Below are 56,597 nucleotides of genomic sequence, written 5' to 3'. Positions count from 1 at the left end.
CAGACGCTCGGCTGGGACTCCCCCGAGGAAGCAATGGCTAAAGAGTTAGAGAAGGCCGGATTAGCTAAACGTTGCACTTGACTCTTGAGACTGCCCTTCCTCGTCCCCAGTGCCGTCCTGTTTCTGTTGTTCCATTTGACCTCTTCTGATTTTCCAGAAAACACCCGACGAATTAACTATCTAAAGGAATCACAGTCAACAGTTTTAATTTAGGATAGATCCGTTTTGACAAAAATTGACAATAAACGTCAAAAAAACGGCAGACCTGTGACTCCTGGCTTTACCACGACAAAACACTAGCCGGTTCTGTCGGCATTCCAATGAAGGCGGCTTGATGGCGCCTTTTTCAATTACACGGCGAGAAGCAGACGTTTATTCGTTTGCATATCTCGTCTGCGCATATTGGCGCTTTGCGTCCATCAGACAATTCCTGTTTTTGATTTCTGTTGTTGCTTCGCACTGCATTGACAATTCTTAACTTACCCGAGCGGTGGTATGAGGTATTTTTCGGCAGGTTAAAAAAATACGCTATGCAGAATGAACAAGAACATGTTCAAGCTGGTTTTCAGCCGGTGCCGGAGTATGCTCGTCGCTGTCGCGGAAACCGCCATTGCCCACGGCAACGCAAGTCAAGGCAAGACCCATTCATCGGCCTCACGGCGCCCGATCACACTGTTCGCCATGCGTCACGCAGCTTTCGCCGCGCTGGTGCTGTGCGGACTCGCACCTGTTCTCGCGGATGCGCAGATCGTGCCCTCGGGCGCCCACGCGCCGAATGTCATCCAGACGCGCAATGGCCTGCCGCAGGTCGATATCAACAAGGCGTCGAATGCGGGTGTTTCGGTTAATACGTATTCGCAGTTCGATGTGCAGAAAAACGGCGCGATCCTGAACAACTCGCCCGTTATCACGAACACGCAACTCGCAGGACAGGTGAGTGGTAACCCGAATCTTTCGCCAGGCCAGTCCGCGCGGATCATTCTCAACCAGGTCAACAGCAATTCGCCCAGCCAGTTGCGCGGCTATCTCGAAGTGGCGGGCAACAGGGCCGAAGTCGTCGTGGCAAACGGTTCGGGGATCGTGGTCGATGGCGGCGGCTTCATCAATACCACGCGCGGCATTCTCACCACCGGTACGCCGCTGCTCGATGCGGGCGGCAACCTGAGCGGTTTCAACGTAACTGGCGGCATGATTACCGTCCAGGGCGCGGGCCTGGACGCGACCAATATTGATCAGGTGGACCTGATCTCCCGCGCGGTGGAGGCTAACGCGGCCATCCGTGCCAACGGCCTGAGTGTCATCACCGGCGCGAATCAGGTCAGTCACGACACGCTTGCGGCCACCCCTATTGCGGGCGACGGTCCCGCGCCGGGCGTGTCCATCGACGTGAGCCAGCTTGGCGGCATGTACGCCAACCGTATCCTGCTGGTGGGCACCGAGAACGGTGTCGGCGTGTCGAATGCGGGTGTCATCGCCGCCCAGGCGGGCGACCTGACGCTCACGACGCAGGGCAAGCTGGTTCTCACCGGCAAGACAACCGCGAGCGGCAATCTTGCGGTGTCAGCGGCGGGCGATGTGGACAACAGCGGGTCGACCTACGCGCAGCAGAACCTGACCATCAGTGCGGGGAACGTCACGTCAACCGGCACCCTCGGCGCGGGCATCAATGCGGATGGCAGCGTTGGCCAGAGCGGCGATCTGAACCTGAGCGCGGCAGATACCCTTTCCGCAACAGGTCAGAACATCGCGGGTGGCAATGTCACGCTTCAGGGCAACAACGTAACGCTGACGGGCAGCCAGAGCGCTGCTAACGGCGCGCTCAATGTTTCCGCCGCGCAGACGCTTGACACCAGTGCGGCAACGCTCAACGCGACGCAGCTATCCCTGGCGGCAGCGAACCTCACCAACCACGGCGGCACGCTAACGCAGACCGGCACCGGGCCGACAACCGTCAATGTATCCGGTACGTTCGACAACACGAACGGATCGCTGGCGACGAATAGTTCCAGCCTCACGCTCGCGCCCGCTGCGCTCATCAACGACGGCGGCAGGATTACGGATTCCGGGACCGGCACCCTGTCCATTGCCACCGGTTCGCTGTCGAACAACGCGGGCACCATCGCCACGAATGGCTCGCTGGATGTCCATGGGGGCGTGGTATCGAACCGGGGCGGAACGCTGGCGGGGCAATCGTCCGCGACGTTTCAGGTGGCCTCGCTCGATAACAGCGCAGGCGGCTATGTCGGCGCACGCGACGTATCGATAAGCGGCACGGGCACACTGAACAACGAGGGCGGCACGGTGCAGGCCGACGACGTGCTCGACGTGTCAGCGCAGAGCGTTGCGAACGATGGCGGCACGATTGCGAACGGCGGCACCGGAGCCACGACGGTAAGCGCCAGCGGCGCGCTCACGAACACCGGCAACGGACTGATCGGCGGCAACGGTGACGTGTCCGTCGCGGGAGGCAGCGTCAACAATGCGGGCGGTACGGTCACCGCATCCGGGGCGACAACCGTGCAGTCCGGCAGCGCGCTCGACAATTCAGCGGGTCTGATCCAGGGCAACGGCAGCGTATCGGCCTCTGCATCGGGCGCGCTCGTCAATACCGGCGGCCAGATCGAATCGGACGGCGCGGGTACGACATTGCAGGTGTCGGGCGCATCGGTGGACAACACGAATGGCCGTATCGCCAATGTCGGCACAGGCGCGACGACCATTCGCGCGGCAACCATCACGAACGCCAACACGGGCGGCTTGAGCGGCGCTGGTACGATCGGCGGCAACGGTGACGTGACTGTGAACGCGCAGACGCTGTCGAACACGGACGGCGCACAGATTGTGTCAGGTCACGACCTGACGCTGAACGCGACGCAGTCGGTGAGTAACACGGGCGGCACACTCTCGGGTGCGAATAACCTCACGCTCGACCAGGCGGGCGCGTGGCTGGTGAACCAGAATGGTTCGATCCACGCCAACGGTGCGCTCGGTCTGAACGTGGCGACGCTCGACAACACGTCGGGACGGATCGGCAATGACAACGGTAGTGGTGGCAGCGTTGCCATCACGGCTGGCACGCTGGCCAACCAGGGCGGCGCAATCGGCAGCGACCAGGACCTGAGCGTCGCGACGAACCAGCTGACCGGTGACGGCCGCATCGTGGCGGGCCGTGACGGCGCAGTAACCATCAATGGCGACTACACGCTCGACACCGCCAACCTGATCCAGGCGAATCACGATCTGAGCTTCACGACGGCAGGCAGCTTCACGAACCAGGGGACCCTCGGCGCGGTCAACGCGCTGACGGTTAATGCGGCGAACGTGGACAACCAGGCGGGCGCGGACCTCAATTCGGCCAGCACCACCGTCAACGCGGCGAACGCGATCACCAATGAAGGCCGCATCGAGGGCGACACCGTTACGACGAATAGCGCCACTCTGACCAACACCGCCACCCTCATCGGCAATACCGTCACGGCGAACGCCAGCCAGTCCATTGTGAACACCGGCCCCGCTGCCATCATGGCCGCCGCTTCGCAACTGAACCTGTACTCGCCCGGCGATATCTCGAACACCGGCGGCGCGAACCTGTTCAGCCTGGGCAATATCAACATCGCCGCCGACGCGACGCGCGACGGTAACGGTCTGCTCGCGAACCGCTCGAATTCGCTCACCAACGACCAGTCCACCATCGAGACGCAGGGCAATATCGAAGTCGCGACGCAGACGCTGACGAACTCGCGGCCCGCGCCCGCCGTTGAGACAGTGACAACCGATGTTGAGACTGAACACCAGACCAAGCGCGGCAAGTACATCATCTGTCCGACCGGTGGTCCGATTCCGGCCTGTTCCAATCCCACCTGGAGCGATGGCTACAAGAATCCGCTCGACGCAACGTTCAGCGCCTCGCAGATCGTGTCGCAGACCTCGGGGCCGAATGCGACCGACAACGTGCTGGTGGTCAACGTCAACGGCCAGCAACGGACGATCTGGTACAACACGCTGACGAAGAACGCTGACGGTTCGGTCACCGTCAACTACTGGGACGACTACGACCCGAACATCAACTACCTGCCGTCGACCGAATACCCGACGTTCAGCGGTGGACATAATGGTTATCAGGTCGTCGAGGTCGCGAGAGACACGACGACCACCACGCAGCAGGACCAGGTGACCGGTCCGCAGGCCCAGCAGGCGCAACTGCTGGCGGGCGGCAACCTGACGCTGGCGAACGTCGGTACGCTCAACAACAGCTATAGTGCGATCGCAGCGGGCGGCTCGATCCAGATCGGCGCCAGCCAGCAGGACGGCGAGATTGCCAACGGCAGCGGCAATTACGGCGGCACGCTGGTGAACAATACCGGACAGACGCTGTATCAGTATCAGCGTCAGGACATCGTTTCCACCTATGCGTGGAACGTGGACACCAGCCAGGACCGGCAGACGGTGACGGAACCGTCAATCGTCCTGACGCCTGTGGCGATCGGTGGCACGGGCGGCACGATCATCGCGAATAACGCGGTCCAGATCAGCGGCACGGATATCAACAATACGAACGTCGCAGCGGCGAACTCGGCCACCGGCGCGACGGGCGGCACGCTCGGCGCGAATCAGGCGCTGACGGGCCAGCAGGTCAAGGCCCCGCAGACGGTCGCGAGCAGCACCGGCGCGCTGAACGTCACGTTGCCAAAGAGTGGTCTTTACACGTATCAGACCGCGCCCGGCGCATCGTATCTGGTGGTGACCGACCCTCGCCTGACCAGCTACACCAGCTTCATTTCCAGCGACTACATGCTGCAGCAGCTCGGCCTGAACCCGCAGACTGTGGAGAAGCGCCTGGGCGACGGCATGTATGAGGAACAGCTTGTCCGCGAGCAGATCACCCAACTGACGGGCCGCGTCTACCTCCAGGGCTATGCGAACAACCTCGACGAGTATCAGGCGCTGATGACGAACGGCGTGAACGTTGCGCAACAGTTCGGGCTTGAGCCCGGTATCGCGCTGACGGCCGCGCAGATGGATGCACTGACCAGCGATATCGTGTGGCTGGTCAGTCAGACCGTCACGCTGCCGGATGGCAGCACGCAACAGGTCCTCGCGCCCGTTGTCTATCTCGCGCAGACCCATGCGAACGATCTGCAACCGACCGGCGCGCTGATTTCCGCCGATGACGTCGAGATTCATGCGACCGGCAGCGCCACGAACAGCGGCGTGATCAAAGGCGGTACGCAGACGGTCGTGAGCGCCACCGATATCCTGAACCGTGGCGGCACCATCGGCAGCAGTGGGACGAACGGCACCACGGTCGTGGCCGCGACGAACGATGTGGTCAATGCGTCCGGGATGATCAGCGGCAATCGCGTTGCGGTGCTGGCGGGCAACAACATCATCAATACGACGCTGGTCAACACGGGGGGCGTAAGCAACGCGACCAGCGACAGCAGGATGAGCACCACGCTGCTTGGCGCACAGGGCACGATTGCCTCGACCGGCGACATGGTGGTTGCAGCGGGCAATGACCTGACCATGCACGGCGCGAATATCGCCGCTGGCGGTGACGCGCAGATCACGGCAGGACATGACATCACGGTTGACGCGGTGCAGTCCACAACGTCGCAGTCCGGGATGCAGAACGCGCAGCACCATTGGGATGCCAGCAGCACGATCAATGAGACGGGTGCAATCGCGGCAGGCGGCAGTCTCGCGATGCAGAGCGGCAACGACACGACGCTCAGGGGCGCGACCGTTGCGGCGGGCGGCGACTTGGCGGTGATCGCGGGCGGCAACCTGACGGCTACCACGGTGACGGACACCGCCACTTTCAACAACGTTGCCACGGACGGTCCCTCCCGCAAGGAGGTTGACCATACGTACGACGAGCGGGCGGTCGGCACGACCTTTACCGCAGGCGGCAATGCGACGCTTGGCGCGGTCAGCGCCGACGCGGGCAAGGGCAATGTGACGCTGACCGGCTCGACACTCACGGCGGGTACAGGGGCAGCGACGATTGCCGCAAGCGGCGACGTCACGCTGAACGAAGCCCGCGAGGAACACGACAGCTACGTGGCGACCGAATCGAAGCGCGGAAGCGCGTTTCACGGCTCGACCACGGACACGACACAGAACACGCAGGCAAATATCGGCGTGGCAAGTATAGTGGCAGGCGATACCGTCAACATCGGCGCGGGCAAGGACCTGACCGTGAAAGGCTCGACGGTGGCAGGCACGAACGACGTGAATCTCGCAGCGGCTGGCAACGTCAACATTACGACTTCGGAGGATACGCAGACTACGTCCACGTACTACCAGAAACATGAGTCGGGATTCGGTACGAGCGGCGGCGTCGGTATCTCGGTCGGCAGCAAGACGCAGACCGATACGACCAATACGTCGCAGGTGACGAACACGGGCAGCACAGTTGGCTCGCTCGCGGGCAATCTGAGCATTGCCGCGGGCAATGATCTGCATGTGACAGGCAGTGATCTCATTGCTGCGAAGAACGTCACCGGTACGGGCGCGAACGTCGTCATCGACGCCGCCACCGACACCACGCACTATGACGAATCGCATGCGGTAAAACAGAGCGGGTTCACCCTTGCCGTGAAAGCGCCGGTCGTCGATGCCATATCGAATGCGGTTGACCAGACACATGCCGCCAGCAACAGCAAGGACGACCGTGCGGCGGCATTGCATGGCATGGCGGCAGCGAGCGCGGCGTGGGACGCGAATATGGCCGCAGGCGGGCTGGTCAACGATCTTGCGACGGGCGCCACGCCTCAGATGAAGGTCGAACTCAGTTTCGGCTCCAGTAGCTCGAAAAGCACGTACGCGGAGGACTCCACGACACACGTAGGGTCGAACGTGACGGCTGGCGGAACAGCGGCGTTTGTCGCAACGGGTAACGCCACGGCCGGCAGCGGCAACGTGACCATCGCCGGTTCGAACGTGAATGCCAGCGACGTGATTCTCGCGGCGCAGAATCAGGTGAATCTCGTCAATACGACCGACACCGATTCGACGCGCAGCACGAACCAGTCGAGCAGCGGCAGCGTCGGCATATCCTTTGGCAGCAGCGGTTTCGGCGTCGATGCCGCCATGTCGAAGGCGCGCGGCGACGGCAATACCGATGCGGCCACGCAGAACAACACGCATGTGACGGCGGCCAATACGGCGACAATCATTTCGGGCGGCGATACGAACATCATCGGGTCCAACGTGAGCGGCCAGCAGGTGAATGCCAGCGTCGGCGGCAACCTCAATATCGCAAGCGTACAGGACACGATGACGAGCGCCGCGCATCAGGAAAGTACCGGCGGCGGATTCAGCATCAGCCAGGGCGGCGGGAGTGCGAGCTTCAGTCACACCGACGCGAACGCGAGCGGCAGCTATGCGGGTGTCAATGAACAGGCTGGAATCTCGGCCGGTGACGGCGGATTCAACATCAGTGTCGTGGGTAACACCGACCTCAAGGGCGGCCTGATCGCCAGCGAGGCCGATGCGTCGAAAAACACGCTTTCGACAGGTACGCTGACGTTCTCTGACGTTCAGAATTCATCCAGCTATGACGCACATTCCAGCGGAATCGGCGGGGGCATCACGGCGGGCGATGGTGGCGCGAACTACAGCACGCACGGCAGCACGTCAGGCATCAACGGGGGCGGCGTCGCGCCGATGCTAAGCCAGAACGACAGCGGAAGCGACAGCGCGACGACGAAAAGCGCGATCGGCGCGGGAACGATCATCACGACCGATACGGCAAACCAGACGCAGGACATTGCAAGCCTGAACCGGGATACGTCGAACACGAACGGCACGGTGGCGAAATTGCCGGACGTGAACGACCTGCTTGACCGACAGTCCGACATGATGGCGGCGGCGAGCGCAGCGGGCGAAGCCGTTTCCCGGCGGATTGGCGACTATGCAAAAACGAAGTATGACGAGGCAGCCGCCGCAGGCGATCAGGCAGGCATGGACGCGTGGAAGGAAGGCGGCACAGATCGCGCGATGATGCAGGCAGCAGGCGCGGCCCTTGTGACCGGCCTGGCAGGTGGCAATGCCATCGGTGGCGCTGCCGGCGCTGCGATTGCGTCGATTGCGGCCGGACAGTTGAACAACCTGAGCGATGCGATTGCCGGTTCGAATCCGACTGGCAATGCGGCAATGAATGAAGCTCTCGGGAACATCGTAGCAAATGCGATTGCCACGGGCGCAGGCGCAGCGGTGGGCGGCAATGCAGGTGCAGTCTCGGGGTACAACGTGGATCGGTTTAATCGGCAGTTGCATCCGGATGAGAAGAAGGCGATTGCGGATAAGGCCAACGGCGACGCGGCGGAAGAGAAAAAGCTGACGCAGGCGGCGTGCTACGCAGTGAAATGTTGGGCCGAGTATCCCCAAGGAAGCGACCAGTACAACGCGAACTACGTGAGTCAGCTTGAGGCGTCGCAGCTTGGGCCGGAGATTGATTGGGTGAATCGTCAGCAGGAGGCGGGATTGTTTGTCTACACGCCGACACAGAAGATCGGAGATATGGTGAAGAGTGATCCGTTGGGCACGGCGAAGGATGCGGCCAAGGTTGTTCTTGGCGGGGTGACGGTCAAGACCGGTGTGGGAATATGTGCGACCACTGGCGCGGGCTGTGCCCTGGGCGGTGCCGGAATGATAGCCGTCGGCGTAAGTGACATGACTGAGGGCGGGGATGGTCTCTACAACCGTTACAACGGTATCAGTTCCCCCGGTACGAATCCGTTGCGATGGGGCTTTAACCAGCTCTCTCCCACGTGGGGGGATACGGTCTATGATGCTGCAAACCTTGCCTTCGCTATCGGCGCGCTAAGAACCCAAGTGCCGTTGAAAATGGGTACGGCAGACGGCCTGAATCGTTCAGGTTCAATGTTTGACGTCACAGTGCCGCGTATCAACAACAGTACGCTGATTCCATTCACTGGCCAGGCAGCACCTTACGGAACCACGCAAGGTATTCTGCTGTTTGGAGTTGGAACTAAAGGATTGAACGTCATTAACGATGTGCACAAGGCAGGAGGCAAGAATTGAATTGGCAAAAGATTCTCGCTGCAGAGCGCACTATCACGATAGTTGGCAGCATTGCAGTGGGCTCTAGCGGAGTTTACGCGTTTATAGTGGCCGGCTTATGCCGAATCATGTTCAACCTAGACGAGAATCTGACGTTGCTCTGGATCGGCATTCCATTGTTTGTGATGTTTCTGATCGTGCATATCTGCTTGCTACCCAAACAACTCCGCAAGGCGGGATTGATTAAGTAGTCGTCGCAACAACAATCTCATGGATTATCAGGAAAGTACGGGCGGCGGATTCAGCATCAGTCAGGGCGGCGGCAGTGCGAGCTTCAGTCACACCGACGCGAGCGCGAGCGGCAGCTATGCGGGTGTCAATGAACAGGCTGGAATCTCGGCCGGTGACGGCGGATTCAACATCAGTGTCGTGGGTAACACCGACCTCAAGGGCGGCCTGATCGCCCTGTTCGCGCGCCTGTGGATCAAGACCGTGCGGGGCGTAATGGATGACGGCCCGTTAGCCCATCTGATCGAAGATCACGGCAGCCTCCTTACCATTCTGATCATGGTCGCCACCATGATGACGGCCCACTTTGTGCAGCTTTGACAGGTTCCTGCAAAATGAATTTGAAAAACAGAAACAGGATGCTGGCGTTCTGCCGGTTCTCGATCGTATTCGTCCTGCTGCTCGTGTGCGCAGGAAACATCACGAACAGTGTATTGCTGAAGTTCGGATTTCGCGACGATCACAAGCTGGACGGCTATGCGCAAAGCCTCACGCTGGTCAGCATGATCGAGGGGACGGCTCCGCGGCCGTACGTCTACCGCTCCACGTTCGCCAAAGCGGCGAAGTACATGGCCGGGCAACTGAACCCCGCGCTCCAGCAGAAACTGTTCAAGTCCATCAGTCGCTATGATTCGCTGCACCATAGCTACTTCAGCGGCGTCCCGGACACGTACTGGACGCCGATGGTCGCCATCACGTACCACATCGTCTATTTCTTCGTGGTGCTGTCGATGGCGCTTGCACTATTACTGATCTACAAGCTGGCGCGGATGCGTGGCCTGTCGTTCGGGCAGGCACTCGGGTTTCTGGCTGGCTTCAGCTTCATCTACCCACTTACGTTCCAGGCGGGCGCGTACTACTACGACTTCATCGAAATACTGGGCGCGTTCAGCGCATGTTGTTTCATGCTAAAGCGCTGGATGATCCCCTGCACGCTGGCGATTGCGTTTTTCTCGTTCAACAAGGAAACGTTCTTTCTCGTGCCACTTGCGTTGTTCTTCCTGCACCAGCGGGACGTCCCGATGCGCAGCCGGTTCGGCTGGCTGGCGCTCCAGTTGGTATGCTGTTTCGTCAGCCGGCATTTCATCATGAACGGCTACGAAGCGAACAGCGGCGGTTTCATCGAGTTTCACGCGAAAGAAAACCTGCTGTTCTGGCTTAACCCGGCTTCATACGTTCGTTTCTATAACCTGGTTGCCAAGGGCATCCTGACGCCGAGCCTTCAGAATCCGCTGATCCTTGTCCCCACGATTGTGTTCTTTCGCCGTGCGTGGCAGAAGACCAGTGTGAGCGACAGACGATACTTCCTTGCCGCGTTCCTGCCGCTCCTCGTTCTGTTCGTGCTCTTCGGCTATACCGACGAGATCCGCAACCTTTCCCTTGCTTTCCCCGCGATCGTGCTCGTTGCATTGAATGGCGCGAGCCGTTTCGGGCAGATCTTCTCGAACGCAGAAAGCGATCAGGCGCACGTTGAGACGCGCGTGCGTTCCAACGTGGCGGGCTAGTCATGTCGTTGATCGCGTTGATTGCCAGCGGCATGTTGAGCGGACTGGCAAGTGTTCTGCTGCGGCTCGCCGCACTTCGGGCCGCGACACCGTCAGTAGGTGAATGGGTGCCGCTTCTGCTCCGCGTGGCCGCAATAGGCTCTTACGGAGTCGGATTTGTTCTCTATGCGCTTGCGCTTCGCAAGGCCAGTCTGGGCGTCGCCTATCCGTTGATGGTCGCCGTCTCGATCCTGGTCGTACTGGCGTTCACGGCGCTGCATGAGCAGGTGTTAAAGCCGACTCAGCTGGTCGGCGCGGTAGTGATTCTTGGTGGTGTGTGGTTAGTTACAAGGCCGGCATGACAAAGCAACAATCTCTACAGGTCAGCAGGGCGGCGCTGTCTGTCCTTCCGTTGGCGGCAGCGCTCTTTGCGCTAGGTAGTTCGACTTCACTCGCGCAGCAGGCCCCGACTCCGGCAGATACAGCCGCAGCGGCGCGCGCCAATGCCGAACAGAACCAGCAGCTCCAGCAGCAACGCGACGCGCAGCAGCGTGAGAAGACCGTCAACGCGCCTTCGGTACGCTCGACCGCGCCGAAGGCCAGCGTCTGGCCGGAACTGCCTGCTGAAACGCCATGCTTTCGCATCGAATGGTTTTTGCTCGACGTACCTGCCACGTTACCTGATGCCGTGCGCAAACAGGGTGCATCCGCGTTACCGCTCGACCGCTTCGCCTTCGCACGCGAATGGCTCGACCATTACCGGGAGCAATGCATCGGCAAGGCCGGACTCGACACGCTCACCAAGGGATTGCAGCAGGCTATTCTCGGTCGCGGCTACATCACCACGCGCGTACTGCTGCCTGAGCAGGACCTGTCAAGCGGCGTGCTGAAGTTCGCACTGGTGCCGGGTGTCGTGCGAACGATCCGCTTTGCCGATCCCGCCACGCGCGGCACATGGAAAAGCGCATTCCCGGCCCGCGAGGGTGACATGCTGAACCTGCGCGACCTCGAACAGGGACTTGAACAGATGAAGCGCGTCAGCAGTCAGGACGTGGACATGAAAATCGAACCCACTGACGTACCGGGCGAAAGCGATGTGGTCGTGACGGTAAAGCGCGCGAAGCCCTGGACGGTGGTCGCCTCGGTGGACAACTCAGGCACGCGGGCCACCGGCAAGCTGCAAGGCAACCTGAGCCTTGGCATCGACAACCCGCTCGGGCTAGACGACATTTTCAACGTTGGTGTGAGCCAGGACCTCGAATTCGGTGACAAAGGTCTCGGTTCGCACGGCTGGAACGGCTTCTATTCGGTTCCGTGGGGTTACTGGACCGGCACGCTATCGGCCTACACGAACACGTACTACCAGCAGATTGCGGGCGCCAACCAGACGTTCGTATCGAGCGGCAACGCGCAGACCGTCGATTTCAAACTTCAGCGGGTATTGATGCGCAGCCAGAACAACGTACTTGGTGCGCAGTTCCGCCTGACGAAGCGCTTCGGTGAAAGCTTCATTGAAGACACCGACATCCCGCAGCAGCGGCGCAACAACACGTTCATCGAGGCCGGCCTTACCGATCGCCACTACTTCGGCAGTTCGCAGTTCGACGGCAGCCTCGCGTACCGTCAGGGTATGGGCGGACTCGGGGCGACACCAGACTTCTACGAGAATGGCCCGACTTACCGCTTCCGCATGGCCGTCCTCGACGCGAACCTGTCAATGCCGTTCGGGATAGCAAGCCAGCCATTGCGTTACGTGACGAGCGTGCATGGGCAGTTCACGAACAACACGCTGAACTATATCGATGACCTGACCATCGGCAGCCGCTACACGGTGCGCGGCTTCGACGGCGAAACGATGCTCGCGGCCGAGCGCGGTTTCTTCTGGCGCAACGAGTTGCAGCTACCGGTTGGATCGACCGGACAGTCACTTTACGCAGGCATCGATTACGGGCACGTGTTCGGACCGAACGCCGCATATCTCGCCGGTACACAGCTGGCAGGTGCGGTGCTCGGTGTGCGCGGTAGTGCATCAGCAAAGGCTGGCGCGCTCGCCTATGACCTGTTCGCCGGGACGCCGATCTACAAGCCGTCAGATTTTCCCACTGCGCGCGTGACGCTCGGTTTCCAGTTGACCGCTCAATTCTGATATTCACCCTGCCGACGCTATCCCGGTTTTCGGCGTTTCAACAAAGAGGAAAACAAAATGAAGTTATCGAAAACGAATGGGCTTGGAGCCGTTGCTGTTGCCGTTGTGGTGGCGCTGGGCGGATGTGCAACCGAGTCGTCGCGCTCGCTGCCGGTGCCCCCCGTCGCCAGTGCGCAGAAGCCAGCAGTGGGCCAACCCATCGGCATTTCAGTCGGCAAGTTCGACAACCGGTCGAGCTATATGCGCGGCATCTTCTCGGACGGCGTTGACCGTCTCGGTGGTCAGTCCAAAACCATCCTGATGACGGCGCTCCAGCAGACTGGGCGCTTCAATGTGCTCGATCGCGACAACCTCGACGAAATCCGCCAGGAAGCAGGCTTCCTCAAAAAAGCACAATCGATCAAGGGGGCGCGCTTCGTCATCACCGGGGACGTAACGGAGTTCGGTCGCAAGGAGGTGGGCGACCGGCAGCTATTTGGCATCCTCGGCCGTGGCAAGAGTCAGGTGGCCTACGCAAAGGTCAGCCTGAACGTCGTCGACACGACGACATCGGAAGTCGTGGCGTCGAGCCAGGGGGCAGGTGAATTCAGCCTTTCGAACCGTGAAGTCATCGGCTTTGGCGGCACCGCCGGTTACGACTCGACGCTGAACGGCAAGGTGCTCGATCTGGCGATTCAGGAGGCCGTCAATCATCTGGTCGAGCAGGTCGATGCAGGCACGCTGAAGGCCGCACAGTAAGTGCGCCGGGCCATTGCGGCCATTCACTTTCAACCGTAGCTGCAATAAACATAATGACGCGATTCACGATGAAACATAGCCGCATGATGCGGGGAATCTGTCTGCCGGTAACGGCGGCTGCCATGCTCCTCACGGGATGCGCGGCGAACCGCCCCCAGCCTCTTTACCAGTGGACCGGCTACCAGCCGGCCGTGTACGACTATCTCAAGGGAGAAAAGGCTCCGCAGGAGCAGATCGATGCGCTGGAAAAGGCCCTCCAGGACATCAGCGGCAAGGGGCACACGCCGCCGCCGGGATTTCATGCGCAACTGGGCATGCTGTACGCGAGTGTCGGGAACGACACCCAGGCCATGCAGGAGTTCGAGTCCGAGAAGCAGCTGTTTCCGGAGTCCTCGACCTACATGGACTTCCTGATGAAGAAACCGAAACAGCCCTGAGCGAGCCGCCATGTCCAAGATCCTTTCCTTCAAACTCTGGTTTGCGCTATCGACTGTTGCACTGCTGTCCGCGTGCGCGCAACCTGTGAAGCACGCCGACTACACGGCATTCAAGAACAGCCGGCCGCGCTCGATCCTGGTGCTGCCGCCGACCAATGAAACGGCGGACGTTCAGGCGACCAACAGCATGCTCTCGCAGATGACGATGCCGCTCGCCGAATCCGGCTACTACGTGATACCGGTGGCGGTGATGGACAAAACGTTCAGGCAGAACGGCCTGACGATGGCGGCCGAGATCGAGGCTACCTCGCCCGCGAAGCTGCGCGAAATCTTCGGTGCCGACACGGCCCTGTATTCGAAGATCACACAGTACGGCACCGTGTACCACGTCGTCGACAGTGCAACAGTAGTAACGGCGTCCGCCAGGCTGGTCGATCTCAAGACCGGTGACGTGCTATGGCAGGGTAGTGCGAGCGCCAACAGCAATGAGGGCAACAACAATGCTGGCGGTGGCCTGATCGGCATGCTGGTCATGGCAGCGATCAAGCAGGTCGCGAATTCGCTGACGGACAGGGGGCACGATATTGCCGGAGTGACGAGCTATCGGCTTCTGCATGCCGGGCCGCCGAACGGGCTGCTTTACGGGCCACGGTCACCTCAATACGGCGCTGATTGAACAATCCTCGATCAGCAGGGACTGGCTGTGGCGGCAGATGGCTCGTACGGTACTGGGTTGTCGACGGCACCGCATTTGTATTCCTGACGCAAAAGCTGCCGGTCCCTATGCAGCGGCTCTTCAATCGAGGGTTTTATGGTGCGTGTGGCTTTCTTGCGCGATCTTTCTCTGGAAGGCCATCTTGCTCTGGCGGTCCTTCGATCCGGGCACGGGACGGCAGAGACGATGGTGAGTCTGCTGCAGATGCTCTATCTGACGTACTTCATGCTCGGAACCGCTTGCCCGGAAGCAGACGTCGCGCTTTTTCGCGAAGCGGAGACCGTGCTGGACAGCAGTATCTCCGCTGCCGCACAGGGGCATGGCTGGCAGGTGTCGACGGAACAAACCGTCACTGTCGGACTGGTCGCGTCGCGTTACGACGAGGTGCTTGGCAGTGTGCCGAAATATCGTTATATCGAATCGTGCGACCGGCTGTGCCGGTTTTTCCATTCGGCTGCGACATCGCCGTTGCCGGATAGTCAGTTGCTGCGTAGAAAATAGGACTTGGTCAGACAGACGATGTCAGATCGTCGATCTCAGTGCGGCCACGAACGGTCCTTCGCAGTCGGTTGACGAACGTCTCTTGAGGAGCGACAAGTCATTATTTAACGAAGCGACAGCGATCGATGATTCGTGAGGCAAGCGTGACCTTTCCCTTGTTTGGCGATCCCCATAGCAGAGTAAATTAACCTGCTTCGCCTTGCCCGGCGTTTCCGCTGTGGGTAATCACGGCCGACATTTGGATAGTCGTTCTTTCCAGCCACGCTATATGTGACAAACGACATTGTCACATATAGCGTGGCCGTCTGCTATATAACGAAGAAACATAAGGCAATGCAGTTAAGTGGCAGCCTTGATTTCTCGACTAAATGCGTTATGCCGCACGGCGAGGTGCGGCGTATATTCTCACCGCTCTAAAGGGAGAAGAATTCATGCTTAATGAAGAACTCAAACCGGCGTCCGAGTATCGTGTCCAACGTTCGATAGCCCTGCGGGTCGCGGAAGCGGGGAATGATGCGTTTATGAGTCAGCCAACGCAATTCGATAACGAAGACGAGGCGCACTATGCCGACAAGTCCGGCACGTACACCAAAGGTGTACTGCAGACTGGAATCGGTCTTGTAGATTTGGCTGCCTATGCCTCGTTCAAAAGAGCGCTCGCCAGCGGAACAGCCATGGATTTCGAGCACATTGTCCTGGGCGGAACGAGAACGCAAAATGGTCCGCAAGGTGGACTGGCTTTCTTTCAGGACTGCCCTGACTCCTCACAATTCTCAGTACCGCCGGCCCCGCCTCTGGCAAGCGAGGAATATGCAGCCGAACTCATTGAGCTCTATTGGGCGTCTTTGCTGCGTGATGTGTCCTTCGTGGACTATGCAACTGATCCGACCGCCGCGCAGGCGGTAGCGGAGCTTTCAGCCCTTGCCGCTTACGCCGGCCCTAGAGATGCTTCGAATAAGGTGACCTCGGCCCTGCTATTTCGGGGTTTATTTCAAGGAGAGCAGACAGGCCCGTATGTCTCCCAGTTTCTGCTGAAGTCCACGAATATGGGAGCGCTTCCTGTAACGCAGAAGTACATGACTAACGCGGCAGGGCAGGACTTCATGCTATCGGCAGCTGAGTTCCTTGACGTGCAGAACGGCAAGGCGCCAGTGAATGCATTAACCGCAAGCCCCGCGCCGCTTTATTTACACGATGGCCGTGGACTCGCCGCCTATACACACAGCGATGTACTCTACCAGGCTTATTTCATAGCCAACCTAGTACTAAATTCTTTCCTCAGCGCCAATCCGGCAGTACTCAACCCTGGAAATCCCTACGCGCCAACCCAACCCGGCGCAAAAACTCAAAACGGGTTCGGCACAATGGGGGGGCCAGACATCGCATCCAGCTTGGCGGCTGCCGCATCTGCAGCGCTCAATGCTGTTTGGTATCAGAAATGGTGGGTTCACCTGCGTCATCGACCCGAGTCGGGGGGGGGAATTGTTCACTTGATGAAGACAGGCTCGGGGGGCTCAATTCAGGCTCAATTAAGCCCTACTGTTCTCAACTCTAAGGCCGTGCAGGCATCTCATACGAAGTTCAACAGTTGGCTGTTGCCCCAGGCCTTTCCGGAGGGGTCGCCAACCCATCCTGCCTATCCGACCGGACATGGCGCAGTGGCCGGTGCCTGCATCACTGTTCTCAAGTTCTTTTACGACGGCGCCTTCAAGATTCCAACACCGCAAGTGCCTAACGCTGGCCGGACCGACCTCGTGAATTACGTTCCTCCCGCCGGTGAGCCACCTCTTGATATCAACGGGGAACTTCATAAGCTCGCCAGCAACATTAGCTTCGGCCACGGCATACACGCAGGCATTCACTGGCGTAGCGACACACTGACCTCGATCCAACTGGGCGAGGCAGTGGCCTTGTCTTTTTTGCGGAACAAAGTACGAAGCTACAACGAAAAATTCAGCGTTTCGCTTATGAAGCTGGATGGGACGCAAACCACGATCTCGAACACATGAAAGCACTGGCGGGCGCAGTGCCGCAGGACGCACTTGCTGTTGGCGGCTCATTACTCGCCTGATTCGTTCCGGTCACTGCGCGGAAGGCGTGCGAGAATTCATGAAAGAGAATGATCAGGTTGGGGGTTGTGATGTGATTCCCTTGGCTGTCGAGGCCGAAGTTCCCTTTGCCACAACACTGACTCACGTTATAGACGATGCGGATGACGGGCGAAGGACCGGTTGAATCAACGTAAGTGGCGCCGTTACCCGTGATGTCCCCGCTGCCGTGCGGGTCGTTTCCGCCATTCAGCGCGGTAACAACGATATGCTGCGCGGTGGCCACCGGCGCGCCAAAGTTGTTGTTGACGAGCTGGTTTAGCCGAAACTGGGCGGTGAGCAGAAGGGTCGCTTGGAATTGCATAGGCGACATTCGCCCGAATCCGTCTAGGGGCAGAAACGGGTCGGCTGCCGCCCCTTGCCTCGAACATGGCCGCTGGCGGCCGGATCGGACTGTGACTGTCAGGTCGCGTCTGGACTTATACATATAACGCCCATTCCATCCACGTTCCGCCCGAGCACGCCAGTATTGCTCCCGATATGCAAGCTGGGCCGCTCGGATGGTCGCGATCGTTTTCGTGACATCGGCGATGCCACGCAGAGTTGTACGTAGTGGTGCCATATGCATACCCTCAAGCGGGAGGGAGACAGTATGGTATCGCGAGTGTCGGTTTGTTCGGTCGCGTCCGAGGTAAGGAGAACGTGACGCAATCAGCCATAGACGCCATGCTCAGCGCATGCGGCGGCGGCGCGCTGGGCATCATTCCCGAGGTCATCGACGCCTGGAGGCATCGAAGCGATCGGGCCAACACGCTTGAACCTGGCGAAACCCCTTGCGAACATCGGTCCACCTGGTATCGCGCCGCTCGATGGCGTGAACCTTATGGTGCCCGTGGTGACGCTCTGGTTACTCGCGCTATATTCGCTCGACAAGGCGCTCACGGTCTATATCGCACTCTCGCAGCACGCATCGCTTGCGGATGCGACGAATCTCATCTGGACGTCAAGTGACATGGAGATTTTTAGCGGGACGGTGACCTTCTGGTTCATCGACCGGGCACTCGCGACGCGTCGCACTTCCTGATTTCCCCGCCTGTTTCATCAACACAGCCCCGCTTCGACGGGGCTGTTTCGTTTTTGGAGACACGCAATGATCCTCACCCGCGAACAGCTCGCGGCGGCGGTGCCGCGCGCGAACGTACTGGTATGGCAGGACCCGATAACAGCTCATTCGCCCGCCCCGCTCAATGCGATTCGATCGAGCCGTCGCTGTGCGGATACGTGACGATGCCCCACGCGAGCGGCAGCTCACCGATCTGCTTGAGCGGCTGATAGCTTTTCGCGTCGAGCACGTAGACCGCGTCGGAGCGACCGCACGCGACCATCAGCTTCGAGCCGTCCGGCGTGAAGCTGAAATGCCAGCAGCGCTGGCCGACCGGCACATCGGCGACATGTTCGAAGGTGTGGCCGTCGAACACCTGGACCACCTTGTCGCGCGCGGCGGCCACGAAAAGCCGCTGACCGTTCGGGCCGAACGCGACGCCATAGGGACCAAGCTTGGTGTCGACGGTCTTGACTACCTCGAACGTGTGCGCGTCGATCACGACGAACTTGCTGAGCGACTCCAGCGTGACAACATAATGCTTGCGGTCAGGCGACAGCCGGATGCCGCGCGGCCGGCCACCCGCCGCGAGCTTCACGGTTCGGATCGGCGCGCCGGTTCGAGCGTGATAGATCGACACCGTATCGTCGCCTTCGTTGGTGACCAGCATCATCTGGCCGTCGCGCGAGAATTCGATGCCTTCGGTTTCGTGGCCGCTCGTGACCGAACGGATCACGTGCCAGTTTTTCATATCGATGATCGCGATTTCGGCGGGCGGCTTGTTCGCGTCGTCGTCGTCCGCGCCGGGCTTGTGGCCCGCGTTCGCTTCGGGCTTATTGTCCCCCTTCGCGTCGGGTTTGGCTCCCGGCGGCCCGCCGTCCTCGCCGGGCTCGTAGGTCACGTACGCGTAGCCGTTGCGCACCCGCACATATTCAGGGTTTTTGCCGATCTTCACGCGCTGGACGACCTTGCCCGTGGCGGTGTCGATCACCGCGAGATCGTTCGTGTTCTTGTTGGCGACCAGCAGACGCGTGCCGTCGGCGTTCAGGCTCAGGCCGCGCGGGCCACCGGCGCCGACCGGAAAGGTCTGCGTGAGCGTCATCTTGTCGATATCGATCACGCCGACGCCGGCCTTCTCGCTCGTCACGTAGGCGAGCGGCGCGGCCGCGGCATGCGCGGCGCTCGCGGCCAGCACGAGCGCGCAGGCCAGCGCGAGGGAACGGCGTGGTGGTCGGGGGAAAATCCGTGTCTCCAGCATCGTTGTACTCCGGGTTGATATGGCGGCGCCGCGATGATTCGCGTCATCGTTTCAAGGTAGCCCACCGGGCGATTGTTTGACAACGCGGATCGGCGGGAGATTTTCCCGAATTGCTTCGCGCCGGCCGTCGCGGGTTTGAAAAGCGGGGTCGGCGGGGGACAATGAGCGCGGAGGTGGCGATGATGCTGCAAGTTGCCATGGTGAACCCAGCAAGTCCTACGAATGCCGCGGCCGGTTACCGTCGCGCGGCCATCGTGCTGGGCGCCGTGATCGTCGCGCATCTGGTGCTGCTCGCCATCGCGTTGAGCGCGCGTAACCGGATCGTCGAGCGTCCGGTCGAGCCGCGCACGATCACCGCGTCGCTGCTGAGCCCCGAGCCTCCCGCTCCGGTTGTTTCACCTCCCGCGCCGCCCCCACCCGCCGCTGTCGTTCCGACGGCGCCAACGCCGCCGGTCACGCACCCCGCCGTACGCGTCAAACCGGCGCCGCAGCCTCGCGCGCAGGTGCCGCGCAGTGTGGAAAAGCCTGTGCCGACACCGTCTCCGACACGCGAAAGCACCGCGCAGCCCGTCACGCAGCCCGCCGCGCCATCGGCGGCACCGCAGGCCGCCGTGCCAACAGCCGCCGCGCCGTCGGCGGCATCGGCTTCCGCCGTCCGTCCGGCGGTGCCCGCGTCGACCGAGCCGCGCAACGTGTCGCACGTCGACTGCTCGATTCCGAAGCCCGACTATCCCGACATCGCGAAGCGGCGCGGCGAGCATGGCACGGCGATCGTGCGTTTCGTCGTCGGGCTGAGCGGGCATATCGAAACGGCGCAGCTGCAAACCAGCAGCGGCTCCGCGCGGCTCGACGACGCGGCGCTCGCCGCCGTCCATGCGGGCGCCTGCCAGCCGTACACCGAAAACGGCACGCCGGTGCGCGCCGCGTACTCGCAGTCGTTCGTGTTCGGACTGACCGAGTGACGCAACAGGGTAAGCGCACCGCCAAACAGACCAGGGACACCAAACGAAGGAACTCGCCATGCAACACTACGGACTCGCAAACGTCTGGGATTCAGGTGATATCGTCACGCGCGGCATTCTGAGCGTGCTCGTGATCATGTCGGTGCTGTCGTGGACGGTGATCATCGTGAAGCTGTGGCAACTGATCCGCCTCAGGCGCGCAACCCGGAGCGACGCGCGCTTCTGGAGCGCGGACCGCTTCGACGACGGGCTGCGCAGCCTCGGCCATCCGGAATCGGACGCGCACGACAACCCGCTGCTCGCGCTCGCGCTGGCGGGCCATGAAGCCGCGACGCACCATCGGCAGACGCAGCAGCATCTGCACGACCGCATCGACGTGTCCGACTGGATCACCCGGCGTCTGCAGGACACGATGGACGAGACGATCGCGCGCCTGCAAAGCGGCCTCGCGATTCTCGCGTCGATCGGCAGCACCGCGCCTTTCGTCGGGCTGTTCGGCACCGTGTGGGGCATCTACCATGCGCTGATCGTGATCGGCGAGACCGGTCAGACCTCGATCGACCATGTCGCCGGCCCGGTCGGCGAGTCGCTGATCATGACGGCGTTCGGGCTCTTCGTCGCGATTCCCGCCGTGCTCGGCTACAACGGTCTGACGCGCGCGAACCGCTCGATCGTCGCGCGCCTGAAGCGCTTCGCGCACGGCTTGCACGCGTACTTCGTGACCGGCTCGCAGTTGCCGTCGAGCGCCGGGCCGCAGATGCGCGTGGTGCCGCGCGGCACCAACGCGACGAACGCAACCCGCGACGGAGACCTCGAATGGCAATGAGCCCTTTCTCCGACGACGACGATCAAGGTTTGATGAACGAGATCAACATGACGCCGCTCGTCGACGTGATGCTGGTGCTGCTGATCATTTTTCTCGTCACCATTCCGGCGCTGCAACACGCGGTCAGGATCGATCTGCCGCACGCGAGCAGTCAGCCGGAAGCGCTCAAGCCCGCGCACGTGGACGTCGCGGTGCAAGCGGACGGTAAGGTGCTGTGGGACGGTCAGCCCGTGACCGACGACGCCTTGCGCGCGCGCATCGCGCAAGCCGCGCTCGCGACGCCGCAGCCGGCGCTGCATTTGCGCGCCGATCGCAAGGTGCCGTACGAGCGGGTGGCGATCGTGATGTCGGCGGCGCAGCGTGGCGGGCTCACGAAGCTGGGCTTCGTGACCGATCCGCAGTTGGGCAAATGACGCGGCGCGGCGTGCGTGTTCGGTGCGTGCCGGCACACAAAGTCCCGCTTATCGGCGGCGAAAGAATCTCTGAATTTGAATCGGCGGACGGCTCGGCTATCGTGGTGCGTGTCTGAACGGCACCCCACCCTCGCGAGGACCACACGATGCAAGCCCTCATCTTCGACGTCGACGGCACGCTCGCCGACACCGAGACTGCTCATCTGCACGCATTCAACGCCGCGTTCGCGGAAGCGGGCCTCGACTGGTTCTGGGACGAAGCGCTCTATTCCAGCTTGCTGAAAGTGGCGGGCGGCAAGGAGCGTCTGCTGCATTACTGGCGCACGCTCGAGTGCGAGGAAGCCGCGCGCCCGCGAGCGCGAGAGGCCGTCGACGCGCTGCACGCGCTGAAAACGCGCCACTACACCGAGCGCATGCGCGAACGCGGCGTGCCGCTACGACCCGGCATCGCGCGTCTGATCGACGAGGCGAACGAGGCCGGTCTACGCGTGGCGATCGCGACGACCACGACTCCCGCCAACCTTGACGCGCTGCTGCAAGCGCATTTCGGCGCCTGTTGGCGCCATCGCTTCGCGGCAATCGGCGACGCCTGCACCACGCCGGCGAAAAAGCCCGCCCCCGACGTCTATCGCCACGTGCTCGAACAGCTCGGCTTGCAGCCCGCGGCCTGTCTCGCCTTCGAGGACTCGCGCAACGGCATGCTGGCAGCGCGCGCCGCGTGCGTGCCCGTCGTCGTCACGCCGAGCGCTTTTACCGCGCACGAGGACTTCGATGGCGCGCTGGCCGTGCTGCCTCATCTCGGCGATCCGCACGCGCCGATCGTTCCGATGGTGCGCGGCGAATGGCATCGCTGGGTGGATCTGGCGACACTGCGCCGCTGGCATCAAGACGCCACGCGTCGTCCCGATTCGGCCGCGCACGGCGCACTGAACGCGGACCAGGCGAACGCGAGCGCGTCATGGCAATGAACCGCGACTACCACGCTGTCCTGATCGATCTCGACGGTACGATGGTCGATACCGCGCCGGACATCGTCGCGGCCGCCGGCCTGATGCTGACGGATTTCGGCGCCACGCCGCTGCCTTACGACAGGGTGGCCGGCTTCATCGGCAACGGCCTGCGCAAGCTCGTGCAACGCTCGCTGGATGCGGCGGGCCTCGGCGAGCGCGTCGAACTGGACCATGCGCAGGCCGTGTTCGAGCGGCATTACGCGGTGACCAACGCAAAGCTGAGTCGGGTTTTTCCTGGCGTGATGGCCGGGCTGCGCGCGTTGCAGCAGCACGGGTACCGCTGCGCGTGCGTGACCAACAAGCCGCAGGCACTGGCGGCGGCGCTGCTCGACAAAACGGGGCTTGCCGCTTATCTGGACGTGCTGGTCGGCGGCGACACCGTGGCGAGCATGAAGCCGTCGCCCGAGCCGCTTTGGCACGCGTGCCGGCTGCTCGACGTCGAGCACGAACGTTGCGTGCTGGTCGGCGATTCATCGGTCGATGTCGCGGCGGCGCGCGCGGCCGAGATGCCGGTGTTCATCGTCAGCTACGGCTATGGCAGCGCGAGCGGCGCCGACCTGCCGCGCTGCGACGCGCTGATCGATTCGTTCGAGGCATTGCCGGCGCTTCTGGCGCAAGCGCGGCCGGCATTGCGTGCGTGATTCGAGCCGCTAACCCGCCGACAACAACCCCGCGACGCGCTCCGACTTCGTCTGCACCGCGATATCTTTCGCCGTCATCCCGCGATTGTCCTTCAACGACCGGTTCGCGCCGCGCGCGAGCAACAGCTGGGCGGTTTCCGCGCGATCGTATCCCGCCGCCCACATCAGCGCGGTCAGATCGTTTTTGTAGGTCCGGTTCACGTCGACGCCCGCATCGAGCAACTGACCGACGACCTTCGTTTGTCCCTGGCCCGCTGCGTATTCCATCGCGGTCTTGCCGACGCGATCGGTCGCGAGCGGATCGGCGCCATGCACAAGCAGCAGCGCGACGATCTCGTCGAAGCCGCCATAGGCGGCGGCCATCAACGGCGTGTCGCCCGGCGCGTTCGCGTGCTGCACGTTCGCGCCGCGCTCGATCAGCGTGCGCGCCATCGCCGTATCACCCTTCTTGCAGGCGGTGACGAGCGCGGTGTCGCCGATCCGGTTCATCGCATCGACCGACGCGCCGCGCTGCAGCGCAGCGACGACCGACTGCTGATCGTCGTCCTTCGCGGCTACCAGCAATTGGCGGTTGATTTCGCCCTGGTCCTGCGCGAACACCGGCACGCAGGCACCGAATGCGGCAGCGAACAGAACGGCGCTCGCAAGCGGCCGAATGAACATATCTGTCATGGTGTCTTCCCCGTGCTACTGCAGATTGTTGATATAAGCGGCCAGATGATGGATGTCCTCGTCGGTCAGATTGCGCGTCACGCTGGCCATGTTGCCCGCATCGTTGGTGCGCGTGTGCGAGCGAAAGTCCTGCAACTGCTTGACGATGTACTGATACTGCTGACCGGCGACGCGCGGAATCTCGTTCTGCCCGGAGAAGCCGCCCTGATGGCACATCGTGCACAGCACCTCGGCGGCCTTCCTGCTGCCCGCTTCGATGCTCGCGCCATCGGCGTTGAACCGCACTGGCACGAGCTTCTGCGCGGCGAAGTAGTCGGCGATGTCCTGCATGTCCTCGCTCGATAAATCCGACGCCATCGGCGACATGGGCGGATGGCTGCGCCGTCCCTGCTTGAAGTCCTTCAGTTCCAGATACAGATAGCGCGCATTTTGCCCGGCCAGAATCGGAAAGTTCGGATTGGTCGAATTGCCCATCGGCCCATGACAGGCCGCGCACACCTGCGCTTTCGCCTTGCCCGCCTCGGCATCGGCGCGCGCGCCCGTCGGCAGCCGTGCGGCAATCAACCCGCCGCACAACAGCGCCACCCATGCAGCGCGCGCCACCGCCGCCGCTCCCCGCAGCGCCGGCCGCCTCATGGCACCGCGAACACGACAACGCTATTGCCGCGCTTGAAGTCGATCTGCGTATTGCCGCCCGCCGCGACCGCGATGTACTGCTTGCCGTTGATCGTGTACGACACGGCCGGCGCGTTGACGCCCGCGCCGCACTGGAACTCCCACAGCTTCTTGCCGCTGGCGGCATCGAACGCGCGGAACAGGCCGTTGCCCTCGCCGTTGAACACGAGACCTCCCGCCGTTGCAAGTACGCCGCCAATCAGCGGCTGGTCGGTCTTGTAGTCCCACGCGATCTTGCCGGTGTCGACGTTGACGGCCGACAGCTTGCCCCATTGCGCCTCGGACGGAATCAGCTTGAAGGCGCCGCCGAGCCACAGCTTGCTGCCGCCCGGATAGGCGGCGTCCTCGACCTGGTACGTCATCGGCTGATTCAGGTTGGCCGCGTAGACGAGGCGCGTTTGCGGATCGAACGCGATCGGCGACCACTCGACGCCGCCGTTCGCGCCCGGCAGCATGCGCGCGCCGGCTGCTGTCGGCAGGGTCCACATGTTTTCCTGCGGAATCATCGCCTGCGAGAAGCGGATCAGACGGCCGGTCGCACGATCATGCACGTACACGTGACCGGTCTTGCCCGCATGCACGATGCCGGGGATCATCTTGCCGTCGTTGTCGCGCACGTCGATCAGCACCGGCGGGCTCACCGCGTCGAGATCCCAGACGTCGTGCGGCACGTACTGGTAGTGCCATTTGTACTTGCCGGTGTCGAGATCGATCGCGACGAGCGAATCCGTATAGAGATTGTCTCCCGGCCGGATCGCGCCATACAGGTCCGGCGACGGGTTGCCGACCACGAAGTACACCGTGTGCGTTTTCCGGTCGACCGCCGGCGTCATCCACACACCGCCGCCGAGCGTCTTGTAGAAGTCGCCGCCCTTGTCGGCTAGTTGCTTCTTCTCCGCGGCGATGTCGCGCTTCTCGTCGCGGCCGGTCGCGTCTTTGGTGGCCCATACGCCTTCCTGGCCGCTATCCGGAATCGTGTAGAAGGTCCACAGCAACTGGCCGGAATTCGCGTCGTACGCCTTCACGAAGCCGCGAATGCCGTACTCGCCGCCATTCGTGCCGATCAGCACCTTGCCGTCGACGACCGTCGGCGCCATCGTTTCCGAGTAGCCCTCGTCGGGATTGGCGATCTGGCTTTGCCACAGCACGTTGCCGGTTTTGGCGTCGAGCGCGACGAGCTTGGAGTCGAGCGTGCCCATATAGAGCCGGTCACCCGAAATCGCGACGCCACGATTGTTCGGCCCGCAACAGAACGTCGTGACCGGACCCATCTTGTGCTTGTAATGCCAGAACTCTTTGCCCGTCGTCGCATCGATCGCGTATACGTGATTGAACGACGTGGTCAGGAACATCACGCCGTCCTTCACGATCGGCGCCGTTTCCATCGACTCGTTGACGGCCGTCTGGAAGATGAACGCCGGCCTGAGCTTCGCGACGTTCGTCCGGTTGATCTGCGCGCCGGGGTAATAGCGCGTCTGCGCGTACGAGCCGTTCGGATGGAGCCAGACCGCCGTCATGCTGCCGGCGCGATCGAGCTGATCCTGGGTCACGGGCTGAAGCCTCGATGGCACCGGCGCGGCGGTGGTGGTCGAGCTGTTCTGTACTTCGTCGGCGGCATGAGCCGCGGGCAAGCCGAACGCGAGGGCGAGCAGTGGCAGGCCGACAATTCCCTGAATACGGTTGAATGGCATGAGCGTCTCCTAGCTTTTATTGTTCCTATGAATTGCAGCGCAGGAGTGCGACATGGATCCACGCGGACGACAGCGTGAAAGAGCACGATGGCGCAACCCTCGCAGACAACAAAAGCGTACGACTTCGAATCGTTGTTAGCTTTGTCAGGACGGGTCGGCTTCGCAGAGAGGGGAGAAGTGATGCACGGGTCCGCGGAAAACCGGCTCGTTTAAGGGTAGGCGATGTGTTGTGGATTTTCTAGATTAAATCGTTAAGGAGTGGCGAGCGATCATCGTGCACCGTTGTGGTCGCTGACCGCCGCCCTGGTCGTGGCGTTTTCACCTGGGTCGCTTCGCGTTGCGGCCGCTCGTTGAGCTGATCAGAACCGGCCGCCGCGCGAATCGGCCCCCTGCTGATAGTTCCGATTGGTCTGTTCCGGATTCCGGTTCACCAGCGGGCGCGCGTAAAGTGGGTGATGCAGGCTCCGTACTTCGTGTTCGAGCCGGAAGCAACGCTCTCCGGATGACAGATCGAGCAGGTCGGCAAACCGGTATTGATGCGGCTCTTCTCCATATACCAGACCTTTTTCGGCGAGCCGTGTGAACGGCCCCGAAAAAGCAGCGGCGTAAATGGCGATGTGGTGTCCGTCGTATTCAGGAATAGGCTCGGTCGTTTCCGCGTACAGCAGTTGCTGATGCGTGCCGATATCGATCACCGCGCGGTGCAATCCATGCTTCTCTTCGATGTCGACGGTCGCATCGAACATATCGCGGTAGAAGCGCGCGATAGGCAACGCGCTGCCGACCGGCACGTCCATCTTCACGAACGCGAGGCCCAGATCGATTTCCGACCACGGAGCCGACGCGGATCGATCGAGAGGATCGAGGCACTCGTAGCGGTTGCCCCACGGACACGTCACTTCGACACTGCCTGCGCGCTCCGTCCAGCCGAACGCGGTGCCGGCGAGCAGCGGTTCGACCGAGCGCAGCCGCCTCACCAGCGCTTCGAGCTCGCCGACCACGAGACCGACACTGCCGCGCAGACGTTGCGCCGCCCCGTGCGGCAAGTGAATCTGCGACCGGCCGACGTTGATCCACATATTCTCGACCCCGGTCATCACGAACGGATCGCGCGTGAGCCCAAGGCCGGTGACGTAGAAGGCGGTCGCGAGAATCTGGTTGGGGATTTTCAGGTTGACGTGTTCGAGCAGGACCAGATTGCCGGTATCGTCGTTAGCGTAAGAGTGTTCCATGTGTTTGCCTTGTGCATGAGCCGCGAAACGCTGGACAAATTATGCATCAACAGGGCAAATGGTTCGTGCTCGTGCAACTCGGGCGGCGTGGCGGCGCCGCCATGTTCAGGGGCGTATGAAGCGGCACGCATGTGCTTATTGCCGCAGAATCTTCCACGGCCCATTGCCGGTTTTGCAGACGATCGGCGTCCACGTTTGGGTCTGTCCTTTCGCGACCGCAGTCAGCGTCGCGGTCCGGCAGGTTCGATCGCCGTCCTTCGTCGTGTCCTGCGGCGTCACCGTGCCCTTGATCGAAACGGAATTGCCGGTGCCCGCATTGCTCCACTCGTACGATTCGCCATCCTTTTTTGTATCGAGCGCCTTTTGCGCCGCGTCGTTGAGCGCTTTACGGTCGGCCTCGCGCATGTAAGTAACGGGCGTGTCTTTCAGAAAGTTCAGGTTCGCTGCGTAACACAACATTGGGCTGGCGAGCAGCGCCGCTGCCGCAAGCCACTGCCTGATCGTGTGGGCGTACGCGGCGTCGAGTGCGGGCGCGCCTGCGCCAGGACGAAATTGACGTGACATGGGTTTCTCCTCGAGTTCATCCGCGATTCGCGTCGTCCGCGAAATCGCCGTTTTGCTGGAATGCGTCGACGACGTCGGCCACCGAGCCGCGTCGGCCGATGTGGCCGACACGAACTTCGAGCCCCTCGGCGCGCAGCATGTCGCGCACGTCCGCGTGCGCGCCGACGACCTTCATCGCGGCGCCCGCGGCCTCCAGCGCGCCGTGCATCGCTTCGAGCATGCGCGCGCCCGCCAGATCGACGACCGCCGATGCGGACAGGTCGCAGATCACGAGCCGGACCGGTTCGGGTGCGGTGTGGATCATGCGCCAGATCGTCTCGCGCACGTGCTCGACGTTGAAGTACAGCAACGACGCCTCGACACGCACCGCCAGCACATGCGCAATCGTCTCGTTCTCGGCATGACGTTCGAGATCCGAGAAATAGCGCGTGCCGGGAATACGCCCGAGCATCGCGACATGCGGATGAGCGGCGCGGTGGATGATCAGCAGCATCGACACGAGCACCGCGACGATAACGCCCTTCAGGATGCCCAACAACAGCACCGCCGCGAACGCCACCATCGAAATCGCGAATTCGAAGCGGCTCACGCGCCACACATGACGCAGTTCGCCGACGTCGACGAGGCCCTTCACGGCCACGAGCACGATCGCCGCCAGCACGACGTTGGGCAGATTCGCGAGCAGTCCGGTGAGGAACATCAGACAGAAGCCGATCGCGAGCGACGCGAATACCAGCGCAAGCGCGCTTTTCGCGCCGGCCTTGTCGTTCACCGACGATTGCGAAAGCCCTCCCGCAACCGGGAAGGCCTGGAACAATCCCGCAGCCAGATTGGCTGCGCCAAGACCCAGCAATTCCTGGCGGGCGTCGATCTCGTAACCATGTGCCTGCGCGAGCGCGCGCGCGGCCGAAACGCTCTCGACGTATGCCAGCAACAGGCACGCGAACGCCAGCGGAACGATGCCGTCGACATCGCGCAGCCGCAGCCCGGGCAGACGGAATTCAGGCAAGCCTTGAGGCAGCGCGCCCACGAGCGTGAAGCCGCGGCTGGCCAGCGGCGTGACGGACAACACGACGATCGAGGCCGCGACGACGGCGAGCGCCACCGGACGCCCCGGCAAAAACTTTTCGCCGAGCAGCAGCAACGCGATGCAAACGAGGCCGAAACCGAGCACGCCGAGGTTGGTCAGCGGAAGCTGCCCCCACAGCACGGCGATCCGTTCGAAGAAGAATTCGCCGCCGCCTTTCACCCCGAACAGCTTCGGCAGCTGGGTCATCGCGATCGTCAGCGCGGCGCCCGCCTTGAAGCCGAGCAGGATCGTCTCGCTGATGAAGCTGACGAGCGAACTCAGGCGCAGCAGCCAGCCGATCACGCACATGCACGCGATCAGCACGGACGTGAGCGCCGCGATCGAAGCCCAGCGCGACGGGTCGCCCCCGGCCATCGGCACGAGCGTCACGCCGACGAGCATCGAGATCGCCGAGGTCGGGCCGATCGCGAGCTGGCGCGACGAGCCGAATAGCGCATAACAGAGGCCGCCGACCAGATAGCCGTAGATGCCGTATTGCGGCGGCAAGCCGGCGAGCGACGCATAGGCGAGCGATACCGGAATGCCATAAGCCGCGAGCGTCACGCCGGCGACCGCGTCCTTCGCGAGCCATCGAGGCTGGTAGCTTCGCAGCCACTGCGCGGGAGGAAACGCGGAGCGCCACCCGCGCGCGGGTGGCGTGGAAGAGGCGCGGCCGGTGACGCTGGGTGGATGGTTCAACGTAGCGCCTCGAGTACGGAAGCGGACCTGACGGAAGCACGGGCGCGCTGTACGGCCATCGCCTCGGCCAAGCCGGAGCGGCTCAGAGCGAATCCTTGACGCGCTGCCACGTGTGATCCGGATTGAACTCGGTCACAGGCGGCGCGTGCGCGCCACGGTCCTTCTGGTAGATGACGCCGTTGTTGCTGACCACGAAGGTCATCACGCCGCTCGTGCCGTACTGCGCCGGATAAGCGACCATCGCGAAACCGGCGATCATGTGGCCGTTGATCACGTAGCTGAACGCGCCGCCCGGCGCGTTCTTGCCCTGCCGCGTCAGGATGTGGAAATGGTAGCCCCGGTAAGGATCGCCCGCCGCGTGACCCTTCAGATATTCGGAACTCGCGGCGACGAGCGGGCCGAACGGACTCTCTTCTTCGTCGCTGTTTTCGTCGGAGTGCCAGTAGAGACCGTCCTGCTTGCCGGGTGTGCTGGCCAGCTTCTGCGCGTATTCGAGCAGGCCGTCGTGGTTGCGGTCGCGCGACGCGTATTGACGCTGCGCGCCGATATAAGCGTGCAGCACCTTGATCGCTTCGAGTTCGTTGGCGCCGATCCGTCGATTGATCAGTTCTTCTTCGCCCTGCTCGGTGGCGAAGCGCCAGGTGCCGTCCTCTTTGACGATCGGTATCGGCATTGGCCACGCCTCGTCGCCGACCAGCAGAATCCGCCGGTTCGGTCCCCTGTCGTCGAGCACGTGATAGGCCTCGAGCTCCTTGCTCGCCCTGGCCCAGTTCGCCTCGTTCTCCGCCTGATCCGGCGATACCACGAGGCTCTTGTGCGCTTCGCCGAAGATCGCGACGAGCGACGCTTCGTCGTCGGTCTTCAGTGCGCTGGACAGCGCGGCGACCGCGTCTTCCGGGGTGGCGAAAGTGCGCTGCCCCGCGGCGAGCGCGGCCAACGGAATCGACAGCGCGAGCACCATCGCGCACAGCCGACGCGATGTGGCCACACGTCGCCGCGAATCGTCGCGTGCGCGCTTTCCGGTGATGCTTTGTCCGCTCATGGCTGCTCCTTATCGCCGTCCGCCGCCGCGGCCGCCACCGCCACCGCCGGCCCGCGGCGAGAATCCACCACCGCCACCGCCACGGCCGCCACCGCCGCCACCGCCGGAGAACCCACCGCCACCGGAATTTCCGCCGCCACGCGTCGATTGACGGCTCGCCGCGCCGCGCGCGCTGTTGGCTTGCGCGTCGCGCGCCGAGCCGTAGCCGCTGAACGCATCGCCGCCGCCCCCAGGCGACGCGCGCTGACTCACCTCGCGTGTGCCCGCCGACGCCGTCGGACGCTGGGACGGCTGCGGCCGCCCTTGCGCGCCAGCACCGCCGCCCGCGAAGTTTGCGCCGGCGCCGCCACCCGCGCCGCCACCTGCATAGTTTGCGCCGCCGCCCGCGCCGCCGCGGTTGCCGCCCGCCAGCCCACCGCCCGCGCCCGCGCCTGCACCCGCGCCGCCGCCGCGCGACGGCGGATCGCCGACCCGTTGCGTGCGCGCCGAGCGATCCGAGATACCGCTGACCTGGCCCGGCTTCTTGTCCGAGGTCCACGCGGAGGTGCCCCCTCCCTGCCCGCGACCACCGCCGCGGTTGATGTCGCCCGTGTTGATATTGCCGCGCTCGACGTTCCTATCTCCGCGCTCGACGTTCCTATCTCCGCGCTCGACGGTTCTATCGCCGCGCTCGACGTTTCTTTCGCGGTTGATGTTGATGTTGTTGTTGCCGCCGCCTCCGTAATGCGTTTCATAGTGCCCGCCGTTCCAGGCGGCGGTAATCGCCGCGCCCCAGATCAGCCCCGTCGCGAGCGCGGCGCCGGGCGCGTACGGATAGTAGTAGGCCGGATATGGCGTGGGCGCGTAGGCGTAGGTCACGGGCGCACTGGCCACCACGATGGTCTGCGGGTTGTACTGCGGCACGTAGATCACCTGCGGATCGGCCGGCTGGATCTTGATCACTTCCTTCTCGACGACCACGACCTGCTTGTCGTCGGATTTCAGATGCCCCGCCGACTGCGTTTGCCGCCGGAAGCGCTGAATCGCTTCGAGCACCGAGCCCTGATCGGCAACGACGGCCTCGCCGAGATTGATCGTCCAGTCGAGATCGGTGCTCATGTTCTTGACGATGTCGGGGTAATTCAGCAGCGCTTTCACCGGATCGTGCCACGCGTCGTTGAGCTTCAGCGACTTGTTGTTTTTGTACTGATCGAGAAAGCGATCGGCCTGCACGACTTCCACGGGATAGGTTGAGGCAGGAAGAATGATCGCGATCAGGTCGTCCGGATATAGCGCGATCGGTCCGACGAGCTTGTCGAGCGTCGCCGCGGAAACGGGTGCGTTCGGGGCCGCGTTCGCCGGGGCGTTCGCAGCCGGCGCCTGCGCCAGCGACACCGCAGTGGAGAACGCGCCGCAGCACGCCAGAAGCGCGGCGCCCAGTACATGGCTGCTGCGTCGCGCGCGCTTCGCCTCGTCGTCGAGCGCCGGCATGCGCCTGCGCCTGTCGAGCGCCGTTGCAAACGGGATGATGCGTGTACGAGCACGCGAATCGCGGTCCATCGATGCTTCCCCTTGCGCTTCGTCAGCGGCCCCGGGCTGCATGGCCAGGCGGCAGTCCACGGCCATGATCTTTGACAGACAGTTGTCCGAAGCAATGAAAAAGACCTGCACCTGTTGCATGAATACAGTTTGGAAACCATGGACGAAATTGCAAATACGACCTTGGTCCGATTGCGCGCGACAGGCCCGCGACACCATGATGAAAGCGAACCTGCCATTGCTGCGCATCCACCGCGCGGCAACCGGTCCCACCAGAATTCCCATTCACAGGTGCCGGTGGCGCCCTCACGCCTGAGCAAACAGGCAGCCGGCGACTCGCACCCGCGTGTGCCCACGCAAGGAGCTGTCGTGAACAAGTCTACGAAATATGCCGTGATCGCCGCGTTGAGCGCGTCGCTATCGCTGGAAGGCCTGGCGCAATCGAGGCCGATTGCCTATCCGGCCAGAGGGCAAAGCCCGCAGCAACAGCAGCAGGACGAAGGCGCCTGCTATTCGTGGGCGAAGAGCAATACCGGCGTCGACCCGACCATGGTCGCCAATGCCCCGCCCCCGCCTTCCGGCCCCGCGGTGGGCGGTGGCGAGCGCGTGCAGGGCGCCGCGCGCGGCGCGGCGGGCGGCGCGGTCATCGGCGCGATTGCGGGCGACGCCGGCAAGGGCGCGGCGATCGGCGCGGCGACCGGCACGATGGTCGGCGGGTCGCGCGCGCGGCAGAACCGGCGCGCGGCCGCGACACAATCGCAGGCGCAAACGCAGGGCTCGATGGACACGTTCAATCGCGCTTTCGCCGCCTGCATGTCGGGGCGGGGTTACACGGTCAATTGATCTCGCAAGGAGAGCAGCATGATTAACCGCAACCTGATCATCGCGGCGGCGCTCGTGTGTCTCGCGAATACGGGGTTCGCCCAGACAGAGGCACCCGTCACGGTCAAGAGCGAGCCCGGCAAAGTCACCGTGTCGGGCACGGTCAAAACGACCGCGACGGTCGTCGGCATCGAGCCGGCAACGCGCACCGTCTTGCTCAAGGACCCGAAGGGCAAGGTCGTGCAGGTCGTGGTCGGCGAGGAAGCGCGCAACTTCGATCAGATCAAGGTCGGCGACGTGGTCAAGGCCGAGTATTCGCAGGCTCTGACCATCATGCTGAAAAAAGGCAACGCGCCGCTGACCGCCAACGAAACGCAGACGCTCGAGCGCACACCGGCGGGCGCGAAACCCGGCGGCTCGGCCTCGCGCGAAGTCACGATCATGGCTAACGTCATCGCGGTCAATCACCAGAGCGGCGTGGTCACGCTGAAAGGCCCGCAAGGCAATACGGTGGATCTGGTCGTGCAGGATCCCGAACAGCTCAAGCGGATCAAAAAAGGCGACCAGATGCAAGCGGTCTATACCGAGGCCGTGGCCATCTCCGTGGAGCCGGTCGCCGGCAAATAGCGAGCATGGCTCGCGTCAGATCAGGCGGTGCGCTTGCGCGAGGCCGCTGAGCGGAGGCGTAAAGTCCGCGCGTCGAAAACGCACCGTCGAGAAAACCCTTATCGCATTGGGACTCGCCGGCAGACGCGCAAGGCGAAACTCGATTTCGTGCGCGGGCCGCGTATCTCCCTCTTCCAGGACGACGTTCATCCGGTCGAGCCGGTACATGCTCTTGCGCACGTAGAAATGCGCATCCGGCTCCCCCAGTACACCGCACATCACGTCGAGATGCCGCTCCAGCGCCTCTGTCTTCAGGCCCAACTGGGCCAGAGCCTGATCGTTCTCTTCGATCTGCGCCTGCAGCTTCGCCACTTCCGCGTAATTCGACGTCGCGTCGCTACCAAGCAGCGAGCGCACGCCCGCCCCCTGCCGTTCGAGAATCGTCAGGCGCGTTTTCAGCAGCGCCCTTTCGCGTTGCAATTCGTCCTGCCGCGAGGTGTCGGCCTCGATCTTGCCGAGCGCTTCGAGCACGAGCTGATCGACGATCCGCAACACGATTTGGCGCCGCAACGCGGCTTCGGATTCTTCGCACACGCGCACCTGGTGATCGCTGAAGTTGATGGTCGTCTGCGCGAGATCGGTTTGCGTCGTCTCGCCGTGTTGCCCGACGCCGAAAATACGCCGCTCGTCCATGGCCATGCCGAGCACCGCGAATACCTGATCGGCAGCGGGATGCTCGCTGAAGAACGTGTTCAGCTCGTGTGAGCGGTTGAAGACCGGGCAGACGTCGTCGGGTGTGGCGAAAAAGGCGTGGATATACGGGTCTGTCGCCCACGCCGCCGCGTTCGCTTCGCGCGTCGGCGGCACTTCATCGGCGAGCCGGAGCAGATAGGCGGTCGTGTGTTGCACGGCGGGCCGCAGGCGCGACGCATAATTGCGCGCGAGCCGCAACGACGGACAGAGCCCGACGATCCGCTCGACGATTTCCTTCGTCTGCTGATCGTCGCTCTCTTCGGAAGCGTTGCGCCTGGTCAGCCACCGCGACAGCAGACCCATGCCCGGCTCCCGTCGCCCGTCACGATTCGTCGCGCTCCGGCAGCAGCTGCGCGACGATCGTGTGGTTCTTCCAGAACAGGTTATGGACGCGGTTTTGCAGTATGCGCAGCCCGTCCGTGGGCACGTCGTCGAAGACGACCACCGCGCCTGGCCGCGAGCCCGTGCCGGGCACCCGCTTGATCGAGCTGAAGCGCGGGAACCCGTAGCGAATCAGGAACTCGCCGATCTCTTCGTCGGAGACGCTTTCCTCGACGTTTCCAAGAAACAGTTCAGCCATGATGCTTACTCCTCCAGACCCTATGCGACGATGTTCAATCCGCCGTCGATATACAAGGTAGAACCGGACACCCGCCGGGCATACGGCGTGGCCAGAAACGCACAGGTATAGCCGACATCCATGATGTCGACGAGTTCGCCGAGCGGCGCGCGCTGCACCGCTTCGTTGAGCAGCAGCTCGAAATCCTTCAGGCCCGAAGCGGCGCGGGTCTGCAGCGGCCCGGGAGAAATCGCGTGCACTCGGATGCCCCTCGGTCCCAGCTCGAACGCCAGATAGCGCGCGCAGGCTTCGAGCGCCGCCTTGACGGGGCCCATCAGGTTGTAGTTCGGCACGACCTTGTTTGCGCCGTAGTAGCTCATCGTCAGCATGGTGCCGCCGTCTTTCATTAGCGGCGCGGCGAGGCGCGCCATCCGCACGAACGAATGGCAGGAGATGTCCATCGCGCTCAGGAAGCCCTCACGCGACGATTGCAGCAAGCCGCCCTGCAGATCTGCTTTCGGTGCCCATGCAACGGCGTGAACGAGAATATCGAGGCTTCCCCATGTCTTCTCGATCCGCTCGAACACGGCCTCCATTTCGTCCTCGCCCGTTACGTCGAGCGGCATGAAGATCTCGGCATCGAGTGCTTTGGCGATCGGTTCCACATAAGGAAGCGCCTTGTCGTTCGCATAGGTGAGCGCAACGCTCGCGCCGAGGTCGTGAAACGCCTTTGCGCATCCGTACGCAATCGAATGCTCGTTGGCGACGCCGGTCACGAGGGCCTTCGCTCCTCGCAGAATCAAACTCGGTTGCTCGACAGACATGGTGAAACTCCTCTATGGGGGGGCGACAGCGCGCGTATGGCGGGCGATCATCAGTTCCTCGTTGGTGGGCACGACCCAGACCGGCAGCCTGCTCGAGGCGCGGGTGATCAGCGGGCCGCCCGCCCGATTGGCCGCTTCGTCGAGTTCGGCGCCGAGCCACGCGGCATCGCGCACGATGCGCTCGCGGATCGCGACGGCGTGCTCGCCGATGCCGGCTGTCAGCACCAGTGCGTCGAGACCTTGCATCGCCGCGGCGAGACTGCCGAGTTCGCGCCCGATGCGGTAGGTGTAGACGTCGATCGCAAAGCGGGCACGCGGGTCGTTGCTGTCGAGCAGCACGCGCATGTCGCCCGAGATGCCCGACATGCCGAGCAGCCCCGAGCCCTTGTAAATGAGGTCCGCGATCGACTGCGTATCCATCTTCAGCTCGTCGAGCAGATAGAGCATCACGCCGGGGTCGAGGCTGCCGCAACGCGTGCCCATCGGCAGGCCTTCCACCGCCGTGAAGCCCATCGTGCTCGCCACGCTCTTGCCCGCGACCATCGCGCACATGCTCGCGCCGTTGCCCAGATGCGCGACGACGGTGCGCCCCGCCGCCGCGGCCGGTGCGATCTCCGGCAGCACGCTCGCGATGTATTCGTACGAGAGCCCGTGAAAACCGTAGCGCCGCACGCCGTGGTCGGTAATCGAGGGGGGCAGCGCATAGGCCTGCGCGGTCTCGGTCTGCGTGCGATGAAACGTGGTGTCGAAGCACGCGACCTGTGGAAGGTCGGGACGCAGCTGAGCGAGGATGCGGATCGGGGTCAGGTTATGCGGCTGATGCAGCGGCGCGAGCGGGCTCAGGCTGTCCAGCTGATCGATCACCTCGGAGGTCGCGAGGACGGGGCCTGCAAAGCGCTGCCCGCCGTGCACGACGCGATGCCCGACCGCCTTCAGTTGATTGCCGCCGCCGTGGTCACGCAAAAAACCGCCCAGATATTCGATCGCGCCCTGATGACCGAGCCGATGGCCATCGCCCCATTCGTGCGAGCTGGCATTACCGTCGCGGTCCGTCACGCGAAAACGCGGGCTCGTGTAGAGCGCTTCGATCTGACCGCGCAAAATGAGCTCGAGTTGTGCTTGTTGCGCGTCGAAGGCGCTGAACTTGAGGCTCGACGAACCTGCGTTCAATACGAGGATCACATCCGCCATGACGTCACCCGACCACCTTGCCGGCCTCGCGCCGTGCCTTGGCCACCAACGCGGCGACCGCGCACGACGCGAGACGCGTCGACAGAGAATCCGCGCGGCTCGTCAGAATGATCGGCACGCGCGCCCCGAGCACGATGCCCGCCGCGTCCGCGCCGGCGAGAAACGACAGGCTTTTCGCGAGCATGTTGCCCGCTTCGAGGTCCGGCACCATCAATACATTGGCGCGACCGGCCACCCGCGACTCGATCTGCTTGATGCGCATGGCTTCGATGCTGATCGCGTTGTCGAGTGCGAGCGGACCGTCGACGAGCCCGCCGGTGATCTGCCCGCGGTCCACCATCTTGCACAGCGCCGCCGCTTCCACCGTCGATGGAATTTTCGGATTGACGCTCTCGGTCGCGGACAGGATCGCCACGCGGACTTCGTCAAGTTTCAGCGCGTGCCCGAGATCGATCGCGTTCTGCAGGATGTCGACCTTCTCTTCGAGCGTCGGCGCGATGTTGATCGCGGCGTCGGTGATGATCAGCGCGTTCTCGTACCCGGGCACGTCCATCACGAAGCAATGGCTGATGCGCCGCTCGGTGCGCAGGCCGGTGTCACGGCGAATCACCTCGGCCATCAGCTCGTCCGTATGCAGGCTGCCTTTCATCAGGGCCTCCGCCTTGCCTTCGCGCACCAGTTGCACGGCTGCCGCCGCGGCGGCATGGCTATGCGGCGCATCGACGATCGTGAGGTTCGAAATGTCGATGCCGTGTTCGGCGGCAATCGCTTCGATGCGCGCGCGCGGCCCGACCAGCAGCGGCGTGATCAGTCCCATCCCGGCTGCTTCGACCGCGCCATTGAGCGAACTCTGGTCGCACGGATGCGCGACCGCTGTCGGCATCGCCGGCAGCGTCCGGCAGAAATCGATCAGACGCTGATACTTCGCGTGCTTTTCCATCTGCGTATTCCTCGTGTGTACGGTGCGTTGGATTGGTGACGCGTGGCACGCCATGCTGACGGGCGCCGTGCATACGGGCGCCGTGCGCACGGTTCCGTCACGCTTGCGTCCTGCCGCGCATCGCGCCAGTTGCTCACGTGCGAGTGGGGTCGGGCAAACGTGCGTTGCGCTTGCGGCTCACGCGCGAACCCAGCACCGCGCGGAGGCGTTCGAACGCCTCCTTTTGCGCGGCGTCGGGCGCGGTGTTCAACACGCGCTCGTCGCTCGCCAGCTTGTCGAGCAGTTCTAGAAAGCGCTCGCGGTCCTCGCTGTGGGAAAGCAGCTTCGGCAGCGTGGCTATCGCCTCGTCCGGTTCGAAGCTGACGATGATTTCCTGCTCGCCCCGGATCCGCCGCCAGTGATCGGGGCTGATGTCGGGCAGGTACTCCGCGTAACTTTCGGCGATCTCCTTGCGCATCTCCAGGCGCGCGAGCGGCAACGACCCGCCCTTGCGCGACAACAGATAGGCCGCGCGCGCGAGCGCCTCCGTGTAGCCGCCGTCGCCGATCGCCTGCAACGCCGTGCGCACGAACGGCAGCTCGCGCGGATCGATCGCGCCGGCTTGCGCGGCCACGCCATCGGCGGCCGGCTTGCTCAGATACGTCGCATACAGATTCGCGTACACGCTGAAGAAGCTGGCCTCGGTCCCCGCGTCGCGCATCGCGCGGTAATAGTCCAGCGACGCGCTGATCATTTGCGAGCCGTTGTGTTCGAGCTTGCTCCACGGGTTATCGGCGGCGGCCCGCTGGCGATTCTCACGTACCGACTGAGCGGCCGCCGGCAGCCAGCCAAGCCACGGGTTCATCGCGGACACGGCCCAGCGCTGCCAGCGCAGCGGATGAAACTGGCGCAGCAGGCGGGCGCTCGTTTCGTTCGACATCGACTGCACGAACGGCTGCGCGAGCAGTTCATACATGCGCTGATTCAGATTGGACACCGCGGCGACTGCTTCGAACGGCTTTTCGTCGATGCGGCCGAAGCGGTTGAGATGCGCGGAAATCTCCTCGAGCCGCCGCTCATGAAATTCGACTTCGTATTCGATCTCCCCGGCCGCGTTCCTGGCCTCGTTGATGGTCATGCCGTAGAGTCCCGGCGGGAAGGTTTCGATGGTCTCGAGCACGGACATGATCTGCTTGTGCTCCTTCTTCGCGACTTTCCCGGACACGAAAATGCCCAGATGCCCGATGTTCTGGTGCGTCAGACCGACGATCACCTGGCCGCGCGACTTGATCTCCTCGGTGCTGCCGTACAGGTCCGCCACCCAGTTGAACGCCTGTTGAGGCGGCGTGATGTTGTCCCCCATCGACGCGAACAGGATGATCGGCGAGCGGATTTCACGCAGATCGAAAGCCTGGCCGCTGCCGTTCGTCACTCCGCCCGACCACAGCTTGTTGCCGACGAACAGGTTGCGCGTGATCCATTCGATCTCCTCGCGATTCATCAGGTAGTAGCTGCCCCACCAGCGCTCGAATTCCAGAAAGCGTGGCGGCTCGGTATCGACGTTCGAGAACAGGTGGTAGTACTTGTCCCAGAACGTGTTGGCGGGATTCAGGTTCTCGAAGTTCTCCACCAGATACGCGCCGTCGAACTTGCCGTTGCCAAGATCCGCCGCGTACGACGCGAGCCACGCGCCGCCCAGCATACCGCCCGCGTAACGCATCGGGTTGTCGCCCTCGCCTTCGCTCCAGGCCGCGCTCCAGTACGACATCGGCGCACCGTTGATGACGATCGGGCCGGTCTCCTCGGGGTCGGAGCTGGCGAGCATCATCGCCGCCCAGCCGCCCTGGCAATTGCCGATGATCGCGGGCTTCGGACTGTCGGGATGCAGCGCGCGCACCTTGCGCACGAATAGCTGCTCGGCGTTGCACACGTCGAGCAGGGTCTGACCGGGCTCGGGGTCGCGAAAGAACACCACGAAGTAGACGGGGTAGCCCGCGCGCAGCGCGACGCCCGCCTGCGAATCGTCCTTGAAGCCGCCGATGCCGGGGCCGTGCCCGGCGCGCGGATCGATGATCAGATACGGACGCTTGCGCACGTCCACGCCCACGCCTTCGAGCGGACGAAGTTGCAGCAGCGCATAGTTGACCGGCCGTTCGAACGTGCGGCCGTCCAGCACCGTGTCGTACTCGAAATGCAGCACCGGCGTGGGACCGCTGACGCTGCGTTCGACGAACTCGTTGCCGCGCCGGTACAGCGTGTCCCAGAACAGCAGCGAGCGCTGCGCGGCATCTACCGTGTATTGCCACGCACTGAGCGGATCGAATGGCGCGGGCATCGCGCTTGCGGTCGGGGCGCCATCGTGATCGAGCCCCAGCGTTTCGGTGACCCGTTCATTCAGATGCCGCTGGGCGATTTGCGTGCGCTTCTGCAGCACGTGGGTGATTTTTGAGGCAATGTCCTGGCTTTGTGACAACAGCGTTTCAGCGTCCATCGGAAGACTCCTGAAAGGTGCGCGTCACGATCGGTGCCGAGGCACGCGCCGTGCATTGATTGAATCGTGGAGTTGGCCCAGAGCTCTAGCAATCGGACCAAGGTCTTATTATGCGCGCGACCCGGTGCAGCGCACGGGTTCGGGCGCGGCGCGTGTCGACGTGACGCAGCGCGACGTCTCATTGAACGGGGTTCGCCTGCACCGCTGCGGCGATATCGCGGCTCACCGAGGCGAGCGCGCGATCGTAGGCGGCGATGATCGGCTCGAATCCGGGACCGGATACGCTCTCGCGCGCGACCGAGCGGCCGGTGACGGCGCGGACCTTGCCGGGCGGCCGCACGGCCCACAGCACGTCGACGGTGACGTCGCGCCCCGGCACGGACTCGAAGCGCATCACGTCGATCCGCACGCGCCAGACGACGGACGGATCGCGTACCGCATCGAATACCGAAATCTGCTGCGAGTTCAGCAGCGCGCCGAGATCGGCCGCGATCACGCGGCCGATCTCGCCACCGAGCGGCTGCGCCCAGCGGTCGAATTCGTTGACCGCGACCTCGTTGTTAGCGATCCGCGTGACGATCTGCGGCCGGTCCACGATCTCGGGTATCGTGACCGGACCGATCACCGCCGTAATCGGCCGGCTCGCGCCGGTGCTGCTCAACGAATCGTCCGGGCTCAGCGTGTAGAAGTTCGTCGCCGGCGACTTGCAGGCGCCGAGCAGAGCGCCGGCGAGCACGAGCATCAGGCCGGCCGCGAAGCGGCTTATAAAGCGGCCCATCGCATCTGTCATGGCTTCTTGTCCTCGGACTTGCCGCGCACGAGCGATTCCGGATGCTGCGCCAGATAGTCGGCCAGCGTGCGCAGCGAGGCAGCGGTGCGAGTCAATTCACGCATTGCGTCCTCCGTCGATTGCTGCAGCGACGAGTCCGGCTGCAGCGCGGCATTCGCGGAATCGAGCGTCGATTGCGCGGACAGCAGCGTGTCGCGCGCTTTCGGCACGACCTGCGTGTTGAGCTGCCCGAGCATCGCGTTGGTGGTGCGCAGCGTCGAGCGCGCGTCCTTGCCGATATCCTCGAACGGTATGTTGTTGATCTTGGCGAGCAGCCGCGTGACCGATTCCTGCAGCGATTGCAGCGTGCGCGGAATCGCGGGCATTTCGGGCGGCGTCTTGTTCCAGTCGATCGACGCCTTCGGCGCGTCGGGGAAATAGTCGAGCGCGAGATACTGCTGGCCGGTCAGCAGATTGCCGGTTCTCAACTGGAAGCGGAAGCCGTGCTCGACCAGATAGTTCGCGAGACCGCGCGGGTCGTTGGTGAGGTGTCCGCCGGCGCCGTCGTTCTGATAGCGCGACGTGAACCGCTCCGGATAGAGATTGATCTCGACCGGACTGCTGAAGCGGCGGGTGTCCGGATCGAAGCGCGTGTAGATCGCCGTCACTTCGCCGATTTCGACGCCGCGGAAATCGACCGGCGCGCCCACTGTCAGACCGCGCACCGAATCGGTGAAGTTCACCACGTATTTGACGACGATGCGATCGTGCATCTTCATCGCGTCGGCGCGCGTGGTGTACAGCTCGAACCGGGTGCTGGTATCGGCGCTCGTCTCTACCTGTGAATCGGGCGGCGATTCGAACGCGATCCCGCCGATGATGATCGACACGATCGACTGCGTTTCGACGCGCAAGCCGCTGCTGTCGAACGCCATATCGACACCGCTGGCGTGCCAGAAGCGCGTGTCGGTTCTGACGAAGCGGTCGTAGGGCGCGTTGACGAACACCTTCACCGTGACGCCGCGGCCGTCCGGGTCCAACTGGTACGACGCGACCTGGCCCACCTGAATTCTGCGGAAAAACACGGGCGTACCCACGTCGAGCGAGCCGAGTGCCGTGCCATGCAACGTGTACTCGTGCCCCGGCACGTCGCTGGCGATCACGGGGGGCTCCTCGAGGCCGACGAAACTGCGGCGCGCTTTTGGCGAATTGCCGACGTCGACGTCGATATACGAGCCCGACAGCAGCGTGCCGAGCCCCGACACCGTGCCACCCGAAATGCGCGGACGCACGACCCAGAAGCGCGTGTTGTCGACCAGCAGGTCCGCCACGTCGCGCGTCACCTCGGCCTTGGCCACCACGCGCTTGTGGTCCGGCGTCAGCGAGACCGCTTCGACCACACCGATATCGACGTCCTTGAACTTGAGCTTGGTCTTACCTGCTTCGAGACCGTCGCCGATCTTGAAGCTGATGCTGATCTGCTCGCCGCGCTCCATCACTGCCTTCACCGCCAGCCAACCGCCGATCAGGATCGCCACGATCGGCACCAGCCAGACCAGTTGCATCCGCCAGCGCGAGCGCGGCACCGGCTCCGCGGCGGGCAGTTCGGGCTCTTCAGTCGGAGTGGACACGTTCCGTCTCCAAAGCGTCCCACATCAGGCGTGGATCGAACGCCATCGCGGCGAGCAAGGTCAGCACGACGACCGCGCCGAACGCGATCGCCGCCGGCCCGGCCTTGATCGTCGCCAGCGCCTGGAATTGCACCAGCGCGACCAGCATCGTGATCACGTAGATGTCGAGCATCGACCAGCGACCGATCAGCTCGATCAGGCGATAGATCCGCGTGCGCTGCGCGGGCAGCCATTGCCAACGAAGCTGGGTCGACAGCGCGAGATACCCGATGCCGAGAATCTTCAGCATCGGCACGACGATGCTCGCGATGAATACGAGCAGCGCAAGCGGCCAGGAGCCCGATACCCACAGATACACCACGCCGCTCATGATCGTGTCCGTCTGCGAGCCGAACAGCGAACTCGTGTCCATCACGGGCAGCACGTTGGCCGGAATGTAGAGCACCATCGCGGCCACCAGAAACGCCCACGTGCGCGACAGGCTTGCGGGCTTGCGCTGGTGCAACGGCGCCTTGCAGCGCGGACAGACATGCTTGACCGCGCCGCTGGGCTGCTTGAGCAGCAGGCCGCATTCTTCGCACAGCACGAGCCCGTAGGCAGACGCCGTGATGGCGTCGCGGCGCACGCGGATCGGCGGTAGGTGCCATGGCTGCGCGCCACGCGTTGCCGTGATGCGCGCCCACACCTCGCGCGGATCGAACGTCGCCGCCGCGGCCGCGATCAGCAGCATCAGCGCGATGAACGACCACAGCGCGGTGCCCGGCACCACCTTGGCGATATGCGCGAGCTTGACCAGCGCGACCAGCAAGCCGAGGATCAGCACCTCGGTCATGCCCCACGGCCGCGCAAGCTGAAACAGACGAAAGCACTCGGCCGGCCGCCACGGCACGCGCCCGAAGCGCAGCGGCAGCAGCAGCCACAGCATCGCCGCGGTTTGCAGCACCGGCGTGACGATCGTCGTCAGGCCGACCAGCAAGGCGAGCGGCCATGAGCCGTGGCTGTACAGCATGCGCACCGAACCCGCGAGCGTCGTCTGCACGACATGGCCGTTCAGCGACAGACCGACGATCGGAAACACGTTCGAGATCACGAGTAGCACGGCGGACGCGCACGAGAATGCGAGCGCATACTCCGGCCCGTTCGAGCGTCCGCGCCTGAGCTCCGCGCGGCAACGCTGGCAGCGCAACGCATTGCCGGCGGCGGGCGGCGCGCCGAGCTGAAGCAGGTCGCACTCTTCGCATGCAATCAGCTCGTTGCCCGTCATCTCGCCTCCACTGCACCCGACGTTCCAGCCGGCGCGGGCGCGTTCTGCGAGACCGGCGCCATCGCCGGCGAGTTTTGCGGCGCGGGCGGCGGCGCCGTCAGTTTTTCCGCCTCGCCCACCCAGCCACCGCCCGTCGCCTTGTAGAGCGTGACGTACGAGGTCAGCACCGCGCCTTGAGTTTCCGCATAGCTCAGTTGCGCGTTGAACAGGCTGCGCTCCGCATCGAGCACTTCGATGTAGCTCGTATAGCCGCCTTCGTAGCGCTGCCGCGCGAGGTGCGCATAGGTGTGCAGCGCCTCGACCTGGAGGTTTTGCGCGTCGAGTGCCTGATGCGTCTTCTGCACGGAGATCAGCGCGTCCTCGACCTCCTGGAACGCTACCTGGATCGCCTTTTCGTACGAGTACAGCGATTCCTGCTGGCGCGCTTCGGCCTGGTGCACCTGGCCGGTGATGTTGCCCGCCGTGAAGATCGGCTGCGTGACGCTGCCGGCAAACGACCACACGCGCGCCGGGCCGGTGAACAGATTCGAGAACTGCGCGCTGACCGAACCGAACAGCCCGGTCAGCGAAATCGACGGGAAGTACAGCGCGCGCGCCGCCCCGATCAGCGCGTTTTGCGCGACCAGCGTCTGCTCGGCCTCCAGCAGGTCGGGACGTCGTTCGAGCAGATCGGACGGCAGCCCCTCGGGAATCGGCGGCGTGCCCATCTGCGACAGCTCACGGCCGCGCAGTATCGCGCCGGGATTCCTGCCGATCAACACCGACAACGCGTCTTCCTGCTGGGCGATCTGCGCTTCGAGCTGCGGAATCTTGACTTGCGCGGCTTGATACTCCGACTGGCTTTGCGCGAGTTCCATCTGCGAGACCTCGCCGTAGCGGAAGCGCGCCTCGAACACACGCACCGATTCCGCGCGGCTTTGCACGGTCTCCTTCGCGATCACTAGCTGCCGGTCCAGACTGCGCAGATTGATGTAGGCCGACGCGACCGAGCTCACCAGCGACAGAATCGTGGCGCGGCGACCCTCTTCGCTTGCGAGCAGATTCGCGCGTGCCGCCTCGGTTTCCCGGCGCACCTTGCCGAACAGATCGACTTCCCAGGACACCGCCAGCGTCGCGTCGAACTGGTTGTAGATGGGGCTCACGCCCTTCGGCACCGGCACGCCTTCGTCCTGCGAGACCCGTTGACGCGACGCGTCGGCGCCTGCCGAAAGCTGCGGGAACAGCCCGGAGCGCGTGGTCACGAACTGCCCGCGAAACTCGTCGACCCGCGCGGCCGCGACCTTCACGTCGCGATTGTCCTGCAGCGCGGCGGCGATCAGCTGATCGAGCACCGGGTCCTGAAACTGCTCCCACCACACGGCGTTGGCGATGCCCGCCGCCTCGCCCTGGGCGAAACGATAAGTGGCCGGCACGTCGACCGCCGGGCGCTGGTAGTTGGGGCCTAGCAGGCATCCGCTCAGCGCGAGCAGCATGACGGATGCGAGCAAACGCGCCGGTGCCGTGCCGTGCATGTCATTCACCTGCCTGCGGCGCGGACGGCGCCTCGCTCGACGCACCGGGCCCCGGCACCGCCGAGGGTTCGCGTCCCGCGCCGCCGCTGGGCTCCACGCCCGGCGTCGGCTTTTTGCCTCCCTTCGAGCGCGACGACATGGTTTCGAGCAGGTAATAGAACATCGGGATGAAGAATACGGCGATCGCCGTCGCGCCCAACATGCCGCCGATCACACCGGTACCGATCGAATGGCGGCTGTTCGCCGATGCACCCGTCGCGATCGCGAGCGGCACGCAGCCGAGAATGAACGCGAGCGAGGTCATCACGATCGGGCGCAGCCGTTCTTCCGCCGCGGTCATCGTCGCGTCGAACACCGAGGCGCCGCTCTCGCGATTGAGCACCGCGAATTCGAAGATCAGGATTGCGTTCTTCGCGGCGAGCGCGACCAGCATCGTCAGCCCGATCTGGAAGTAGACGTCGTTGGACAGGCCGCGCAGCATGATCGCGAGCAGCGCGCCGAACAGCGCGAACGGCACCGCCATCAGCACACCGACCGGCAGCGACCACTTCTCGTACTGCGCGGCGAGGATCAGGAACACCATCACGAGACCGAACACGAACACCAGCCCGGAGGTGCCGCCCGACTGCCGTTCTTCGAATGCCTCGCCGCTCCATGCCACGTCGTAGCCTTCCGGCATCTGCGCGGCGATCTGTTCCAGCGTCGAGATCACCTGTCCGGAGCTGTAGCCCGGCCCGGCATTCGCCGTGACCTTGATGGCCGGAAAATTATTGAATCGCGTGACGAGGTCCGGGCCCGTCGTAAAGCGATAGCTTGCCACCGACTTGATCGGCACCATCGTGCCGTTCGTGCTGCGCACGAAGATCTGATCGAGGTCGGTAGGCTTCAGGCGATACCGCGGGTCCGCCTGCAGGATCACCTGCCACAGCCGGCTCGAGCGGTTGAACTGCGATACGTACAGCGAGCCGAACATCGTCTGCATCGAGCTATAGACGTCTTCGACCGGCACGCCGAGCGTCTCCGACTTGTCGCGATCCACGTCGACCAGCAGTTGCCGCGACGCCGCATTGAAGGTCATCGTGACGCCGGTCAGCTCCTTGCGCGCCCGCGCTTTCTGCACGAACTGGTCGGCCACGCCCGCGAGCTGTGCGATGGAAGCATCCCCCTTGCTCTGAATCCACACCTCCGTGCCGCCTGTCGTGCCGAGCCCCGGAATCGATGGCGGGTTGACCGGCAGAATGATGCCCTCCTGGACGTTCGCGAAGTGGCGATACGCGTCGAGCAGCACCTGGCGCGCGTTCTGCGTCGCGCGGTTGGCGCGCGTATAGCGTTCGTCGAAGCTCTTCAGACCGACGAAGAAGGTGCCGGCATTGTTCTTGTTCTGGCTGTCGAGCAGGCTGAAACCATCGACCGTGGTGATGCTGCCGACCGCCTCCTGTTTCATGAAATAGTCAGTGATGACTTGCGACACCTGGCCGGTGCGGTCGAGGCTAGCCGCGTCCGGCATGATGACCGCGCCGAGCAGATAACCCTGGTCTTCAGGCGGCAGGAACGCCGACGGAATCGAGCGCACCATCAGCACCGCCAGCACGATCATCGCCGCGAAGAACACGAGCCCCATGACAAAGCGCTTGATGATGAGCTTGACCGCGCGTGTATAGCCCGACGTCATGCGGGCGAACTGATTGTCGAACCAGCGGAAAAAGCCCTTCTTCTCGTGGTGCGTGCTTTTCAGCAGCAACGCGGCGAGCGCCGGTGACAAGGTCAGTGCGACGATGCCGGACAGCACCACCGAGATCGCAATCGTGATCGCGAACTGCTTGTACATCTGTCCGGTGATACCGCCGAGAAACGCGACCGGCACGAACACCGCGCACAGCACCAGCACGATCGCCACGACCGGGCCGGCGACTTCGTCCATCGCCTTCTTCGAGGCCTCTTTCGGCGAGAGCTTGTGCACCGTCATGTTGCGCTCGACGTTCTCGATCACGACGATCGCGTCGTCGACGACGATACCGATCGCGAGCACCATGCCGAACAAGGTCAGCATGTTGATCGAAAAGCCGAGCAGCAGCATGAACATGCAGGTGCCGACGATCGACACGGGCACCGCGATGATCGGAATCAGCGTCGCACGCAGGCTTTGCAGGAACACGAACACCACGATCACGACGAGTACCAGCGCTTCGAAGAACGTGTGGATCACGTCCGAGATCGACGCTCGCGTGAACTCGGTCGTGTCCATCGCGATTTCGTAGGTCATGCCTTCCGGAAACGACTTCTTCAGTTCCGCGAGTGTCGTGCGCACCTGCTTCGCCACGTCGAGCGCGTTGGCGCCCGGCTGCTGATACACGGCGAGCACGGTGGCCGGCTTGCCCTGGAAGCGGCTGCGAATCGAGTAGTCTTTCTGGCCGAGCTCGGCGCGGCCGATGTCCTTGAGCCGCACGATCGCCGCGCCGCCGCTCGCGGCGCGCACGATAATGTTGTCGAACTGCGAAGGCTCGGCGAGGCGCCCCGTGGTCGTGACCGCGAACGATTGCTGGACCGCCCCGCTGGTCGGCGACTGTCCGATACTGCCCACCGCGAACTGCTGGTTCTGGTTCGCGACGACCCGTTGCACGTCGGCGGCCGTCACGCCCAGCTGCGCCATCCGGTCGGGCTTCAGCCAGATCCGCATCGCGTAGTCTGGCGTGCCGAAGATACTCGACTGGTTCGCGCCCGGAATCCGCTTGATCGCGTCAAGCACGTAGATGTTCGTAAAGTTCGCGATATACGTCGAATCGTAGCGGTTGGTGGGCGAATAGATCGCGATCACCATCATGAACGCCTGTGACTTTTTCTGTACCTGAATGCCCTGCGCCTGGACCGATTGCGGCAGTTGCGGCAGCGCGAGATTCACGCGGTTCTGCACGTCGACCTGGGCCAGTTCGGGGTTCGTGCCGATCTGGAAGTACACGTTGAGCGTCATACTGCCGGTCGACGAACTCGACGAGTTCATGTAGATCATGTTGTCCGCGCCATTGACCTGCTGCTCGATCGGTGCGGCGACGTTGTTCGCGACGACCTCGGCGCTGGCGCCCGGATAGGTCGCGGACACCGTAATCTGCGGCGGCGTGATGTCGGGGTACTGCGCGACCGGCAGCGAGAACATCGCCAATGCGCCGCCGAGCGTGATGACGATCGAAATGACTGACGCGAAAATCGGCCGATCGATGCAGTAGCGCGAAATGTTCATGGCGACTGCCCCGTCACTCGGCGGCGGGCGCTGCCGCGGCGCCTTGCGATGCAGCCGTCGCCACCGCCGCCTGGCTTTTCCCGCCGGCCGCCAGGGTTTTGATGATCTTCAGCTGCGAATCCGCGGTAACGCGCAGCGCGCCGTCCACGACGATGCGCTCGCCCGCCTTGAGTCCGTCGGAAACAAACCAGTTATCGCCCTGCCAGTCGCCGACTTCGACGACGCGCTGATGCGCCTTCGAGGCGCTATCGACGACCCACACGAAGTGGCTCTTCGCGCCCTGCAACACCGCGCGCTGCGGCACGAGCGTCGCATTGGGCCGGATTGCGCCGGAAACGCGGGCCCGCACGAACTGGCCGGGGCGCAAGATGCCCTTCGGGTTTTCGAAGGTCGCGCGCACGAGGAAGGTTCCCGTTTCGGTGTTGAACGCCGGGTTCGCGAAGTCGATCTGGCCTTGCTCGGCATAGGGCGAGCCATCGGCGAGAATCAGATGCACGACGAATTCGTTGTGCGCGGGAAACCTCAATAGTCCTGCCGCGATGTCGTCGCGGTACTTCAGCATCTCGTTCTCGGAGATGCTGAAGTTCACCCACATCGGATCGAGCTGGTACACGTAGGTCAGCAAACCGTTCGAGGTCGCCGTCACGTAGCTGCCATCCTGCAGACGCGCGAAGCTCGACAGGCCGTTCAGCGGAGACTTGATCGTCGTGTAGCTTAGGTTCAGCAGTGCGGTGTCGACTTCGCCCTGGGCGGCGATCACCGCGGCGGCGCTCTGCTTCTCGTTGCCGACCGCGTCGTCGAGATCCTTCTTGCTCAACGCGTTCTGCGCCGCCAACGGCACCACGCGCGCGAGATTGGCCTTGGCGACTTCGAGACGCGCCTCCTGCTGGGCCAGTTGCCCTTTCGCGGTCCGCAGCGCGGCCTCGAACGGCTTGCGGTCCATCTGGAACATCGTTTGTCCCGTCTTGACCAACGCGCCTTCGGTGTACATGCGCTTGTCGAGGAAGCCGTCCACCCGCGAGCGGATCTCGACTTCACGCGAACTCTGCGTTTGCGCGGTAAATTCGAAGTCGACCGGCGTGTCCTGCTGCGTCACCGTCATCACGGTCACTTCCGGCGCGGCGACGACCGGCGGCGGTGGTGCCTTCTTGCACGACGCGAGTGACGTGAGCAGCGTCAGCGCCGCGACGACGGCGAGCAATGGGAGAGCGCCGCGAGAATCCGGCCGCGGCGAGACCAGGGACACGGGTACGGTTTTCATCGCGCACTCCGCCTGATCACAAAGGCGTGCAGTTGCCGAACAGCACGAAGGCATCGTTTCTGTTCGCGATCGTCAGCGTCATCTCGCCGTCCGTCGAATCGACGACCAGCGTCCAGCCAAAGCCCAACTCATTGCCGAGGATCAGGAGCTGATCCGCCTCCTTGGTGACCGACAGCATCGGCGTCGTGCGCGCGGGACCGACGACCGCGCGTTTGTCGAAATCGAGAGTCAGGAATTTGGGCAGACCGAGATCCGCGGGCAAGGCGCGCGTGCAGGCGATGCCGGGATCGCAGGCGTGCGCGTCGATCGTCGCGCAGATCAGCCGTTTGCTGCCGTCGAAGTCCGCCGCGCCCACCTGCATCGCAGCGGTACCGAGAAGAATCGCGAGACAAACCGAAATTGATTTCATCACGTGCGCTCCCGCTTTTATCCTTGAACGCTGCCGCACTCCGCGCGGCGCGTCGCACGCGCAAAGGCACGCGCGCGCCGCAACCTGTCCGGTTTCGAATTCGGTGCGGCGCAGCCGGTGTTCGGTTCGACGCGTTGACTGAGTTCAGTTTGGTGGTCCGAAGAAACGGCGACAATCGGACCTTGGTCTCATATCGTCCGGCGCGAAGACGCGCGTTCAGGGTGTCGGCGGACCGCCGATGGCCACCTCGACCGCCTTGAACAGAATCGCACTGGTGAAAGGCTTGCGCAGGTACGCGGCCGCGCCGGCCGCGAGCGCGGTCTGGCGGACGGAGAGATCGTCATAGGCAGTAATCACGATGACCGGCACGCCCATTTGCGCGAGCTGACGCTGGACTTCCAGGCCGTTGGTTCCCGGCATCTGGACATCCAGAATCACGCAGGCAGGCCGATACGACGGAATTGCCACAAGCGCATTCAAGAACTCGTCACCGCTGCAAAACGTCTCCGCCCTGATACCTTCGGAATGCAGCAAACGCTTGATGGCTCGGCAGACCGACTCGTCATCGTCGACCACCGCAACGAATTGGTTAGGGTTGACCATATGACAGCGCGAACGCGCAGTCGCTCCGGAAAGTGAACCACTGATGCCTTAGCGTACTGGTTGAAACCCCGATGAGATATAAGACTTTGGTCCACTAGCGGTGTCGGCCAGCACCGCTGAAAGTGGCGGCGCAACGCGAAAGTCGGCGCCTGGTTCGGGCGATTATTCTTCGTCGGCCGTACAAACGCCGCCCTTTCGCACCAGATGAACGAGGTCGACGATAGATCGGGCCTTCATCTTCTCCATCACGCGGGCCCGATGAATCTTGATCGTTTTTTCGGCCGCGCCCAGATCGCTCGCAACCTGTTTGTTCAGGCGGCCGGTCACGACGAGTTCCATGACTTCGCGTTCGCGGCGGGTCAGATGCCGCATCCGCTCTTCTATTTCCTCGCGTTCGTGGCGCCGCCTGCTTTCCACACACGCGCGCGCGAGCGCGCGATCCACCGCGGCGAGCAACAGCGAGTCGCGCACCGGCTTGGGCAGAAAGTCGACCGCTCCGCCTTTCATCGCGTCGACGCTCGAGCCGATGTCGCCGTGCCCGGTCAGGAATACGATCGGCAGCAGCTGATCGAGCTTGCGCTGCACTTCGAGTCCCGTCATGCCCGGCATCTGCAGATCGAGAACGAGGCAGGCTGGCATGCTCGTCAAATCGGCTCGTTCGAGAAAGGCCTCAGGACTGTCGAAGCATTCGACCTGGTAGCCGGAGGCGCGCAGCAAGCGGGCGAGCGCGCTGCGCACGCTGTCGTCGTCGTCGACGATGAAGACGCGAGTGTTGGTCTGGTTCATGATGATCGGGGCACGAGTCTCTGTCGGATATCGGTCGCGACGGGAAGCGTGACGTGAAACGATGCCCCTTTGCCCTCGTTGTTTTCCGCCCACAGCCGGCCGCGGTGCGCCGTGACGATCGTGCGGCTGATCGAAAGACCCAATCCGAGCCCCTGCGGTTTGGTGGTGAAAAATGGCCGGAAAATCCTTTCCATGCTGTCGACGTCGAGGCCCTGGCCGCGATCTTTTACCGTGATCCGTATCAGTCCGTCCGCTTCCTCACGCGCTGTCGTTTCGACGAGGCGGTCCGCGGCAGGGCAATCCTTGACCGCGTCGAAAGCGTTGAGCAGCAGGTTCAGGATCACCTGCTGAAGCTGAACCTTGTCGCCGCAAATGAGCGCCAGATTGTTCGGAATGTCGAAGCTCGTGCGCACGCTGCGCGTCAACGCATCGCTGTGCACGAGCGTCGCGATGTCGCGCACGACGTTGCCGACGTCCAGCAACTGCAACTCGACATCGCCTTTGCGCACCAATGCGCGAATCCTTTGCAGCACCTCGTTCGCGCGGCAATTGTCGGCCACGATGTCTTCGAGCGCTTCGCGCAGCTCCACTACGTTGGTCGTCTCCGCATCCATGAATTTGCGTGCGGCTTGCGCGTTGAACAGGATCGCGGTAAGCGGCTGCTTCAACTCGTGCGCGAGCGATCCGGCGAGTTCGCCCAATGAAGAAACGCGCGCGAGATGCGCGAGATCCCTCATATTTCCATCGACTTCGCCGCACGCACTGCAATCCGATATCGCGGTGATCCGCAATTCCTGATTGTGCACGCGGCATCGCGTGGTTTCCGCCTCCGCGTGAAAGCCGCCGCCATCGCGCCGCCGCGCGATCAGAATCTGCGTGGTCGTGACGCCGGGGATTGGTATCTTCGCGCCACGATTGCCTGGGCCCGACCGATCGGCATTGATGCCGTCGATCGGAAACAGCTTGGCGGTCGGCGCGCCGATCAGCTCTTCCCTCGTGTACCCGAACAGTTGCGCCGCCCGTGCGTTCGCGAAGATGATCTGGTCCCGCTGATCGACCGTGACGATCGGAACCGGCAACATTTCGAGCGTCTCGCACAGCGGCATGCTCGCGTCGAGGATGCGCCGCGTGCTGCTATCGCCTTCGCCTCGCAGCCACGATGCGCAAGCGGCGACACAGCGCCGCCATGCCGGCAACGCGTACGGCGGCTCGCGGGTATCGCGGGTACTCTGTCGGCTCGACACGCCGGGGATATTGCGAGCGCGCTGAAACCGGTGATGCCTGGGTGAAAACTGTCGGGAACGGTCGTGCCCGGATAGTGGAGGACCGTCGTTGCGCGCAGTGTCGATCTGCGACGAGCCGCTTTGACCCATGTGGCGCGGTTGCGCGTTCAGCGCCGTGAGCATTCCCGCTACCCCGATCGCCAGGTGTCTGCCGTACACGATCAGATTAATCATTGGCACCTCCGGGTCCAGTGCGAACGGATTCCGTACAACTGCGACGTCTTTATCTTTGGGCTTCGAACCACATAATTGACTTCACAATCGGTACTTCGCACGTCTGGTGGCTGGAAGTCAGTATAGGCTATCCAGAATCACTTACCGAAGGGTTACCTTAATTTATGCCGCTTACTCGGGAAACTACTCAATAGTGTTCTGCGTTGTCCGCCATCAATCGGAAAATGGCGACAGCGTTTGTTAGGCAGTTAATTATTGCCGGGCGGGGCAGCGTCCGTGCCGTCCGTTTGCACGCACAGGAAAGTTAGCAAACTGGCAACGTCGCAGTAGGAGCCGCAATGTTCTCCTGCTCCGTGGCGGATTTACGCTAGCCCGTGAAGCCCGGCGAGATAGCGCTTCCAGATGAAACTTCAACCGCAAAGCTTTCATGCATCGCGAATCACAGAGTCAGCGGGTATACCGAACGCTAATTCTCCAACTTAATTTAATTTGTCGGCGAGAGTTTTTTTGACGCAAGTCAGCGCTTTTATCGCCCGCCATTCCAGTGCGAATCATTTGCATTCGCCGACCACAAAAATATAAATTTATGCCAGGCAGATGACTAAACGCAGCGCCGCGGCGAGAACGCGTGTTTCGGCTTCGTCTTTTCTACCGGTATTGAATAAACAGGACGGTCAGTGCAGATTACAGGCAGCGTCGCTGCGAGTCGCGAGCGCATCTGGCTCGCAGCGTTTCGTGGGAACAACGGGAGGGATGATAGGGAGGCTAAGGGGTGAGTCCGCCAAAAACTATCCGCTGCGCGTCGCCGTGCCAAGGCACGCGTAGCGTGTCGCGCGGCCTCGCTGTAACGAAACCGCGCAACACGCGATAGACGCACCACCATGTGACAGCGCCATGACGATTCGATCGAATGCCGCTGCTTGCCGCGCCCCTGTTACAGATTCATGCGCGTAACCTTGGTGCCGGCCAGCGACAGGTCTGCCATCAGGCCCGTATTGGTCAAGACCATCGCGACGACGTCGGCGGTCACGGACGAGGTATCGATCGAGCCGGTTGCTCCGACTTTCAGCAGTGAAACCGAAGCATCGGCGCCCACCGACCAGCCCTTCGCGTTGCGGAATTTCTCGAGCGAGTCCTTGGTCATGAACAGGAAGAACACGGCGGTCGACTGCGCGCCGGCCTGCAATCCGAACGAAGCCGCGGCGGTGCTGTAATAGCCGACCGTCGCTCCCCCGACGCGCAATGCGCCTTCACCGTACTGGCCACCGACGATGAACGCCGCCTTCCTCACCGAAGGAAACACCAGGACGCCCTGTGCCTTCGCTACGAGCTCGTGCGAGCCTTGCACCGTCTCGAACAATTTCGACAGCGCACCGTTCACGGCCGCGTCGATCTCCTGCCGTTTGGCGGCGTCGGTAGTGGCGTTCTCGCCACTGCCTCCGGTCGTCGTGCAACCCGCCAAAGCCAGACTCGCGGCCATGGATGTAAGCGCGAGCGTGTGCACAAAGTTCCGTCTGTTCACTATCGACTCCGTTCTGGTTACGATCCGAGTCGCCAGTCCTGATGGCTGGAAGCCTCGATCTTTTTTCTCCGCCGTGAAGCGGCATAGCCGCCCAAGGAACCATCAATGCCATCGCCGCCCGTCGATTTTCTTCGGTATCCGGATGCGACGACTACAACGCTTGCAGATACATGATGTCACGCTGAAACCGCTGCGGAATCGGACCTTGGTCTTACAGGAAGCGCGGTGTCGATGATGAATGAAACGCGAAGCCAGCGAAGCTGATTGGCGGGGCCGACCTCGATCATCCGCCGAGCGCAATGATCGCCACGGTGAGCAGGACGCCGACCGCCGCCATCGCAAGGCCGGCCTGCCAGCCGCGAAATCCCGCGTAATGCCCCAGCGCCATGCCGCTGCCGAATAACATCGCGATAGTCAAGACACGGGAGACGATCAGCGCCGTCGGAACGTTCGCGAACAGCACGAAGGGCAACGCGACCGGGAATGTTGCGGCTACTACGAGCACAAAGATAGCCGCGGCGGCGATGAAATCGTCGCGCACGAATACTGCTTGCTGCGGCAGATCCGGCCGCGCCGCTACACGCCTGCGGATGGACTCGAGCTCCGTATCGCCGATCAACGGTCTGAGCCACGCGGCCATTGCGTCGTGAAGCGTCCGAACGCCCGCGGCCGCATTCGGCTGGCTTCGCACGGAATGCGCAAGCGTCACACGCCTGCCGCGAGCCACCAGCGTACGCACGAGGAACATCACCGCGTCCGCGAGGCCCCATGCGAGATTGCAGCCGAGCGCCGTGTAGAACATCTTGTGCCCCGCGTCGGCACCCGCGCCGACGGCCGAGACGGTGCCGACGAACGTCAGCGCCATGAAGAGGCCGAAACATAACTCGCACACTCGATCGACGACATCGAGAACAGGCTCCCTATCGCCGAAGTTTTCCTGCTCCGTGTGACCCGTGGCATCCATGAGGCCTCCTGTGGCGATGACGTGAACCGAACCCGCCCTTTGCTGGCATACGGATGAGGCGCGACGAGGACAGTCGGATCGGGCAGGCGCGAGCGGACGCCCGCAGCATACAGCGCGCCCTGTACCGGCGATATTGGACCAAGGTCGTATGGCCCTGCTTCGCGTCGCGCTCTACCTTGGGAATGGATCATTGCGTAGTACGCTGGAACAGTCCGCGCTGGGGAGAAGATAATGGCCAAAACGAAGTCGGAAAACGAGC

Annotated in this window: 46 protein-coding genes and 1 pseudogene (1 of these 47 cut by a window edge); 19 read left to right on the top strand and 28 right to left on the bottom strand. The window is 63.1% G+C overall.

Annotation, left to right across the window (positions count from 1 at the left end; genetic code table 11):
* Nucleotides 1-582 precede the first annotated feature (582 nt).
* From HDG33_RS20325 to HDG33_RS20280, 10 genes and pseudogenes are all read left to right on the top strand, one after another.
* A complete protein-coding gene (locus tag HDG33_RS20325) occupies nucleotides 583-9,051 on the top strand; it encodes a hemagglutinin repeat-containing protein (RefSeq protein ID WP_409259045.1) in 8,469 nt (2,822 codons plus the stop codon).
* Between the two features lie 255 nt (nucleotides 9,052-9,306).
* A pseudogene (locus HDG33_RS38335) lies at nucleotides 9,307-9,495 on the top strand (hypothetical protein); the annotation flags it as partial.
* A gap of 158 nt (nucleotides 9,496-9,653) precedes the next feature.
* A complete protein-coding gene (locus tag HDG33_RS20315) occupies nucleotides 9,654-10,823 on the top strand; it encodes a hypothetical protein (RefSeq protein WP_184032475.1) in 1,170 nt (389 codons plus the stop codon).
* Nucleotides 10,824-10,825: 2 nt separating this feature from the next.
* Nucleotides 10,826-11,164, top strand: a complete 339-nt coding sequence (locus HDG33_RS20310; protein ID WP_184032473.1) for a small multidrug resistance protein — start codon at nucleotides 10,826-10,828, stop codon at nucleotides 11,162-11,164.
* On the top strand, nucleotides 11,161-12,948 hold the full coding sequence (locus HDG33_RS20305; RefSeq protein ID WP_184032471.1) for a ShlB/FhaC/HecB family hemolysin secretion/activation protein: 1,788 nt from the start codon (nucleotides 11,161-11,163) through the stop codon (nucleotides 12,946-12,948). Before HDG33_RS20310 ends, HDG33_RS20305 begins: the two co-directional genes overlap by 4 nt.
* Nucleotides 12,949-13,005: 57 nt before the next feature.
* Nucleotides 13,006-13,686, top strand: coding sequence for a CsgG/HfaB family protein (locus tag HDG33_RS20300; protein ID WP_184032469.1), 681 nt, complete (start codon nucleotides 13,006-13,008; stop codon nucleotides 13,684-13,686).
* 68 nt (nucleotides 13,687-13,754) lie between these two features.
* Nucleotides 13,755-14,123: a DUF4810 domain-containing protein gene (locus tag HDG33_RS20295; protein WP_260330526.1), complete on the top strand. Its 369-nt coding sequence runs from the start codon at nucleotides 13,755-13,757 to the stop codon at nucleotides 14,121-14,123.
* A gap of 10 nt (nucleotides 14,124-14,133) precedes the next feature.
* On the top strand, nucleotides 14,134-14,799 hold the full coding sequence (locus HDG33_RS20290) for a DUF799 domain-containing protein (RefSeq protein ID WP_184032467.1): 666 nt from the start codon (nucleotides 14,134-14,136) through the stop codon (nucleotides 14,797-14,799).
* Between the two features lie 135 nt (nucleotides 14,800-14,934).
* A complete protein-coding gene (locus HDG33_RS20285) occupies nucleotides 14,935-15,339 on the top strand; it encodes a hypothetical protein (protein WP_260330525.1) in 405 nt (134 codons plus the stop codon).
* Between the two features lie 431 nt (nucleotides 15,340-15,770).
* Nucleotides 15,771-17,348, top strand: a complete 1,578-nt coding sequence (locus HDG33_RS20280; protein ID WP_184032465.1) for a phosphoesterase — start codon at nucleotides 15,771-15,773, stop codon at nucleotides 17,346-17,348.
* Here HDG33_RS20280 and HDG33_RS20275 read toward each other — a convergent pair.
* Entirely contained in the window at nucleotides 17,305-17,751 is a 447-nt protein-coding gene (locus HDG33_RS20275; RefSeq protein WP_184032463.1) for a hypothetical protein, read from the bottom strand. The two genes, HDG33_RS20280 and HDG33_RS20275, sit on opposite strands and share 44 nt — an antisense overlap.
* Nucleotides 17,752-18,201: 450 nt before the next feature.
* Here HDG33_RS20275 and HDG33_RS20270 point away from each other — a divergent pair, with 450 nt between their 5' ends.
* The gene (locus HDG33_RS20270; RefSeq protein WP_184032461.1) at nucleotides 18,202-18,471 is read left to right on the top strand and encodes a hypothetical protein; all 270 of its coding nucleotides are present in this window, start codon (nucleotides 18,202-18,204) and stop codon (nucleotides 18,469-18,471) included.
* A 160-nt stretch (nucleotides 18,472-18,631) separates the two neighbouring features.
* Here the strand turns inward: HDG33_RS20270 and HDG33_RS20265 are convergent, their stop codons facing one another.
* The gene (locus HDG33_RS20265; RefSeq protein WP_221311477.1) at nucleotides 18,632-19,747 is read right to left on the bottom strand and encodes a beta-propeller fold lactonase family protein; all 1,116 of its coding nucleotides are present in this window, start codon (nucleotides 19,745-19,747) and stop codon (nucleotides 18,632-18,634) included.
* A 179-nt stretch (nucleotides 19,748-19,926) separates the two neighbouring features.
* Here HDG33_RS20265 and HDG33_RS20260 point away from each other — a divergent pair, with 179 nt between their 5' ends.
* The 5 genes from HDG33_RS20260 (at nucleotide 19,927) to gph (ending at nucleotide 23,599) form a co-directional block, all read left to right on the top strand.
* Entirely contained in the window at nucleotides 19,927-20,709 is a 783-nt protein-coding gene (locus HDG33_RS20260) for a TonB family protein (protein ID WP_260330524.1), read from the top strand.
* 58 nt (nucleotides 20,710-20,767) lie between these two features.
* Nucleotides 20,768-21,535, top strand: a complete 768-nt coding sequence (locus HDG33_RS20255) for a MotA/TolQ/ExbB proton channel family protein (RefSeq protein WP_184032453.1) — start codon at nucleotides 20,768-20,770, stop codon at nucleotides 21,533-21,535.
* Complete coding sequence (locus HDG33_RS20250) at nucleotides 21,526-21,948, top strand: biopolymer transporter ExbD (protein WP_184032451.1); 423 nt, start codon at nucleotides 21,526-21,528, stop codon at nucleotides 21,946-21,948. Before HDG33_RS20255 ends, HDG33_RS20250 begins: the two co-directional genes overlap by 10 nt.
* A gap of 146 nt (nucleotides 21,949-22,094) precedes the next feature.
* The gene (locus HDG33_RS20245; protein ID WP_184032449.1) at nucleotides 22,095-22,916 is read left to right on the top strand and encodes an HAD family hydrolase; all 822 of its coding nucleotides are present in this window, start codon (nucleotides 22,095-22,097) and stop codon (nucleotides 22,914-22,916) included.
* On the top strand, nucleotides 22,907-23,599 hold the full coding sequence (gene gph, locus HDG33_RS20240; RefSeq protein WP_184032447.1) for a phosphoglycolate phosphatase: 693 nt from the start codon (nucleotides 22,907-22,909) through the stop codon (nucleotides 23,597-23,599). Before HDG33_RS20245 ends, gph begins: the two co-directional genes overlap by 10 nt.
* A gap of 9 nt (nucleotides 23,600-23,608) precedes the next feature.
* On the opposite strand, the gene HDG33_RS20235 is transcribed toward gph, so the two are convergent.
* From HDG33_RS20235 to HDG33_RS20200, 8 genes are all read right to left on the bottom strand, one after another.
* Nucleotides 23,609-24,271, bottom strand: a complete 663-nt coding sequence (locus tag HDG33_RS20235; protein ID WP_184032439.1) for an ankyrin repeat domain-containing protein — start codon at nucleotides 24,269-24,271, stop codon at nucleotides 23,609-23,611.
* Between the two features lie 15 nt (nucleotides 24,272-24,286).
* Entirely contained in the window at nucleotides 24,287-24,907 is a 621-nt protein-coding gene (locus HDG33_RS20230; protein WP_184032437.1) for a cytochrome c, read from the bottom strand.
* On the bottom strand, nucleotides 24,904-26,637 hold the full coding sequence (locus HDG33_RS20225; RefSeq protein WP_184032435.1) for a PQQ-dependent dehydrogenase, methanol/ethanol family: 1,734 nt from the start codon (nucleotides 26,635-26,637) through the stop codon (nucleotides 24,904-24,906). Before HDG33_RS20225 ends, HDG33_RS20230 begins: the two co-directional genes overlap by 4 nt.
* A gap of 359 nt (nucleotides 26,638-26,996) precedes the next feature.
* Entirely contained in the window at nucleotides 26,997-27,869 is an 873-nt protein-coding gene (locus HDG33_RS20220; protein WP_184032433.1) for a VOC family protein, read from the bottom strand.
* Between the two features lie 135 nt (nucleotides 27,870-28,004).
* Entirely contained in the window at nucleotides 28,005-28,433 is a 429-nt protein-coding gene (locus HDG33_RS20215) for an RT0821/Lpp0805 family surface protein (RefSeq protein WP_184032431.1), read from the bottom strand.
* A 16-nt stretch (nucleotides 28,434-28,449) separates the two neighbouring features.
* The gene (locus tag HDG33_RS20210; protein ID WP_184032429.1) at nucleotides 28,450-30,201 is read right to left on the bottom strand and encodes a SulP family inorganic anion transporter; all 1,752 of its coding nucleotides are present in this window, start codon (nucleotides 30,199-30,201) and stop codon (nucleotides 28,450-28,452) included.
* A gap of 82 nt (nucleotides 30,202-30,283) precedes the next feature.
* Complete coding sequence (locus HDG33_RS20205) at nucleotides 30,284-31,243, bottom strand: DUF2950 domain-containing protein (protein ID WP_184032427.1); 960 nt, start codon at nucleotides 31,241-31,243, stop codon at nucleotides 30,284-30,286.
* Nucleotides 31,244-31,252: 9 nt separating this feature from the next.
* A complete protein-coding gene (locus HDG33_RS20200; protein ID WP_260330523.1) occupies nucleotides 31,253-32,782 on the bottom strand; it encodes a DUF3300 domain-containing protein in 1,530 nt (509 codons plus the stop codon).
* 348 nt (nucleotides 32,783-33,130) lie between these two features.
* Here HDG33_RS20200 and HDG33_RS20195 point away from each other — a divergent pair, with 348 nt between their 5' ends.
* Together HDG33_RS20195 and HDG33_RS20190 are read left to right on the top strand one after the other, a co-directional pair.
* Complete coding sequence (locus tag HDG33_RS20195) at nucleotides 33,131-33,604, top strand: glycine zipper family protein (RefSeq protein ID WP_184032423.1); 474 nt, start codon at nucleotides 33,131-33,133, stop codon at nucleotides 33,602-33,604.
* Between the two features lie 18 nt (nucleotides 33,605-33,622).
* The gene (locus tag HDG33_RS20190) at nucleotides 33,623-34,210 is read left to right on the top strand and encodes a hypothetical protein (protein WP_184032421.1); all 588 of its coding nucleotides are present in this window, start codon (nucleotides 33,623-33,625) and stop codon (nucleotides 34,208-34,210) included.
* Nucleotides 34,211-34,225: 15 nt separating this feature from the next.
* On the opposite strand, the gene HDG33_RS20185 is transcribed toward HDG33_RS20190, so the two are convergent.
* From HDG33_RS20185 to HDG33_RS20100, 18 genes are all read right to left on the bottom strand, one after another.
* Nucleotides 34,226-35,245 carry a hypothetical protein gene (locus tag HDG33_RS20185; protein ID WP_184032419.1) on the bottom strand — a complete coding sequence of 340 codons (1,020 nt, stop codon included), beginning with the start codon at nucleotides 35,243-35,245 and terminating at the stop codon, nucleotides 34,226-34,228.
* A gap of 19 nt (nucleotides 35,246-35,264) precedes the next feature.
* On the bottom strand, nucleotides 35,265-35,522 hold the full coding sequence (locus tag HDG33_RS20180; RefSeq protein ID WP_184032417.1) for an RNA-binding protein: 258 nt from the start codon (nucleotides 35,520-35,522) through the stop codon (nucleotides 35,265-35,267).
* A 20-nt stretch (nucleotides 35,523-35,542) separates the two neighbouring features.
* The gene (gene fabI, locus HDG33_RS20175) at nucleotides 35,543-36,325 is read right to left on the bottom strand and encodes an enoyl-ACP reductase FabI (RefSeq protein WP_184032415.1); all 783 of its coding nucleotides are present in this window, start codon (nucleotides 36,323-36,325) and stop codon (nucleotides 35,543-35,545) included.
* Between the two features lie 12 nt (nucleotides 36,326-36,337).
* Nucleotides 36,338-37,516, bottom strand: a complete 1,179-nt coding sequence (locus HDG33_RS20170; RefSeq protein ID WP_184032413.1) for an acetate/propionate family kinase — start codon at nucleotides 37,514-37,516, stop codon at nucleotides 36,338-36,340.
* 4 nt (nucleotides 37,517-37,520) lie between these two features.
* Nucleotides 37,521-38,510 (bottom strand): phosphate acetyltransferase, encoded by a 990-nt coding sequence (locus tag HDG33_RS20165; RefSeq protein ID WP_184032411.1) that lies wholly within the window; start codon nucleotides 38,508-38,510, stop codon nucleotides 37,521-37,523.
* Between the two features lie 79 nt (nucleotides 38,511-38,589).
* Nucleotides 38,590-40,926, bottom strand: coding sequence for a DUF3141 domain-containing protein (locus HDG33_RS20160; RefSeq protein ID WP_184032409.1), 2,337 nt, complete (start codon nucleotides 40,924-40,926; stop codon nucleotides 38,590-38,592).
* Between the two features lie 178 nt (nucleotides 40,927-41,104).
* Complete coding sequence (locus HDG33_RS20155) at nucleotides 41,105-41,716, bottom strand: membrane integrity-associated transporter subunit PqiC (RefSeq protein ID WP_260330522.1); 612 nt, start codon at nucleotides 41,714-41,716, stop codon at nucleotides 41,105-41,107.
* Nucleotides 41,713-43,326 (bottom strand): MlaD family protein, encoded by a 1,614-nt coding sequence (locus HDG33_RS20150; protein ID WP_184032407.1) that lies wholly within the window; start codon nucleotides 43,324-43,326, stop codon nucleotides 41,713-41,715. The genes HDG33_RS20155 and HDG33_RS20150 overlap by 4 nt, the downstream gene beginning before the upstream one ends.
* The gene (locus tag HDG33_RS20145; RefSeq protein ID WP_184032405.1) at nucleotides 43,310-44,590 is read right to left on the bottom strand and encodes a paraquat-inducible protein A; all 1,281 of its coding nucleotides are present in this window, start codon (nucleotides 44,588-44,590) and stop codon (nucleotides 43,310-43,312) included. Before HDG33_RS20145 ends, HDG33_RS20150 begins: the two co-directional genes overlap by 17 nt.
* Nucleotides 44,587-46,101, bottom strand: coding sequence for an efflux transporter outer membrane subunit (locus HDG33_RS20140; RefSeq protein WP_184032403.1), 1,515 nt, complete (start codon nucleotides 46,099-46,101; stop codon nucleotides 44,587-44,589). The genes HDG33_RS20145 and HDG33_RS20140 overlap by 4 nt, the downstream gene beginning before the upstream one ends.
* 1 nt (nucleotide 46,102) lies before the next feature.
* Nucleotides 46,103-49,336 carry an efflux RND transporter permease subunit gene (locus tag HDG33_RS20135; RefSeq protein WP_184032401.1) on the bottom strand — a complete coding sequence of 1,078 codons (3,234 nt, stop codon included), beginning with the start codon at nucleotides 49,334-49,336 and terminating at the stop codon, nucleotides 46,103-46,105.
* 13 nt (nucleotides 49,337-49,349) lie between these two features.
* Nucleotides 49,350-50,597, bottom strand: coding sequence for an efflux RND transporter periplasmic adaptor subunit (locus HDG33_RS20130; RefSeq protein WP_184032399.1), 1,248 nt, complete (start codon nucleotides 50,595-50,597; stop codon nucleotides 49,350-49,352).
* 16 nt (nucleotides 50,598-50,613) lie between these two features.
* Nucleotides 50,614-51,006: a hypothetical protein gene (locus tag HDG33_RS20125; RefSeq protein ID WP_090808966.1), complete on the bottom strand. Its 393-nt coding sequence runs from the start codon at nucleotides 51,004-51,006 to the stop codon at nucleotides 50,614-50,616.
* Between the two features lie 216 nt (nucleotides 51,007-51,222).
* Nucleotides 51,223-51,609: a response regulator transcription factor gene (locus HDG33_RS20120; protein ID WP_090808964.1), complete on the bottom strand. Its 387-nt coding sequence runs from the start codon at nucleotides 51,607-51,609 to the stop codon at nucleotides 51,223-51,225.
* Between the two features lie 162 nt (nucleotides 51,610-51,771).
* Nucleotides 51,772-52,395 (bottom strand): response regulator transcription factor, encoded by a 624-nt coding sequence (locus HDG33_RS20115; protein ID WP_018424532.1) that lies wholly within the window; start codon nucleotides 52,393-52,395, stop codon nucleotides 51,772-51,774.
* On the bottom strand, nucleotides 52,392-53,852 hold the full coding sequence (locus HDG33_RS20110) for an ATP-binding protein (RefSeq protein ID WP_184032397.1): 1,461 nt from the start codon (nucleotides 53,850-53,852) through the stop codon (nucleotides 52,392-52,394). The genes HDG33_RS20115 and HDG33_RS20110 overlap by 4 nt, the downstream gene beginning before the upstream one ends.
* A gap of 934 nt (nucleotides 53,853-54,786) precedes the next feature.
* On the bottom strand, nucleotides 54,787-55,374 hold the full coding sequence (locus HDG33_RS20105) for a YSC84-related protein (protein WP_409259043.1): 588 nt from the start codon (nucleotides 55,372-55,374) through the stop codon (nucleotides 54,787-54,789).
* 283 nt (nucleotides 55,375-55,657) lie between these two features.
* Entirely contained in the window at nucleotides 55,658-56,338 is a 681-nt protein-coding gene (locus HDG33_RS20100; protein ID WP_184032395.1) for a hypothetical protein, read from the bottom strand.
* Nucleotides 56,339-56,569: 231 nt separating this feature from the next.
* Between HDG33_RS20100 and ppk2 the strand changes: the two genes are divergently transcribed.
* Nucleotides 56,570-56,597 carry the 5' portion of a polyphosphate kinase 2 gene (gene ppk2, locus HDG33_RS20095; protein WP_184032393.1) on the top strand. It continues 788 nt past the right edge of the window, so only the first 28 of its 816 coding nucleotides appear in the window; the start codon lies at nucleotides 56,570-56,572; the stop codon falls past the right edge of the window.

This window comes from Paraburkholderia sp. Cpub6, from assembly GCF_014201065.1.
Lineage (GTDB): Bacteria > Pseudomonadota > Gammaproteobacteria > Burkholderiales > Burkholderiaceae > Paraburkholderia > Paraburkholderia tuberum.
The sequence above is the reverse complement of the archived record's forward strand: the minus strand, read 5'-3'. Positions and strand labels throughout refer to the sequence as shown.

What these genes read in the sequence shown, in the direction of transcription:
- HDG33_RS20285 (WP_260330525.1), top strand. Translation starts at nt 14,935, where the DNA reads ATGGTGCGTGTGGCTTTCTTGCGCGATCTTTCTCTGGAAGGCCATCTT.
- HDG33_RS20260 (WP_260330524.1), top strand. Translation starts at nt 19,927, where the DNA reads ATGATGCTGCAAGTTGCCATGGTGAACCCAGCAAGTCCTACGAATGCC.
- HDG33_RS20305 (WP_184032471.1), top strand. Translation starts at nt 11,161, where the DNA reads ATGACAAAGCAACAATCTCTACAGGTCAGCAGGGCGGCGCTGTCTGTC.
- HDG33_RS20115 (WP_018424532.1), bottom strand. Translation starts at nt 52,395, where the DNA reads ATGAACCAGACCAACACTCGCGTCTTCATCGTCGACGACGACGACAGC.
- HDG33_RS20300 (WP_184032469.1), top strand. Translation starts at nt 13,006, where the DNA reads ATGAAGTTATCGAAAACGAATGGGCTTGGAGCCGTTGCTGTTGCCGTT.
- HDG33_RS20205 (WP_184032427.1), bottom strand. Translation starts at nt 31,243, where the DNA reads ATGAGCGGACAAAGCATCACCGGAAAGCGCGCACGCGACGATTCGCGG.
- HDG33_RS20265 (WP_221311477.1), bottom strand. Translation starts at nt 19,747, where the DNA reads ATGCTGGAGACACGGATTTTCCCCCGACCACCACGCCGTTCCCTCGCG.
- HDG33_RS20130 (WP_184032399.1), bottom strand. Translation starts at nt 50,597, where the DNA reads ATGAAAACCGTACCCGTGTCCCTGGTCTCGCCGCGGCCGGATTCTCGC.
- fabI (WP_184032415.1), bottom strand. Translation starts at nt 36,325, where the DNA reads ATGTCTGTCGAGCAACCGAGTTTGATTCTGCGAGGAGCGAAGGCCCTC.
- HDG33_RS20310 (WP_184032473.1), top strand. Translation starts at nt 10,826, where the DNA reads ATGTCGTTGATCGCGTTGATTGCCAGCGGCATGTTGAGCGGACTGGCA.
- HDG33_RS20315 (WP_184032475.1), top strand. Translation starts at nt 9,654, where the DNA reads ATGAATTTGAAAAACAGAAACAGGATGCTGGCGTTCTGCCGGTTCTCG.
- HDG33_RS20250 (WP_184032451.1), top strand. Translation starts at nt 21,526, where the DNA reads ATGGCAATGAGCCCTTTCTCCGACGACGACGATCAAGGTTTGATGAAC.
- HDG33_RS20160 (WP_184032409.1), bottom strand. Translation starts at nt 40,926, where the DNA reads ATGGACGCTGAAACGCTGTTGTCACAAAGCCAGGACATTGCCTCAAAA.
- HDG33_RS20155 (WP_260330522.1), bottom strand. Translation starts at nt 41,716, where the DNA reads ATGACAGATGCGATGGGCCGCTTTATAAGCCGCTTCGCGGCCGGCCTG.
- HDG33_RS20230 (WP_184032437.1), bottom strand. Translation starts at nt 24,907, where the DNA reads ATGAGGCGGCCGGCGCTGCGGGGAGCGGCGGCGGTGGCGCGCGCTGCA.
- HDG33_RS20275 (WP_184032463.1), bottom strand. Translation starts at nt 17,751, where the DNA reads ATGCAATTCCAAGCGACCCTTCTGCTCACCGCCCAGTTTCGGCTAAAC.
- HDG33_RS20110 (WP_184032397.1), bottom strand. Translation starts at nt 53,852, where the DNA reads ATGATTAATCTGATCGTGTACGGCAGACACCTGGCGATCGGGGTAGCG.
- HDG33_RS20215 (WP_184032431.1), bottom strand. Translation starts at nt 28,433, where the DNA reads ATGTCACGTCAATTTCGTCCTGGCGCAGGCGCGCCCGCACTCGACGCC.
- HDG33_RS20220 (WP_184032433.1), bottom strand. Translation starts at nt 27,869, where the DNA reads ATGGAACACTCTTACGCTAACGACGATACCGGCAATCTGGTCCTGCTC.
- HDG33_RS20190 (WP_184032421.1), top strand. Translation starts at nt 33,623, where the DNA reads ATGATTAACCGCAACCTGATCATCGCGGCGGCGCTCGTGTGTCTCGCG.
- HDG33_RS20145 (WP_184032405.1), bottom strand. Translation starts at nt 44,590, where the DNA reads ATGACGGGCAACGAGCTGATTGCATGCGAAGAGTGCGACCTGCTTCAG.
- HDG33_RS20235 (WP_184032439.1), bottom strand. Translation starts at nt 24,271, where the DNA reads ATGACAGATATGTTCATTCGGCCGCTTGCGAGCGCCGTTCTGTTCGCT.
- HDG33_RS20290 (WP_184032467.1), top strand. Translation starts at nt 14,134, where the DNA reads ATGTCCAAGATCCTTTCCTTCAAACTCTGGTTTGCGCTATCGACTGTT.
- HDG33_RS20180 (WP_184032417.1), bottom strand. Translation starts at nt 35,522, where the DNA reads ATGGCTGAACTGTTTCTTGGAAACGTCGAGGAAAGCGTCTCCGACGAA.
- HDG33_RS20140 (WP_184032403.1), bottom strand. Translation starts at nt 46,101, where the DNA reads ATGCACGGCACGGCACCGGCGCGTTTGCTCGCATCCGTCATGCTGCTC.
- HDG33_RS20135 (WP_184032401.1), bottom strand. Translation starts at nt 49,336, where the DNA reads ATGAACATTTCGCGCTACTGCATCGATCGGCCGATTTTCGCGTCAGTC.
- HDG33_RS20100 (WP_184032395.1), bottom strand. Translation starts at nt 56,338, where the DNA reads ATGGATGCCACGGGTCACACGGAGCAGGAAAACTTCGGCGATAGGGAG.
- HDG33_RS20255 (WP_184032453.1), top strand. Translation starts at nt 20,768, where the DNA reads ATGCAACACTACGGACTCGCAAACGTCTGGGATTCAGGTGATATCGTC.
- HDG33_RS20125 (WP_090808966.1), bottom strand. Translation starts at nt 51,006, where the DNA reads ATGAAATCAATTTCGGTTTGTCTCGCGATTCTTCTCGGTACCGCTGCG.
- HDG33_RS20165 (WP_184032411.1), bottom strand. Translation starts at nt 38,510, where the DNA reads ATGGCGTGCCACGCGTCACCAATCCAACGCACCGTACACACGAGGAAT.
- HDG33_RS20225 (WP_184032435.1), bottom strand. Translation starts at nt 26,637, where the DNA reads ATGCCATTCAACCGTATTCAGGGAATTGTCGGCCTGCCACTGCTCGCC.
- HDG33_RS20245 (WP_184032449.1), top strand. Translation starts at nt 22,095, where the DNA reads ATGCAAGCCCTCATCTTCGACGTCGACGGCACGCTCGCCGACACCGAG.
- HDG33_RS20200 (WP_260330523.1), bottom strand. Translation starts at nt 32,782, where the DNA reads ATGGACCGCGATTCGCGTGCTCGTACACGCATCATCCCGTTTGCAACG.
- gph (WP_184032447.1), top strand. Translation starts at nt 22,907, where the DNA reads ATGGCAATGAACCGCGACTACCACGCTGTCCTGATCGATCTCGACGGT.
- HDG33_RS20185 (WP_184032419.1), bottom strand. Translation starts at nt 35,245, where the DNA reads ATGGGTCTGCTGTCGCGGTGGCTGACCAGGCGCAACGCTTCCGAAGAG.
- HDG33_RS20120 (WP_090808964.1), bottom strand. Translation starts at nt 51,609, where the DNA reads ATGGTCAACCCTAACCAATTCGTTGCGGTGGTCGACGATGACGAGTCG.
- HDG33_RS20295 (WP_260330526.1), top strand. Translation starts at nt 13,755, where the DNA reads ATGAAACATAGCCGCATGATGCGGGGAATCTGTCTGCCGGTAACGGCG.
- HDG33_RS20280 (WP_184032465.1), top strand. Translation starts at nt 15,771, where the DNA reads ATGCTTAATGAAGAACTCAAACCGGCGTCCGAGTATCGTGTCCAACGT.
- HDG33_RS20325 (WP_409259045.1), top strand. Translation starts at nt 583, where the DNA reads ATGCTCGTCGCTGTCGCGGAAACCGCCATTGCCCACGGCAACGCAAGT.
- HDG33_RS20170 (WP_184032413.1), bottom strand. Translation starts at nt 37,516, where the DNA reads ATGGCGGATGTGATCCTCGTATTGAACGCAGGTTCGTCGAGCCTCAAG.